Here is a 57,671-nt window from a genome sequence, read left to right as displayed (position 1 = left end):
TCGCAGATAACTAAAGGAGGAATCCCACTTGTTTGAGCAATCTTTCTCACGCCTTCTTACTTGCATAAAGAAAGACCCCCATTGTCATGATATTCAATGCAAAGCCTATTCAGGCATCCATTTTCTTTACATCCAAGGGGGTCCAGCAAGCGATCAGTCGGACATCCTCGCTCTTCTACATCGCTGTGCCAAACGAGTAACTGCCCATACTGACTTAAATTTCCGTTGTCAGTTTGTACGAAAAAGCCAATCGGCGCTCATCTTTCGTTTTCAATTCCTTGTTCCTCACGAAAAAAGTTTTTGCTGTGGCAATGAGTGTGTCGACTGTGTATTGTACCGCCTCCATCGCAAGTGAACGACATCGCCATTAACATGGCATATGGCGAGCTTTTTACTTCTTCAAACCGACCAGCCACAAACCTTCGCACATTCTTACCCACAGCTTCTCCGCTTCTTGAGAGTGGAAGGATCATTGATTGGCACTTTGATCGCTTCGGAGACCGGCTCTGCTATCAGACGAGACACTTCACTGAGCAATTGATCCAACTTCTCCTCCGCTTCCATATACGCCCCGATCACTGGATGGGAGGAAAGTTTTTTCCGAAAATCTTCCGCTTCCTTTTTAGCTGAACGGTAATCCAGGTGAAAATGTCCAAAGCGCTCTACCTCTTCCACCTTTTCTTTATACCCTTGGAACTGACGAATCAAGGTTTGCGCTTCTTCATCTTCTGCTACTTTTGCTTTAGTTTCACGATAGCGCTTCATCTCATCACAATGTTTCATTTCTCCTACCAATTGCTCGATGGTGAGAAAGATATCGGTCATATCTAATGTTGCCATCGTATTTCCCTCCATCTATTCTTGATCTCTTCATCTATACAAAAATACCCCGCTAATCAACGGGATACCAGCTTCTATTTTCACACTAGCCCATGCTTGGTGCTTTTGCGCTTTCGTTTCATCACTTCTTCAAGCTCTCGCTGAACCCGTTCTGGTGTCCAAGCCTTACTTGTATCAAGTGATTTTAGTTTCTTAAATTTACCTTTGGCATTAATGGGGGCTTCTTTTGATTTCTTATCAATCAAAGGGTTTCACCGCCTGCCGATTAGTTTTTCGTGACATTAATATGCGAGAACCTATCAGTAGTAAGTGTTTCTTCTCCATCATTATATCATAAAGGTAGTTCGAAACGATGCCCTTATTTGTACTTTCCATCCGAAATATGCAAACAAAACAACCCGCAGGCACCTTCATGCTATAGCTATACTCATATGGAAATTGTTCATTCTGAGATATGACATCTTTCTCATAGAGGATACAGTCCACTTCTGGACTTTCCTCTTCTAGTGAAAAGCGGTTTTGAAACAGTGCACCTGCCGAGCCGACCAAGTCGATGGTTCCTTCCCGGCGTTCATAGATGGCTGCCGCTGTGCATTCGTCACTCATTTCTTTATGTAGTCGATCTAATAGCAAATCGGGTTCGATCTCATAGGGATGGTGTATAATCGCCTCGTATAGGCGCAGCTCCCCGCCTAGCTTGGTAGCCAACTCTTCCGCTGCCAGCTGATCCTCCATACTCTCTTGTAGCTCTTCTTCCAATCGCCGATTTTTCCACTTCAGCTCTTCTAATTGTGGTGACACTTCTTTTTCCCACTTCTTTCTTTCTTCAAAATGAGTGGGGAAAAAGATAAATTCAGCAAATTCAGAGTAGAAATAGGAGTCGTAATCTCCTAGCATGCGGATCGCCGATTGCGCAAGAACCACCACAATCAAAAAGGTATAGAACCCTGTGAGGAGGAGATTATCCATAAATAGTACGCGAAACTCGTTAAAGAGAAGGGGAGCAATCAACAGGGAAGTACGAAAGAGAGCCCCATACCGAGAGACCTTTCCCATACGATCTGTCCACATCACCAAAGAGACAAAGAATGCACCTACCCATTTCCATATAAACTCCCCAGTAAAGCGAGGGACTTCTTCCCCCTTTCGTACATGCTCCATTTTGGCTTTCGGTTCCACCTGCATCCAATCCCTCCCTTCTATTTTTTATAAAAAAACAGCTACACCTCTCATGATAAGATTTCGCTTTCTCCGCAGGAAATCCCTGCTATATTCGCTCTTCTTCTTCCGGAAGCATCAATTGCATACGGTTGATCTCATCTACTTTTAGTTTCTTCTGTGCACCTGCAGTCGATTCTCCTTCTAGCACCCATGTCCCTTCCTGTCTCTCCAAGCGGAGCGGTATAAGCTCCTCAGCCCCGCCTTCTCCACTACCTTCCACACGTAAAGGCAAATAAAAACGAAGGGAAGCACGTATCATCGCTTGAAGCGTACTTTCATGATAAGAACGTAATCCTTTTGTCCAGATATCAGGTAATGACCGAACTTCCGGTACAACGTCTTCCCAGCAAGGATACTGTGCAACAACTTCTCCCTCCTCCTGTTGTATCCAGTTTTTGATCTGGATTCCCGCCTCTTCTCCATCTTCGGAAAACCAATCCGGTTGGGAGTATGGGCTTTCGCTTAATTCATACCCTTCTGCTTGCAACATACGGGTAAGGTTTTCTGCTTGTGCGGGATCAACCTCAAATCCACTGGCCCCTACTCGCACTTTTAGGTAAGGCTGAATTTGCGGGTTACTGACTACTTCCTCTGCCATCTGTGGATCCCCTAACTCCAAGACGGTCGCACTTCGTAGACAAATTTTGTTTTGTTGAGACCAATAGAGGAGGGTGTGTCTCACGTTAGAGGGTAAGGGGTTCTGGCTTACCTCTTCCAAAAAACGAGCCATATCCTCACCTGTCAGCCCCATTTGGGTCCCGCGGCACACAGATTCCTTCGTAAGCATATAGGTGAGTACCTGCTCTCCCCCCATATAGTCGGCAAAACGAGCAAGATTCCACCGTTTTCTTGGCGAGAAAAGAAGAGGCAATAGCACCTCGTAATCCGCTGTCACATAGACGGAAGCAACCACCGGTTGCTGCTCAAAGGTAGGTGCGGCATCTATCCAGCGAAAGCAACGTTGCTCTTGCACTTCCCCTCGCTCCACCCAGCCAAATGCCTGAAGTATACTAAGCCACTCTTCCCATACCAGACTCTCCTGTTTAGATAGAGGAATCGTCCCTTCTCCACTTAATTCACGCCACTGCTTGAGACAGTCGGTGACCCACACCCAACCGGAGCGTTGCTTTTCTAACAACCACCAGCATCCCCATGCTCCCTCCGTCAGCTCTATCCATTGAGCTTTCACCAATCGATAGAGAACGGACTCCATCTCTAAGGCACTTAATTGAAGCCATCGCTGCATTCTTAAAGGCTGAAGTTGCAACCGATCCCCTTTCTTCTCTATCAATTGTAGGGCTTCTGCCCACGTCAACATCAGCTGAATTACCGGCACACCTGTTTTCACCAGCATCCGTCCTACCGATCCCAACTCCTCATCACGGAGGTCCAATTCAGCCCCCATCTTTTTTTGTTGCCGAAGAGGGATCTCGCCTGTCCCTGTCAACGTCATCGAATCCCGTTCAATCATGTGTAGAAAGTGAAAAAAGTCTTGACTGACTCCTCCTTTTTCCCCGATAGGATGAACATTCTTCTTTCGTGCCAATTTAGCGGTGGGACGGAGCAATTGTAGCCAAGCTTCTTTCACTTCTTCCGGACAAAAAAACCATTTCTCTCCCCATGGTTTGCGTAAACAATAGAGCAAACCCAGTTGGCGAAGACGGGTAAGCGCCAACAATGTACGCATGGGGACTTCCCTGTGTTTCTGCAGTAGAACCTCTTCACTCATACCAGTTGGGGTATCAAACAAGAAGCGGGTAAAGACGCGCCAATCCACGCTGGACAATCGATCCCTTACCGTTTCTAAATGGCCGGGGTCGGTCAACTTCTTTTCCAGCAGTAGAGGGGATACACCATGCTTATGAGCCACCTGTTGCCGTCCTTCTTCAGAAAAGGAATCTAAACACACCGATAGTGATCTCATCTACTCACTCCTTCCATTCGTTCTCTTTAACTACATCGTATGAATATCCCTGTTGAACAAGAAATAGTTGCCGTTTGAGCGCATGTGCTTGTTCAATCGAATCCCTTGTCACAAGCGAATAAAAATAGGCATGATTTTTCTTCTTTGGACGCAAGATCCTTCCCAGTCGCTGTGCCTCTTCTTGCCTTGAACCATACATGCCTGATACTTGAATGGCGATGCTTGCATCAGGAAGATCAATAGCGAAGTTCGCTACCTTGGAAACAATTAAGATGCGTAAGTCTCCTTCACGAAATTGCTGATAAAGTTGCTCACGCTTCTTTCCTGTTACTTTGCCTGTCAGGAGAGGGGCTTTCAAGCGAGCCGCGATACGTTCCAGCTGAGATAAGTATTGCCCGATCACCAGGATTTTCTCATCCTTATGATGCGAGATGATCTGTTGTACCAGCTCTTCTTTTCTTTCATTTTCTGCCGCAATACGAATTTGCTCACGTTTTGGAGCCATTGCTAGACGCTTGCGACGCTCTGATGTCATGGAAATAAGGATTTCCCGGCAGTGGGCGGTGGCAATCCACCCATCTTCCTCTAATTGTTTCCATGAGAGATCAAACCGCTTGGGACCAATAAGTGAGAAGACTTCCTCCTCACGCTTATCTTCGCGGACCAAGGTAGCCGTTAAACCTAACCGACGGGTGGCTTGTAGTCCCGCTGTCACACGAAAGAGAGGGGCTGGTAAAAGATGCACTTCATCATAAATAATGAGCCCCCAATCGCGCTCTTGAAATAGCTTCATATGGGAAAAAACCTGCTGCGATACATGGCGATGGGTCAAAATATGATACGTGGCTACTGTAATCGGCTTCACTTCTTTGCATTCCCCGCTATATTCACCCACCATCCCATCAGACAGCACTAATTTTTCCTTGCACTCACGGATCCATTGCCGTACCGAGGTGCGATTGGTCGTTAAGATCAGGGTTGCTTTTCCCAAGCGTTCGATCGCCGCTAAGCCGATCACAGTTTTTCCTGCTCCACACGGCAACACCAGTACCCCGTTTCCCCCGTCGATGGCTCCTCCTTGGTAAAACCGTTCCAACGCTTCCTGCTGGTAATCCCGCAGTCGAGTGGTCTCGCGAAAGTGTACAGCAAGTGACTCGCCCCCTCGGTATCCGGCTCGATCTTGAACTGGCCACCCCCATTTCATCAACTCTTGCTTCACTTGTCCCCGGTCTTCTTCTTTCATCTTGTACAGAGCTTTTTGTCTACCTTCTTTTTGAATCAATTTCTGTGCTTTTAATTTTTCGATCAACCTGTCGTTCTTACAAGATAAAAGCACCTCTTCCCCTTTCTTTTCTATCGAAATTTGTCCATAGCGGCCCATTTCTTGTTGAATCCATTCCCTCGTTGGAAGGGGCACCTCTTCGATTTGTCCAAATCTACACAGTGTGGCGAGCACGTCTTCGCACCGAAGACCGTTAGCCGCTGCATTCCAAAGAGATACAGGGGTTATGCGATAAGTGTGCATCCCTTGTGGACTTTTCACCCGCTCAGCGAAGCGTTCTACCTCCTCCCTCACGAGAGTCATTCCGGAATGATCCGATTTGACGAGGATCGTCCCGTCACCACCAATTAGAAGGGGGGGATCATCGATTTGGATGGTCAATTTTCTTCCTCCTCACCTCGGATTATGTTAGAATATTAGAAAAGGATATCTGTGCAACTTTCCTCCACTCACTCACGTCTAGAAGAGTAAGAACGGAATATGGAGGGAACCAATTATGAATCGATTCTTTATGACTTTGGTCATCGCAAGCTTTATGATTATTTTAGCCGGATGTGGCACGGGAAATGCTACCGATGAGCCATCTTCCGAAAATCCAGGCACCCAATCCGAAACGGAATCAGGAGGCGACAATGTTTCCATGGTTTATGAAGAAGTGAAAGCGAAGCAATTACCGGATACCGTAAAGAAGAAAGTTGAAGAAATGAAGACAGAAGGCGGCGGTCAAGCCGTTAAAGAAGAAGAAAAGACTTATCTTGTACTCGGCTTAGGGGAACGCAATACAGGTGGTTACCAAATTGAAGTAACCAAAGTAGAAAAAGAAGCGGACACCATTCATGTTTATGCTGAAGAAATTCCACCTCCAGAAGGAGCAATGGTAACGCAAGCGATTACTTATCCAACCACGGTCGTCTCCATATCTGGCATCGAAAAGGAAGAAACTTCATTCTCCTTTCACATTGAAGAAATAACCGAAGCCAAATAAGAAGGACCCAGAGTAAGAAGCAGCGGGATGATTTCCATTCTCCGCTGCTTCTATTTATGTTCCCTCGTTATTCAAATGAATACGATCTCAGGCTTTTCACGGGCTTCATTGGTTCGATCGGGAGGTTGAGGATCTTCCCGTATCGGTTGGGGTTGTTCAGGCGATGTTGTCTCAGGTTCTACCGGATTGGTAATCTCCGGTTCTCGAATGGGTCCAATTTCCGGGATTCTCATCTTAAACAACGCGTTTTCCCTCCTTCCTCATCTTTTCTTATAGCTTGCCCAAGACAACCCACATCATGACCCAGTTTGAAAGCCCGCCATAATCTGATATCATGGTAGCAGTCGAAGTACTGTTAATAAGCGAGGAGGGAGTAGCCTTGTCAACAGATACCCGCCAAAAAGACATCGCACAAATGCAGATCTTCCTTCAAAAGCGGGATCCCAAACGGTTGCGCCCCTTGCTAGATGAGCTACAACCTTACGATCTCGCACAAATCTTTTTTGAACTCAGCCCTCTTCATCAACGTCATCTTTTAGAACACCTGACACGTGAAGAGATTGGCGATTTATTAGAAGAGCTCGAAGCAGCTGATCAGCAAGCAGTGATTGTCACCCTTGGACCCGAAAAAGCGGCCCAAGTACTTAATCTCATGTCTTCCGACGAAGTGGCTGACCTTCTTGGTGAATTAGAAGAGAGCAGTGTGCAACATCTCCTCACCACCATGGAGGAGGGAGAAGCAGAGAAGGTTCGCGCTTTGCTCGATTATCCTGAAGATACCGCTGGCGGTAAGATGACGACGGAGTACGTCAGTGTATATAATCATTATACAGCCGACGATGTGATCCGATACTTACGGCAAGAGGCACCACAAGCGGAGACGGTCTATTATGTATTTGTCACGGATGCCGATGATCGCTTGGTCGGGGTAGTCTCCCTGCGTGAGTTGCTCATCGCTCAACCAGAGACATTCATTCGTGATATTATGTATGAACGAGTCATTTCTGTTCCCCCAGAGATGGATCAAGAAGAAGTGGCAAAATTATTGGAGCGGTACGATTTTCTGGCTATCCCTGTAACTGATGAAGAAGAGCGGTTATTAGGTATCATAACGGTAGACGATATAATTGATGTGTTGATCGAAGAAGCACAGGAGGACATCTCCAAGCTGTCCGCTGGCTACTCTGAAAAAGAAGTCATCACCAATCCACTATCCTCTGCACGCTACCGTGTCCCTTGGCTCTTACTTCTATTGTTCATCGGAGTCTTCACCGCCAACCTGCTCGGTCTATTCGAAACGACCATTCAACGTGTGGCTGCCCTTACTTTCTTTATGCCGATGATCGCAGGGATGACAGGAAATACAGGAACCCAATCGTTGGCATTGGTCATTAGGGGACTATCTACCGGGCAACTGACACGCGATAAATATCTACGCGTCTTAGGACAAGAGGGACTGGTCGGCATGATTATCGGTACGATCTGTAGTGCGGTCATCGTCGGCGTCGTTACCTTAATGGAAGGAAACGTCTATTTAGGGCTGGTCATTGGTGCCGCCTTATGGTGTACTCTTCTTATCGGTACCTTTGTAGGAGCGCTCATTCCTCTTGTACTCAACATCGCCGATATTGATCCAGCGGTTGCATCTGGACCACTGATTACAACGATTAATGACGTCTTCTCTCTCATTATCTATTTTGGTTTAGCAACGCTCTTTATTCAGTTGCTATGAGTAAAAGATAGGAACAGAAGAATAGAAACCATTTGTCCCGTCAATACGTTTAACTGGTAGGGAAATAAATCGTCTGCATTTTCTTGAGGAGGTTAATGACTGTTGGATGACCCCAGTTTATTTGGAATCGTATTCAACCTAATACTTGTTGTCTTTCTCGTCTTATTAAATGGCTTTTTCGTTGCTTCTGAGTTTGCGTTAGTAAAAGTTCGCACGACACGTTTAGCCAAATTGACAGAAGAAGGCAACATGCGCGCCAAAATGGCGCAAAAACTTGTAGCCAATTTGGATGCCTATTTATCTGCTACTCAATTAGGTATTACATTGGCTTCGCTTGGTCTGGGCTGGATTGGTGAGCCTTTTCTATCCCACTACATCATTGAGCCGTTGCTTGAGCCCTTCGGTTTACCTGCATGGCTCTTACAAACCATTTCGTTTGGAATCGCCTTCACCATCATCACCTTCCTACATATCGTCCTAGGTGAGATGGCACCAAAGTCGCTAGCCATTCGGCGAGCGGAGGGGACAACCTTATGGATTTCAGCACCCCTGAATGTTTTCTATAAGACCTTTTATCCCTTCATCTGGTTTCTCAATGGATCGGCCAATCAAATTCTAAAGTGGTTGGGCATTGGCCTGGCAAGTGATCATCAGACGGCCCATACCGAAGATGAAATTCGAATGTTGATGGCTCAGAGTCACAAAAGTGGCATGATCGACCAAACCGAACTTTCGCTGTTTGACAACATCTTTGAGTTCGCTGATCGTGTCGCACGTGAAATCATGGTGCCACGTGTCAATATGATCTGCCTCTATGCCGAAGATCCACTGGAGCAAAACCTAGAAGTGATCAAACAAGCAGGGGTCACCCGAATTCCTTTGTGTCGTGAAGACAAGGATGACATCATTGGCATCGTTCATATTCGTGATGTGTATGAACAATTGCTCGATGGCAAAGAGCCCCAGTTAGCATCTCTGGCTCGCCTCACCCTGCTGGTTCCGGAAACCATGGAGATCAAGGATGTCTTACGCACATTGCAAAAAAATCGGGCAGGAATGGCCATTGTCGTTGACGAGTATGGTGGAACGGCTGGTCTTGTGACCACCGAAGATATCATTGAGGAGATCGTCGGTGAGATTCAAGATGAATTTGACAACGAACGTCCCTTCTATTTGAAAAATGGAGAAGAAACCTCAATTGATGCCCGTCTCCTCATTGAGGAGGTAAATGATTACTTTGACATCGATATTGATGACGAGGATAATGATACGATTGGCGGTTGGGTCTTCTCACAGTTACAGAAGGTACCAGAGGTTGATGATTTCGTTCGTTATCTCGACTGGAAATTCATCGTTAAAGAAGCAGATCACCGTAGTGTGACCCGCTTGTCTGTAACCAAAAGTCCCCCAACAGATGAAGAAGGATTGGTTGATGTAGATGTTATGGAAGAGCCAACCACTTCATCATAGAAAACGCGCATGGTTGGTGCCACACGCCTCGGATGAAAGCAGTCAACATGGGAGCATCAAGTCTCTCGTAGCATAGAAAAAACCCCCTCTCATCTGATTGATGAGAGGGGGTTTTCTTTAGCGCCGCCGCGTCATGGCTCGTTTCATCGCTTCGTAAATGTGAGTGTTTTCGTATACACCTTGAAAGTATTTGGCACCTGGTCCGATAGCGGTAAGAGGAATATTGGTGGCGGTGTGCCCTTTGGTCGTCCAATCAATGATAAACTCTTCGGAGGTTCCGGCAATCACAAAGGGGCCATCCTCTTGTGAGATACCATCTCCTGATTCATCATTGTCCTTCACTTTTTCGACAGTAAGCCCACCCGTTTCATGGTCAGCCGCAACAATGACCAATGTATCCCGATGTTTTTTTGCATAATCTTTCGCAACCGCTACCGCATCATCTAATGCTTTCCCAGCTTCCAACATCTTTTCGGCGTTGTTGACATGACTGAGCTCATCGGTCCCTTCCTCTTCCACTACCAAGAAAAAGCCTTTTCGGTTCTTCGATAGGGTTTCGATGGCTTTCTCGGTCATCTTGGGTAACGTGACAGCGGGATCGTAGTCCCCTTCTCCCTCTACTCCCTTGACGATCATGCCTTCATTAGCAAACAAACCCAAAAGTTTTTTGCCATTTGCCGCTTCTAACTCTGCTTCATTGGTCACATATTGATACCCTTGCTCTTTGGCTTTCTCTACTAAATTTCCATACTCTCCTTGGCTTTTGCTTTCTTCCGTATCCGGATAAGCCCCTTCAGTTCCCTCAGGATAAAAGAAGTTTTCTCCTCCACCCAAGATCACATCAGGACGGCTCTCTTCTATGATCTGCCGGGCAATTTCATTTTCATCCTTGCGGCTTTCTACATGAGCAACAAAAGCAGCTGGAGTGGCATCTGTCACTCTCGTGGTTGTGACAATACCGGTTTTTTTCCCTTTCCTTTTAGCAAGTTCCAAAATGCTCTCGGAGGGATCTCCGTTTGCATCTACGCCGATACTCTGGTTGTTCGTTTTATGGCCAATGGCCATGGCAGTAGCGGCTGCACCTGAATCCGTCACGAAGTCACTAGCCGAACGTGTCCGTACCGATCCTGTGATCGGCATGTCCATCGCTAGCTCCCCTTCCAATCCCACATCATGTAAGCGGATCGCGTCGCGATGAGCTTGTCCCATCCCGTCTCCCACAAAGAGAATAATATTTTTGGCTTTTCCTTGCAGGCGGTGGTGATCTGGTTTTTGATAGGCAGAAGCAGGAACAAAGGAGGTAGCAAGTAAGGATAAGGATAGAAGTCCCGTAACGACCATCGTACGTTTTTTCATATTTACACCCCACGTCATGTTATTTCTCATCAGCAGATGATTAACCCATCACGTATACTATCATTCCAATATATTCGATCGGTGAACTTTCTATTAATTATTACTTAATCTTATTTAATGTGGTTGATTACGTAGGTGCAGGGTCTACAGAATCAAGATTCTGTAGACCCTGCACCTGAAAAGCAAAGCTTACTTAACTTACAATGTTCACATCGGCTACATCTACACGATTCTTAGCTAAACGACAAGCCTTGCCATCATGATAGGGATAAACAACGACAACCCATTCGGAACCCCTCCAACTCCCAGCTTGATGAATAAAAATCGTCGTCGGTCGCTGAACAAGGCCCGCCACGGTCGCATTCACTACTTGCCCTACATAATCACTCGGTTTTTGATTGGTATAGGCACCGTTCCCGTAAGGATAATAGGGATATGGATAGTAAGGATACATCATTCTCTCCTCCTTTTTAAGTCAGGTACATTACCTACATATTCTGCTCACGGCTTATATGTATAGACAACTGCCTTAACTTCTCTAAAATAGGTCCCTTCGCAATAGCCAACTCTCTTTAATCTTTTTGCTCGATGCTCCTTCTTAAGTAGGAGGGAGGAGGGCTTCACCTTCCTCCACGACTTACCTGTAGCCACTTCTGACAGATTCACTCATACTTGGACCAATCCTACCCCAGTCAATCGACTGTCTCTTCTGAAATTTAATCGTTGAGCACGTTTGTGCAGATACATTCGTAGTTTTTTATCATCGGCTTGTGGATGGGCGTGCTTCAATAAGGCAGCTACACCCGTCACATGTGGTGCTGCCATCGAGGTGCCGCTCATTTTCGCATAGCGGCCGTTTAAATATGTGCTTAATATCTGAACGCCGGGTGCTGCTATATTTACCATCGGACCGGTAGCAGAAAAGGGGGCACGGCGGTTTTCTCGATCCAACGCGGCTACCGCCTCTACACTTGGAAGACGAGCTGGAGATTCTACACAGTCTCCTTTTCCTCTTGAGTTTCCTCGATTACCGCTAGCAGCTACCACTAAAATCCCTTTTTTCTCCGCTAACTCAATCACATCTACTAGTTCAGGCGGACTGGAGATTTCTCCTGTAATACTAATGTTTAAAATATGCATATGGTTATCAATTCCCCATTTGATCCCATGAATCATGGTACGCATGGTCCCCAGTCCATACTTATCTAATACTTTAATCGCATATAGAGAAACTTGCGGAGCAATCCCTATAATTCCTGTCTTGCTATTACGTGCCCCTATGATGCCAGCTACATGCGTACCATGTCCGTTTTCATCTTGTGGAGGCTTCTCAGATTGGATAAGATTTACTCCCCCCTTTATATTCGTCGTTAAATCAGGGTGAGTAAAATCAATTCCTGTGTCGATAATGCCTACACGCACTCCTGTCCCAAGATTAGGAAATCGACCCCTTTCATCAGCACCGAGCACACGCTTGACATTCCAAGTGATTTTTTGTGTTCCCTTTAGATGACACAGTTTTCGTTGCGTCAAAATACTTCTATCCATCGTTTCACCTCCTCACTAGCTAGATTATGAGAGAAAGGAGGTGGTTGACTGGACACTTAGGAAAAGGGGCGCACCAGCGACTTATTCCCTCTTTTAACGATCGAGTTCTTAGCTCTCATCCCGATTCGTGATGCGTCCAAGCATACTCTATGAATGCTGCATAAGATATTACTAGAATACAACCAAGGGGGTGATTGAAATCGCCCGAATTGTTATCGATCCTGGCCATGGTGGTGCAGATCCAGGTGCAACCAATGGATCTTATCAAGAGAAAAATTTCACCCTTGCGATTGGCCTCAAGGTACGTGACTATTTGCTTAGCCACTATGATGTAGAAATTTATATGACACGAACGACCGATGCCACCGTCAGCTTATCAACCCGTACCAGTATGGCAAATGCCATTAATGCCGATTATTATTGTTCCATTCATATCAATGCCGGTGGTGGAACAGGATTTGAAAGCTTTATTTTTAATGGATCAGTCTCGCAAGAAACCGTTAATTCGCGCAATACGATTCATAACCGTATTATTCAAGATCTATCATCCAAATATAACATTCGTGATCGTGGGAAAAAGCGTGCCAACTTTCATGTTTTACGCGAAACCAACATGCCCTCTTCTTTGTTAGAAAATTTATTTATCGATACGAGCCAAGATCTAGCTCTCCTTTTAAATCCTACTTTCATCAATGATCTATCTGTCTCAATCGCAGAAGGGATTGCGGCCGCTTATAGCCTTCCTCCTGTCAACTTCGACTTGTATAAGGTAATTGCTGGCTCCTTCACCATGCAAAGTAATGCAGAGAGTCGTGTAAGTTTTCTTGAATCCAATGGAATATCCGCCTTCATTCTGCCCACAACCATCAATGGAACCCTTTATTATCGCGTGCAGGCAGGTGCCTTCGCCGAGCGAGACAATGCTGAGGCACAACTTGCTCGCATCAAAAACATTGGTATTACAGATGCCTTCATCGTACTCGATTAATCCGTGGTTCTCAGATGAACAAATAAAAATCCTGCCCATGAGCAGGATTTTTCATCATATTCTCCTTATTGCACAGAGGGTTCCTTGTGAGGAAGAAGACAAGCAGACTGTGCAAACAACTCCGCCAGTACATCATAACCCAGTTGGTTCGGGTGAACATCATCAGCAAAATACTCCTGCCGATGGAAAAAAGAATCGAAAGGATCCACTAGGACCCCTTGATATTTTTTGCAAATCCCCTTCATCGCTTGATTCATCTTCCGCAACAAATACGCTGCCAACGGAAGGGATATCTGATAAGCAGGACGAGGCACATAATACCCAAGTAAATAAATAGTAGCTCCTGGATTTGATCTGCGGAGAGTGGACAATGTATCATTTACTCTTTCCTGCACCGCATTCATGGTGCGATAAATTTTGGGCATCGTCAACCCGCTCCGATAAAGATCAATAAAGTCGCCTCCGCCAATCGTGATGGAAATATGAGAAGCCAAGGGGGCGACCCGCTTTATGGCAGGTGTTTCTAGCAGGTGGAGCAATTCATCAGAAGTAAGGCCTGATACCCCCCAATTTCGCATCATACATTGTTCGGAGCAACTCAAATGCTTGAAAAATTGCTGTGGAAAGTTGCCATCTATTCGCTCCGCTCCGACTCCTTCAGTCAATGAATCGCCCAGAGCAAGGTACATCACCCGGTTCATCTTTTCCTTACTCCCTCCTTCCTTCCAATCGCTGTTCCTCAGTGTCTCCTTCAGGCCCACTACACTTAGCTTGTAACCCTGTTCCCGCTTTTATTCCAATCACTTAGCCAAGTTTCACATTCCGCCCGCAAAACAGCATTAAAATATCGCTTCGTATAAAGGAAGCCTCGAAACTTCGCATCCACTTCTCGCACATCATTTAATTGACTAATCCGCAGGATCTCTCCTCCCGTTCTACGCAGGGCACGTCTTCCTTGAATAAGCTCTTTTGTCGCTTCTCTCTCCGCCTCCCTGAGCCACTCTTTGAAGACACGCCTCATTTTAAAGGAAGATTGGTCCATCCATTGTTGATCATGTTGCAGGGATCGCGTCAATACCTCCATCACCACCACTCGTTTTACTTCTCGTTCAAACTGATCGTATTCTGCCGGATATAGAAGCAATGAACGTTCACCTCATTCTCATCGGCCTTTCTATCCATTATATACGAACGTATGTTTTTTATTATCTGTTACTTTATGGGAATTATCATGTGGATACACCGATCGTTCATGAAAAATCCCGCCTAGAAGGCGGGATTAACTACTCCGTCTTGATTACATCAGGGGCTGTTGTGGAGGATTTGCATTCGGAGCAGGATCTTGGTTTGGTGAAGCATAAGTTTGACCTTGAGTGGAGATGCTCGTTAGCGCCACTCCAGCATTATCTGCATAGGGCTGACGAACAGCCAAATCACCGATGGCTACAATGCCTACGAGCTGACCATTGTTCACAATCGGCAACCGTCGAATTTGATTCTGCGCCATCAATTGTGCTGCCTCATCGACAGACATATTTGGAGAACCCACTACCGGATTGGGAGTCATAAAGTCTGCCACCGTGGCGGAGTTGGGTTTGCGTTCTGCGATTGCCCGTAAAACCAAGTCACGGTCAGTAACCACGCCACTCAACATTCCGTTTTCCACAACGGGAACCGAACCAATGTTTTGCTGCTTCATTATAGTAGCTACTTGAAAAATGTTGTCTTGTGGAGTAACGGTGTTGACATTGGTTGTCATAATGTCTTGTAGTTGATGCATAACAATTTCCCTCCTTTTCTGTGGTTATGTTCTCCTATAGGTCGATTTTCATACACCCTTATGCTACAAGACTATCTCTTCTTTTTAATCCCGACGCAGATCCACAAAAAGCTTCCCGTCACTTTCCATTGCCGCATAGAAAACTTCTTGGATCGAAGTGACACCCGCCTGTTTTTTCAATTGCCCTAACAACCACTTTCCGTTTTTTCCATTCAAATGGAGGTTATCATAAATAATTTGCCCATCTACGATCAGCTCCATCGGAATTTGTGGAAGGGGGGAGGAAAGAGACGATTGCTTTTGCTCTATGGAGTGTGGTGTAAGAGGCTGATAATCCGGTTTTTTCATCACTGAGATGCCACCATCATTTTCAAAGATAGCAAAATGAACTTCAGATACATTAAAAATATCTTTCTCACGTAACAGTTGCATTAATTCTTCGACCGTCATTCTCATTTTCTTCATGTTTTCTTCTAAGATCTTTCCCTCGCGGATAACAATCACCGGATCTCCACCCAATAGGCGACGTGCCTTTCTGCTTTTGAGAGAAATAAAGGTCATCAACCAGGTAAGCAGGCCGAAGAGAACCAAGCCAAAGAAGTGGTGCACCGTTACTTGGTCTAAATCTGTTGCTAAATTCCCAGCAATCGATCCAAACGTAATCCCGTTGATATACTCAAAAAACGTCATTTCGGCTAATTGTTGCTTCCCTAAAATACGAGCGATGACAAGAACGCCACCAAATGCAAGGACAGTCTGTATAAAGACCTCAAAATAGGCATTCAATCGTCGGTTTCCTCCTTCCCTCCCCATTTTTCATCTTTTATCATACAACCGTAAAAGAAACTCCTTGATATCAACCAAGCGGTCAGAAGAGAGTGACTCCTCGCTTCCTGCAACAATCAACGGGACAAAGGAGTCTTGGCTATGTAGGGAACCATGGGAAGCTCCACCTGTATGCCGAGGAGCATATGGAGTAGAAAACTCATACCCCGGCTTCGCATTGATCACCAGAAAACGTCCCTGATGGGAGCATAGTGCGGCCTTAAGCCTCCTCAATCCATCTGGAAATTGTCCATACGTCAGACTTCCTGTCTCTCGATCTAACGAGAGATCCATGAAATCCTCCCTCCCCTTCAACTCCCAACCTTGCTGATACGGATCATTCCAGTTCGTTCCTTCTCGGTAAGAAAAATGACCCTCTTTCCCTGGTGAAAGAACGATTACCCAGTCACCCTCCAGCCAAGCAAGCACGTCCACTCGTTCCTCCTCATGAAACGCGTGCGCCAACTCTTCTAGTGAGAGATGATCTTGCAAAGCGTAAATATAAGCCATTCGCTGATTATTACAAAGAGCAACTTCCGCTGTCCGCCTTTTTTCATCTCCCGGTTTTAAGAGTCGATAGGAAGTAAGCGGTGTAACGAGAGAGATAAGGGAATCTTTCTTTTGCGGAAGAATGTTTGTCTGTCCGCTATCGCCACTAAGAATCCACGTCACTTGTTGCAGAGCCTCGTCCCAGGAAGGAAAAGTATCCAAGATCCGCCTCAAACGTTCATCTAATTTTTTAAGTTCTGTCAGGGCTGCCGCTGTTCCTTTTCGATGAATCGGTCGATCCATATCAGGAAAATAAACGGCTAAAAACGAAGGCAACCACTGTTTTTTTATGAGATAACAAATCGCTTGCTCTGCATACTCATCCGTGAATCCAAATTGATGGAAGGGACCCGTCGGTAAGTGTACACCTGCATGTAAGGGATTCGCCAGCCCTCCATAAGTGAAAAGTGTTGGCCCCTTGAGGTTAACCGACTGTGGAAGACCAGTCCACTGAGCCAATCCCAATGGTAGGGTATAATATTGACGTACGGCTCCCCTGAAAACCATACCATTGATGGATCCTGTCTCCATCCCTCGCTCTGCCAATTCTTCATACAGCGTTGTTACCTGCGGACTTAAATGCTTTTCATTCAGGTGATAAATCCCGTCTTTCACCACTTGTCCCACTCCACTAACCATTACTTCTGTAGGACCCGTCCCATAGTTGACTATACGTTGCTCTTCTTCGCTGTACCAGACAAGGCCAGGAAGCTGATGCTGATCAGGATATACCCCTGTCCATACGGTGCTATCAATCGAAACGGACATTGTTGGAAAAGAGCTAATCATATTTTTATGGTACTGACCTCGTTCGATAAAAAAAGCGAGTGCAGGTAGCTGCTCGCTCGAAATGCCTTCGTCAATTGCATCGGATAAGAGCGAGTCCAACATGAGAAAAATAACCTTCTTCTTGGATTGTGAAGAAGGAGAAAGACCGCCCCTATACGCGAAACTTTTTAATCTGGAGCCCCAGAAATACCAATAGAATATGCCTCCACATAAAAGCAACAGAAAAAGTAGAATCATCAACATGATCGATGTCCTTTTCAGGTAGTTGTACCCCTCTATCCTCTCCACCATTCCCTTATCTATACACAATCATTGGGATCTATTCACTAGCTCAACGAAGCTTCCCATGCAGCAAAGAATGCAGTTCTTTCGTTCGGTAGAGGATATCTCTCTTAAACCCTGTCTGTCTCGATTTCATCGCATCAATCAGCTTGCGCTTCCTACGTGAAGAATGGTAAAACAAATCTTTTTCCTTTTTCAACAGCTTAATCATATGATAAAGAGAGTCTTTATGTTTCAGCCCTTGATCAAAAACCATACAAAAGGGGGTTCTCACTTTTTTCACTTGTTCAAACAGGGCCCTAACGTAACCATGCGTGGATGAAAGGAATGTGACGCGGGGGTCGTTCACTTTCTTCAAATTAGCTTCAATCTGTTTTAACCTTTTTTCCGGTAGAGAACACCCGATAACCCATACAGAAATATGATGATAGACTCCCTCTAACAGTGTTTCTAGTTGTCCAATTGTAGTAGAAGAAACCGCTGTTACCGGAATGAGAATCGTTGTGTCTATTGGAATCCCTCGTCTGTTTCTCGTCTGCTGTATGATTTCACACCTTACCCTGCGCCAATGACGGTGAGCTTCAAGCTCTTCTAGATGAGCAGACACACTTTTAGGAGAACATACGCGATAGTCCATTAATTTCACTGGGGAATATAAGAAATCACAAACCTCTGCTAAACGCAACCAGTAATCATAATCCTCTATTGTGGGCATACGATAAGCGCCGACTTTTTTTGCTGCTTCTTTTTTATACATAAACGAGGCACCCACAAAACAAAAATGGATCAACTCTTCTTTATTTAATTTCTGCAATTTTGCGTATCTCTCATACTTTTTACATTTAAGCGGTTTGCCTCTACTATCCACATGTCGAAAGGAGCTATATACCATCCCAACATGTTCCGGAGCTGTAGACAATAGACGACGTAATTGGCTTATGAAACCAGGGTAATAAGTATTATCACTCGAGATCCAAGTCAAATAGCGGATATCTGGGTCTGCGAACATTGGAGCAAAGCCTTTATTTAATGACTCTGCTACTCCTCTATTCCTTTTATTGTGCCTCAACTTCACTCGAGGATCACGTTTCGCAAAATCAGCAAGGATTTTTTTGGTCTGCTTATTGGACCCATCATCAACAATGTACAAAATAAACTGGCGATAAGACTGAGCAAGAATCGATCTTAAAGAGGCGAACAAATATTTAGGAACCTGATTATATACGGGCATGACAATCCCTACATCCGGCTTTTTCATCGAAGTACTCCCTTCGCTTAGCATGTTCTGTCCACTCTCGCAATTGCTTTAGCATCATGTAATACGAAGGGACTTTATAGGGGAAATCTGGACGAGTACATATTAAGCTACGATTGATTTGTACTCGATCATCTGGCTCTATCCAAACCGACTTTCTTTCGAATACCTCCGCCATCATTTGTAACAGTTCAAACTTAGAGATTTTCAGTGGAGAGGTTAAGTGGATAATACCTCCTATTGATCGGGATGTGAGCCAGTGAATGGATTTAGCTAGTTCTAACGTTGTCACTCCACTCCAAAATGCCTGCCGATATCCTTGAATCTTCCCTTGTTGTTTCATAAACCACTGGAACAAACCAATCCCTTCTTTTAATTCAGGTCCGATAATCGATGTCCGAATGGTTAAATGAGGGGGAATCGATACTTCACCCAAACGTTTGGTTAATCCATAGATAGAGCCTCCATCCGGATTGTCCTGTTCACTGTATTCACCCTGCTTTCCAGAAAAAACACAGTCGGTACTAATATGAAAAAGCCGATATCCGAAGGCGGAGCTGTAACGAACCAATTGATGTGGCAGTAAACTATTTATCAATAGCGCTCTTTCTTTTTGCTTGTTTGCTCTTTCATTTAAGAGTCCAATTGCATTAATGACCACATCTGGTTTCGTTCTATCCAAAATTTCGATCAATTTCTTTTCATCTGGAGCCTCTAGTTCCAGACATTGAGGAACCTCGCTTGCTACTCGTCTCGTTTCCCATACTTGATGCCCATGGCGACGAAGATAATCTACGATCATATGGCCCGCCATACCTGCTCCACCCAATACGAGAACATTCAATCGAATCTCCCCCCTGATTGATTAATCGAGTAATTCGCTTTCTTTTAGTAGATCTTCAATCTCGGAATGGGACATAAAATGAGAGTTGGAGTCATATTTCCTGAAATCAACTTTGGGCAAACAAGCGTAACGCTCAATTAACTCCGCAGAAGGGGATTGAGGAAGAATAACATAACTATGTTTGCTATAACGATAGGTGCGAGGAGATTCATTACTGGAGATCAATACTTCATGCATCTTCTCTCCTGGACGGACTCCTATTTCTCGAATAGATGTCGACTGTGAGCCTAAGTTCTTTATTAAGACATGGGCTAAATCAATAATCCGGCATGTTCTCATCTTCATCACAAAGGTCTCTCCCCCTATCGAAATGGCTGATGCTCGCAGTAATAAGGAGATTGCTTCAGGGAGGGTTAAAAAGAAGCGAGTCATTTCCTTAGATGTCATCGGAATGTCTCTACCTTCCAACAAGCATTTCTTGAAAAGAGGGACAACACTTCCTCTAGTCCCAAGGACATTTCCACCTCGGATACACACAAAGCGCGTCTTCGCATTCAGTTCATTTCCGCGAATCCATAATTTCTCACCAAAAGCTTTGGTCATTCCATAAAAATTGATTGGGTCAACAGCCTTATCCGTCGAAACATCGATTACTTTTTCCACTCCATGATAAATACTTGCCTTGATTAAGTTTTCTGTTCCCATTACATTCGTTTTTAAAGCTTCGTCGGGCTGCATTTCACAGATGGGAACATGCTTTAACGCCGCCAAGTGAAAAACATAGTCCATCCCTCGACAAGCATTCATCACTGCATCCTGATCGCGCACATCACCGATGCAAAAATGAAGACGAGGATGAGAAAAATCCTGTTGCATCAGTACTTGTGCTCCTTCGTTCCGAGAAAAGATCAAGATTTTTTGCGGATCTTCCCGCAACAGATGCCGTGTTAATTCATGTCCCCATGACCCCGTACCACCCGTAATCAGTATTTTCTTGTTTTTAAACATGCAACTTTCCCCCTAACACCAGGTTAACAACCTTAGTAGATACATCTTTTTCTTCATAACCTTCTGGACACTCCCATGTCGGTTTCGATGCCAGCATCATCTCAACGCAGTCGCATATTTGATCCGCAGAATCCACACCTGACACAACATTGCTGCCACAGATGACTGTCTCAGGGCGCTCCGTCGTTCGACGAATGGTTACAGCCGGTACCCTAAAAATGCAGCTCTCTTCCTGCACCGTTCCACTATCGGTAATCACTCCACGCGCTTCCTTTTGTAACTTTACAAAATCAAAAAATCCCAGGGGTTCCAACAGGTGTACTTTTGGATGAGAAAGTGGTTGCAATTGTTGGAGACGACTTTTGGTACGGGGATGAACGCTCACCACGACCGGGTATTCTGTTCGTTCAGCAATCATGCAAAAAGATTCCATAACCGTTCGTAGACGCCCTATATTATCTACATTTTCCGCACGATGAACCGTTGATAAGAGATAACCCCCAGCCGACAATCCCCGTTTCTGCAGAGCGTGGCTCTGTTCGATTTTTGGGAGGTAGTATTGCAATACTTCGTATATCGGGTTTCCTGTTACCCAGATGCGTTGGGATGAGACTCCTTCACGCAACAAATTTTGCCGACTATATTCGGTATAAGGCAGGTTATAAGTAGAAGCAGCATCAATTACTTTTCGATTCAACTCTTCCGGTACCATCGGATCAAAACAACGATTGCCTGCTTCCATGTGATAAACAGGTATCCCCAACCGTTCAGCGAGAATAGCACAGAGAGCACTATTGGTGTCTCCTAACAAAAGGATCCGATCCGGTTTCTCTCTGGTCATAATGGTATCCAGATGTTGAAACATTTGTCCCACTTGTTGGCCAAATGAGTAGGATTCAAGCTGAATGTGGTGGTTAGGCTTTCTTATTTGTAATTCTTCAAAAAAAATATCGCTGAGCTGACGATCATAATTTTGTCCAGTATGAACCAATTGATGACAACCTGCTAACTGATCTAATTTTTCAATGACCCGACTCAGCCGGATAATTTCTGGACGCGTCCCTAAGATTGTCATCACTTTCATAGCATGAACCTCCTACTTCCCCTCTTTTTATTTCTCTCGTTCGTTCAAATAACTTGCCTTCAATCTGTGGATATATCTTGTTGGCCTCTTGAAAATCTTCCGGTCGACCAATATCCATCCAAAATGAATTCGTGGTGTAATGATGTAGTTCTCTATTTTCAGACAACAATTTCTGAATCAAATCGGGAACATCAAAGAATGTATCTGATGGAATGTACTCGAGTAATTGCGGTTCCATCATATAAATACCCATACTCACTTTTGCAACCTGAATTGGTTTCTCTGTAAATTGAGTCACCAGATCTCCTTTTGCTTGAAGCACACCCAGGTGAATCGGGACATTTTTATCCTGAGAAGCAATTGTCATCAAGTGACCCTGCTGGATATGATATTTTCTAAAAGTAGCAAGATCCATACTGGTAAGCACATCGCAGTTCATCACAAGAAAAGGATCGGTTAGTTTCAACGCCTTGAGTGCACCAGCGGTCCCCAAAGGTTTATCTTCTACATGATAACGAATAGTGACCCCCCAACGCTCGCCATCTTGAAAATAGGTCTTAATAAGAGAGGAGAGGTATCCACAGGCCAACGTAATCTTATGAAAACCATTCTGAGCAAGTTGTTTAATAATAATTTCTAAGATAGGCTGTCCACCAACGGGGAGCAATCCTTTCGGCAACACCTGCGTATAGGGACTCATACGTAAGCCTTTTCCCCCTGTCATAATCACTGCGTCCATCAACCTTTTCACCTCCTCAAAGAACGTACTCATCTGGATGATAGTAGCTTTGATTCTCCTTCATCCAAGAAATTGTTTTCGCTAGCCCTTTCTCGAAAGAGACTTCTGGTCTCCACCCTAAAAGGTCTTCTGCTTTTTTACTATTGGAGAACAAGCGATTGACTTCACTCTTATCAGGACGGAGGCGATTATCTGACACACGGACGGGTAATTGGCGATCAAGCAATTGAAGAACCTTCTTCACAATCTCTTCAATAGAAATCTCAAATCCTGATCCTGCATTGATCACCTGTCCAATTCCTTCTTTCACCATCGCTGCACGCATAAAAGCACGAGCCGTGTCTTCCACATAAGTGAAGTCACGAGTAGCAGTCAAATTTCCCAAAACGATTTCAGATGACTGAAGCGCTTGTTGAATAATGGTTGGAATCACCGCACGCATCGATTGTCGCGGGCCATAAGCATTAAATGGCCGCAAGGTTGTAGCGGGTAGTTGGAAAGAACAGTAGTAGCTTTCTATTATTTTATCCGCTGCAATTTTGCTGGCGGCGTAGGGGGATTGGGCCTTCAATGGGTGTTCTTCATCCATCGGAACATAGTCTGCCGTCCCATATGTCTCACTCGTTGATGTATGAACAAGCCTCTCCACTCCTTCGGAAAGTGCCGCTTGTGCGATGTTAAGCGTACCCATAACATTTGTCTGGAAGACGTCTTGTGGATTCTTGTACGAATAAGGAATCGCGATTAAGGCTCCGAGGTGAAAAATGATATCCATGCCTTGGACAGCTTTTTGTACAGCATACCCATCTTTCAAATCTCCTGCATAGATATCGATTTCTTTCTGCTCTTCCTTGGATAATTGTGTGAGAAAACCATGATCATTGGCTGAGTTATATCGAATAAAAGCACGAACTTGGGCTCCATTACGAATGAGTTGCTCCACAAGGTGACTACCAATAAAACCTCCAGCACCCGTAATCAACACCCGCTTACCCGTAAGATCCACTCTTCTCACCACGCCCTCTCCGAGATGATATCAGTATATTCCCTTGTCTTTGTAGCGGAATCCGCAGATGGACTATATATCGGAAAATAGGGAGGTAACTAAAAGCCATTCTATAGGGTGATGACCATCAACACCCCTCCTTCATTCGAATACAATAAAAAGAAGGAAGAGGTGAAAGAGATGAAAGTAGTCATACCTGTCGGTGCATTGCATACCGGCGGTGGATGCAGAGTACTTGCTGAGTTAGCAAACGCCTTGCATGGTCAAGGACATGAAGCCGTGGTGGTGATTCCAGAAGGAAGACCCATCGAATATAAGCTTCACTGCCGTGTACTCCACGTCCCGAAGCTTCATAAAAAATATATCCCATACGGAGACATCGTCATTCCAAACTTTTACTCTACTTTTCCCTCTGCTTATGAGGCATGGCCTAAGCAGTGTGTACGCTGGAGTCTAGGATTTGAACCTTACTGGGTTGCAGAAAAACAATTGGCTCTTTGGACATACAAGCAGAACATCCCTGTAATCAGCATTTCCCATTGGCTTGATCAGCAGATATATAAACACACCAATAAAAGAAGCCATGTCGTTTCATTAGGAGTGGATCGCTCCATCTTCCATGGAGAGAAGCCTTTTAAAAAAGTGAATCACACCAAACCTAAAGTCATCCTTTACATTGCACGTGATCCCCAAAAAGGATATAAGCTAAAAGGGTTTGATGATTTCAATCAAGCGATGATTATACTAAAAAGAATTTACGATAAGCCTTTTGTCGTTCATTTGATCTGTCCGGAAAGGCCCCTATCACTTTCACCAGGTATCCGCTACCGCACCTTTCAACCCAAGGAAGACGATCAAATAGCTAAATTATACCAAAATTCAGATTTATTTGTCTCTAGTTCTTGGATTGAAGGATTTTCTCTTCCTCCATTAGAAGCGATGTCCTGTGGTACACCCGTAGTGACAACAAATTCGGGAGGAGTATTGGATTACTGTAAACATATGCATAACGCCCTACTTACCCCCAGACGTAATCCCGAATCCCTTGCACATAGTATCAAAGAAGTATTAGAGAACCCTTCATTACAGAAAAAATTTATTACGAATGGCTTAAATCAAGCGAATCAGATGACCAAAGAGATCTGTAACAAAAAAATGATTCAGACGCTGGAAACTCTAGTGAACAGACATCGAGAAATAGTATAAAAACCCCTATATAGGGGTTTTTATACTGCGTGCGATAACCAATCCCATCTTCTATAGTCGGGGTTTGTTATCGACCTGATACGGAGAAGGTTAAACCCCTGTTTACAATGTACTATCGCTCGATAAAAAAGAGAATCCAGCATAAGAAAGATCACCTAAGCCTCCTATCCTTCACCCTTGACCCTAAAAATCCAATAAATGACTACGAACAATCCGAATAAGATGACGAGAATGCTTCCAATGAACACGAACCTAAGACTCTCTTCTCAATTTGTGCAAGCTTCTCTCTCTCATTTGTTGGCGTGGCTATCTTCATTCTCCATGCATCTACTTCTTGAACGCATCCCCTCTAAAATATCCAATACCGATTGTTCTAAGGTGAACAAAGGCGTCCAACCCAGACGAAGAAGCTTTTTGTTTTCACCGTGTATGGAAACAGGTTCTCCTTCTCTTACACGACTTCGATCCACTTTTAATTGTAGAGGAAGGGAGCTATATTGAAAAAAGAGCTTAGCCAATGTAGTCAGAGAAATTGCCTGCCCCCTGCAAACATTGATCACTTCACCTTTTTTCAGATCATCTTCTGTTAAAATCACACGATAGGCACGGGCAGCATCACGAACATCCAAGAAATCCCGTTTGGTTTCAGGGCCACCGTTTATCATAAAGGTTTTGGATTGTTTCTGCTGTTCGCAGGTCGCAACAAACTGAGCTATTATACTCGCAATGCCCCCATCAGCACCAGGACCAATCAAGTTGAAGGTACGTGCCGTAGCAATAGGCAAACCGAAACAGGTCGCATACAACCTCCCCACCTCCGTTTGCATCCACTTGCTCCAACCATACGGATTGTTTGGAACGATGATATCCTCTTCACGATAGACGTGCTTTTCACCCTGGGGGGCGAAATACTCGCTTACGGAACCAATCAGCAAGATCTTCTTTGGTTTTATCCCTTGTGCTAACCGTATGGATTCTAAAATTTTTACAGTTATTAAGAAGTTCACCTCAATCGCAGTAAGCGGGTACTTCCATGCATATGAGAGGTGTTTTAACCCGGCTAAATGAACAATATATTGTGGTCGAACACGCTCTAGAAAGCTTTGGATCGCCGTGCAATCATCCAAACACAGCTGCGAATAGTGGTAGAAAGGATGGTGATAAACTGGATCATCTCTTCTACCTGTACCGAAAACCTCAAATCCTTCTTCGATCATTTCTTTCACAAGGTAGGTTCCTACAAACCCCGTTGACCCAGTAATCCACACCCTCCCTTTAATCTTGGAGTCTATTTTCCACACCCCTTCCACGCAAACTCAAAATATACTATGGAATAAGGCAAAGAAAGTTGTGGGTTTAAATCTGCAAACAGTAAATCTCCGTTCCTATCCATCCGTATACGTGGATCATCCAGTATCAACAGACAAATCCTCGTTCATCTATTAAAAGAGAGGACCATCAGGATCCGACTTATTTTTATGCAAGTTTTTCAGACCTCTTTGATCGGAATTGGAACTATAATAATATAATTTAATTGGGATATTATCTGCTTTCACACCGTTTAATACGCATTTTCGAATGAAGTGATAATCTTCCGCTCGATTTTTTTTTCTTACAAATCCACCGTGCTTATCAAAAACTTCACGCCGCAACAGGACCGTACCCGCACAAATCGAATGTCTTCTCTCCTGATATCGCTTTTTAATATACTCACTTCCATAGCCAATCCATTCATTCATTGGGAGCACCTCGTTCGTTCCATGGCGCACAAATTCAAAACGCGCCCCCACCAAACCAATGTCTGGATTTTGTTGAAGAAAGCGTACCTGCCTCTCCATTCGCTGAGGATGAGAAAAATCATCTCCATCATGGAGGGCAATAAATTCTCCCCTGGCTAAAAACATTCCCAGAGAATTTGCTCCTGCATTTCCTATGTTTCTGGGGAGTGGATGAAAAAACACCCGTTTCGCTTGCGCTGGAGATAAAGAGCGAATCCATTTCTTGATGGTCTGGACACTGTTGTCGGTGGAATGATCATCAATCACGATGATTTCAATTTTTCTGTATGTCTGATTGATTAAGCTCTTTAAACATCGCTTGATATACTTATTTTTATTAAACACTGTAACAACGACACTTACCAACCCTTTTACGATTGGCGTACTCACCACATTCACCTCTTTCTATCTCTACCAAATATCTTTTTTTACCGTGATACGAATCACCCTCTTACATAGGCTTGCCCATTTCACGGATCGTCCTTTATATATATTAAAAAAATAATAAAATTCTTTCTATTCGATCATTCTTTCTTCTCATTCCTGGCTCTTTCGATTAGTTCTAACGTTCTTTGATCAGGATTGGAAGAATAAAAATATAACTCTTGCGGTATATTATCTGCTTTCACACCGTTTAACACACATTTGCGGATGAAATATAGGTCTTCCGCCCGATTGTCTTTCCTCTCAAATCCACCTAGCTCATCAAATACACTGCGTCGCAACATCATGGTACCGGCACAGATACAATGCCTTCCTTCCAAATACCGTTTCTTTATATTCTCACTCCCGTATCGAAGCCACTCGCCCACAGTAAGCACCTCATTCGTACCATGCCGTATCCACTTATACCGCGTTCCAACGATGCCAATATCCGGATTTTGATTCAGGAATTGAACTTGCGTTCTTATGCGAAGAGGATGAGAGTAATCATCTCCATCTTGGAGCGCTATAAATTTCCCACGAGCGAAAAACATTCCCACGGAATAAGCTCCTGCATTCCCTATATTTCTAGGAAGAGGATGAAAGAACACCCTCTTGGCTTGTATAGGAGTAAGAGTTCGAATCCATTCCCTGATTCTTTTGACACTGCGATCGGTGGAACCATCATCAACCACGATGATTTCCAAATCCTTAAAACACTGATTAATAAGACTACTCAAGCATCTCTTAATATACTTTTCTTTATTGAACACTGTGACAACCACACTCACAAGCCTCTCAACATTCGCCTTACTCATTGCAATCACCTCTTTATTTTCTTTCTAGACACCTATCTACCCCACTACTTAAACCCCACTTACCTATCACCATATTATATTTGTTTATCATAACTTAGTAACTGCTATACCCCATTTTTGAGGGAATTCTGTTCTTATGCAATATCAAAAAAAAGAAGGCTGGTACATTCCACCAGCCCTGTTTCATTCCTTCTCCCTCTGCTTCACCGTTTGATATCAAAATTGATCTTCTTTATTTTTTTCTCTGTTTCTTCTTCACTAATACGAAGTTTTTTTTGTTCGTTCTTCAATTTCTCCATTTCTTTGATCAATTTGCTGTCGGTTGTCACCTTCACTTCATGATCAGGGAATTTCTCCCTTAGTTGTTTGGATACATCAGCACGCGTGCGACTTAAGAAAAAACGATCAAAGTTGGTGACGGTAATTCCTACTGTCAAGTTTTCTCTGAACGCGACGACAATCGCTTCTTCCACACGATCATGAGTAAGCGCTACTTGTTCAGCCTGAAAAGCTACTTTCTGCTCCTGCTGCTGTTGATAGGTGATTGGTTCCAACTTTTGATCCGCCTCTTCTTTCTCTGCCTGGTTGTTGCATCCAATACAAATTAGAAAAAAACACATCACGATCTTTACCCAACGCATTCAAGACCGCCTCCTTCATCATCCTAGAATGTTCGCCTTTAGGTATAAAAATGCAGTCTGATTACAAAATCTATGGGAAGAAGTGGTGTCATAACGAATCCAGCAGGAGGAAGAGAGATGTTCAAAAAGAATAACCAACTAACAAAAGAACAGCAAAACTATCATAACTTAGCTAACCAACGAGAGCCCAAACGGCCGATCTTACTCAACTGTCTTAAAGCTTTTTTGGTGGGAGGAAGCATTTGCGTATTGGGACAAGGAATTTCTCAACTTTATATGACTTTCTTCGACTTTAATGAATCCACTGTTGGTGATCCAACCGTCGCCACCTTGATCTTCCTCTCTGCGCTTCTAACCGGTCTGGGTGTCTACGATCACTTTGCCCAATGGGCAGGGGCAGGGACTGCCATTCCTGTTACTGGTTTTGCAAATTCCGTTGCTTCAGCTGCTATTGAACACCGTTCAGAAGGTTTTGTCCTAGGGGTGGGGGGCAATATGTTTAAATTGGCGGGTTCGGTCATTGTATTTGGTGTCGTCTCCGCTTTTGTCGTTGTCATCTTGAAAATCATCTTTCAATCACTGGGGGGATAAGCATGCTTCAAGGGAGAACATGGATCTTTCAAAATCAACCTTCCATTGTCTCATCCGCTGCTGTAGGAGGACCCTTTGAGGCAGAAGGACCCTTAGCAGATGATTTTGATATTCTTAATGACGATTTGTGGTTAGGAGAAGAAAGTTATGAAAAAGCAGAGAAAAAAATGATGAATCAAGCATGTGAGCGAGCGCTTGCCAAAGCCAATCTCTCTAAAGAGAACATCCAATTCTTTTTGGCGGGTGATCTCATGAATCAAATTATCTCAAGTAGCTTTGTTGCACGCACTCTATCTACTCCGTATTTAGGTTTATTTGGTGCTTGCTCCACTTCCATGGAGGGACTTGCCCTGGCCAGTCTCTTGGTGGATGGAGGCTATGCTTCTACAGTCATGGCCGCCACTTCCAGCCATAATGCTACCGCTGAAAAACAGTACCGTTATCCCACCGAGTATGGTTCACAGAAACCTCCCACTGCCCAATGGACAGTCACCGGAGCGGGAGCAGTTATTGTCACTTCCCAAGTGCATGACCTCTGTGTGACAAGAGCAACCATCGGACGTGTCATGGATATGGGCATTCAGGACCCTTTCAACATGGGAACCGCCATGGCGCCCGCGGCTGCAGATACGATTGAAGCACACTTCCACGACCTTCAATTATCAACTGACGCGTATGATCTTGTGCTAACAGGCGATCTGGGTCGAGTGGGCCACCGCCTCGCAACCGAATTGTTACAAAAGAAAGGGATTCACTTTCCACAAGGTCGCTTTGGCGACTGTGGTCTTATGATCTATCGCGATGATCAGCCTGTATTTTCTGGAGCCAGCGGATGTGCCAGCTCTGCCTGTGTCACCTATGGTCACATTCTTCGTCAGATGCGCAAAGGGAAGTTAAATAAAGTATTGATCATCGCAACAGGAGCATTGTTGTCACCGATTAGTTATCAACAAAAGGAGAGTATTCCTTGTGTCGCTCATGCGGTCTCGATTGAACGAAGAGGAGGTTCCAAGTGATGATGATCTATTTGTGGGCATTTCTTGTGGGAGGGCTTATCTGCGTAATCGGCCAATTGATGATGGATGGTTTGCGTTTAACACCCGCACATACGACAAGCACGCTCGTGGTAATCGGTGCGGTAATGGATGGGCTTGGGTTGTATGAACCATTGATCGATTTTGCAGGAGCGGGAGCAACTGTTCCCATAACCAGTTTTGGAAATGCCCTGGTCCATGGAGCCATGGTAGAGGCAGACGAGTTCGGATTAATCGGCGTGATTACAGGAATCTTCCAGGTGACCAGTGCGGGTATCTCTTCTGCCATCATCTTTGGATTTATCGCGGCTCTGCTCTTTCGTTCAAAAGGGTAGAAAAATAGAGATATTCCTTTAAGAATATCCCTTTAAGTCAGCAGAGAGAAAGCTTTTGTACCTCTCTCTGCTTGTTTTATTTATTCCATTATCGGTTCATCATCTTCTCCCAACCGACTCCTTCACCAATCCCACTTCCTTCATCGTCAGTAGCACCGTCTCAATGAAAACGGTTGCCCCCGTCTTCATCGCCTCTTCATCAATATCAAACATGGGATGGTGATGAGGATAATGACAGTTCTTCGCTTCGTTCCCGGCTCCTACAAAGAAAAAAGCACCCGGTCGCTCCTGTAGATAGTAAGAGAAATCTTCCGCCGCCATCACCGGTGAGATCTCCTGCACTTTCTCCTCTCCGACGGCGGCACCAGCTGCCCTCTTCACGCGTTCGGTCTCTGCCTCATGATTGATCAGAGCCGGATAGCCCCACTCATACTGAAGGTGCCCACTAGCTCCATACATTTGACATGTCTTCTCCATCACATCTGCGATCCGCTCATGAATCGATGCACGAACGGCTTCATCAAAAGTACGCACCGTACCCGCTAATTGACAGCGCTCCGCAATGACATTGAACGCTTCTCCTCCCTCAATTTTCCCCACCGAAATGACCGCTGGCTTGAGAGGATCAATCTGTCTAGAGACAATGGATTGGAAGTTGACAACCAGATGAGACGCGATCGCCACTGCATCCACCGATTCATGCGGAAGCCCTCCATGACCTCCTTGACCGCAAAGATGGATAGTAAAGGAGTCTGCAGCTGCCATCATCGCTTGTTTACGGTAGCCCACCACACCCACAGGTAGTGACGTCCATAGATGTAGGCCGTAGATGTAGTCGACTCCATCTAACACCCCATCCGCTATCATTTCCTTGGCACCACCAGGTATTAACTCCTCTGCATGCTGAAAGAGAAAGATCACACGCCCGCTGAGTGTCTTTTTCATGCTACTTAAGATCGATGCCACACCTAACAGAATAGCCATATGCCCATCATGTCCACAGGCATGCATGAGACCCTCGTTTTCAGAACGATAAGGGACACTTGTCTCTTCTTGAATCGGTAAGGCATCCATATCTGAACGCAAGGCGATCGTGGGTCCCTCATTGGCACCTTCCAACGTGGCGACCACCCCTCTTCCTCCCACTTCGGTTTTCACGGTTAGACCCATCTCCTCCAATAACCGAGCCACACGTGCAGCGGTTCGTTCCTCGGCAAACGACGCTTCCGGATGACGATGAAATTCTCTACGCCATGCCACCATCTGCGAAAACTGATTCTCCACTCTTGTTTTTATATCCAATCTATCCTCACCCTTCAAAATATAAAGAATAATCACTTGCCAAAACCCTTTATTTGCATGATCCCTATCCAATTTTCGTGTCCATTTGTCAAACCCCGACAATGCATTATTGCATGAAGCCCAAGAACATACTATGATAAATAAGATGAACGAAGAAGCGAGTACAAGGAGGCACATAGCCATATGATCATCGATGATGCAGGCATCAAAGGAATAAAGAAAAACTTTGGCGCACTCGAAACCCTCATGAAAGGACTCGGCTTTGCCCGCTGGTCCTGGGATTATAGCAAAGCTTATTACGATCTCAAGCTACCAGACGATGAGGCCAAGGTTGACTACTACCTGCGCATCCGCGCAGACGTCGTAGAAGGGGTTCTTGAAAAGAAAAGCAGCACGGTCAAATTGAACAACCCCTTGTTTGTCCGTCACTTCTTCCCCCACGGGATGGACCCTGAGGCTGAAGTACCAGCAAAAATGCAAGAAACGGTCGACGAAGCCATTGAAAAAGTAAAAAATGCTTTAGCATAAATTCAACTATCTTCTCGCGAAATACACATAAAAACGAACACAGGCGGCCCGATTCATTCTCGGCCGCCTGTTACCTGTTTACTTCACGCGTTCGGTTTCCGTCGCCGTAGACTTCTCTTCACTGCTAAAGCCTACTCCTTCCACCTTCACATTTACTTCAACCACACGCAATCCGGTCATCGTTTCGATAGCTTCTTGCACACTTTCTTGCAGGCGACGAGCTACTTCGTGAATTTTCACACCATAATCGACAATGACACGCAGGTCAATCGCTGCTTCAACTTGACCTACCTCCACTGATACTCCTCTGGTGACATTTTTCCCACTTACTCTTCTGGTCCAACCTTCTGTCAATCCACCAGACATACTAGCGACACCTTTCGTCTGCTCTGCCGCTAAGCTAGCAATAACAGCCACTACATCATCTGCAATCCGGATTGCTCCATGTTGTTCTGCCATCTCTCGAACCTCCTCGAGCATCCATCCACTTCCTAATGATCCTCTTCTTAATTATGAGAAGAAGCAAAGACCGTCCACCTATACTTCTAACCACTTGACGATCTTGCTTCTATTCTACATCAAATTGGCTCTCAACTACACCTTTTCCATGCAAACCATCCGGGGCCAAGCTCATAGAAGGTTACCCTACCTTATAGCCGGCAATTTTCACGACCAACCTTACTTGTGGGTGATCCAAATTCACTTTGTAACCATAATAAATATTTTGCTCCACTTCGATTTCATAAGGCTCTAGATAGCGCCCCCGTAACAACTTGGCAAAGAGCTGGTTGGCCTCCGTCTCCGATAAGTGAAATTTACGCATAAAATCTTTTTTTATCCATGTACTCCCATAGCTTTTCCCTGAATTATTAGGGTCTTGATACCACTCATAAATCTGGATAACAGCATTTTGTACAAGGCGATCCAATTGGGAGAGGTTCTGAAATTGAGGGATATTTAAGAATTCGAATAAGTTATGAGCTTCATCACAAAACTCCGGTAGCTGTGCTGATTTGGATAAACTTTCATCGTATAAACAGAAAAGCTCTACCCGCTTGCCCGCAGACCAGAGTCGATCCAACAAGGGCACCATATCTTGATCCGCACTTACAATCACGAAGGTGGAAACCTCTGGTATCTTAAATAGGACCTCCATCGCATCCAAACATAGCTGTATATCAGAAGCATTTTTCCGCTCATCTCCACCTCGACCATTTCCATAAACCTGATGGACATGGACCCGCTTCTTTTGCAGACTCATCATTGAGATATCCAATTGTTCATAGTCAGCATAAGCTTCAACCATTCGAATAGAGTCTTTACCGTAATAATCTTGTAATCGCAAGAACAAGTTATGTTGTTGCTCCGGATGGTCGGGATCCATATGATATTTCTTCAAGCCATAATATATATTTTCTAAATCAATAAACACCGCAATATGCTTATATGATTCCATCTTTCTATCCTCCTTCGTTTTTAAATTTGTACGCGCTTACCCCATACCCATGTATTTTCCATTCTACAACGACGCCACAGAATCCTCTTTTCCACCCTTTTGAGCCCCTTTCTGCTAGTTGACATTGGTTTTCATTCCGTTGTCTAATATTATTACCAGAAACAGCAGCATAATAAGTATCAGGGAGTGAGGATTATGAAGCAAAAATGGTTTTACCCTGTATTAATCGTACTTACAGCCTTTAGTGCAGGTCTACATTTTTTTTCGAGTCAAGAATCCCTACAATTTCTCTTATCCAGTTTAGCCTTATTAGCTTGGGCGATGCTAATGGGAAAAGCCACCGAATCCGTGGCACATCACTCAGGTGAACGATTGGGCGGATTTTTAAATGCGACCTTTGGTAACGCAGCAGAATTAATTATTGCCATTTTTCTAGTTAAAGAGGGACTATTTGATATGGTGAAAGCCAGTATTACTGGCTCAATCATCGGCAACCTGCTCTTGGTTCTCGGACTAAGTATCTTCTTCGGGGGACTACGCTTCAAGATTCAACGGTTTAATCCCCTCTTAGCAGGACATAATGCCTCCCTCATGCTGTTATCCGTTATCGCCCTATTCATTCCTGCCGCTTTTCTTTCCGGATTAGAAAGCAAGGATGTTCAACTACTCAGTTTTATTATCTCTGGAGTCTTAATCCTCTGCTATTTCTTATGGCTGATCTTTTCCATGGTGACACATCGTGAGGAATTAGGGGAAAGCCTTGATGGCGTTCCGAATATCAAAGAGGACGAGCCTGAGATGTGGTCAAAAAGATATTCCATCTTTTTGCTCGTACTTTCCACCGTCTTTGTCGCCGTCCAGAGTGAATGGCTGGTGGGAAGCATAGAAGGGGTAGCGGAAGCATTGGGATGGTCTGAGCTCTTCATTGGCGCCTTTTTGATTGCCATTATTGGTAATGCCGCGGAACATAGCGCTGCGATTTTTCTTGCCATGAAAAACCGAATTGGAGCAGCAGTAGAAATTGCCATTGGGAGTAGTCTGCAAGTAGCCTTATTCGTTGCCCCCGTTCTCGTATTTATCAGCCTTTTATTCGGAGAGCCGATGGATCTCGTCTTTACACAATACGAAGTCATCGCCATTGCTGTCGGTGCGTTTATCGCCAAATCCATCTCACGTGATGGAACCACCAACTGGTTCGAAGGGGTACTCCTACTCTTAGTATATATTATAATCGGAACCGCCTTTTTTGTCGTCTAACAAATACATTCCCCCTATGCATTTTTTTTGCAAATAGGGGTTTTTTTGTTTTCCTCTCTAAACCAGTAGTGATGTGCTCATTTTACGACGAAAGAGAGTTTTACGAAGATAGCGGTCCAATCATTTTCTCATTTTTCCGATATAGTATATTAGCTTAATCATCTTTTCAAACTACTCTCCCTGTCATTGGTCCACCAGCCAGGTTAGAAAGAGTGGAAAGGAAGGTCCCCTATGATACTGGTTACCGGTGCGGCTGGCTATATCGGCTCCATGTTGATTCCCTTGCTTCGCACCAAGAACATACAGGTTCGCGCGATTGATAATTTCAGCACAAGCAACATTCGCTCGGTTGCAGATGTTTCCATCCAACAAGCGGATGTCACTCATCCTGCAGAAGTAAAAGATATGGTAGAGGGAACATCCGCCATTGTTCATCTAGCTGCCATCAGCGACATTCAACAATGTCACCAAAATCCAAGAAAAGCGATAATCACCAACTTATTATCCACCCACTATCTTACTGAAAATGCCATCCAATCGGGAGTAAAGAAAATCCTCTTTCCTTCTTCCTTCGCTATCTATGGTTCATCCCCAAAACGAAAAGAAGACGATTCCCCTCATCCAGCAAGCTTTTATGCACACTTAAAATTATGGTCCGAGCAAATTCTTGTCGCAGCGGCTCGTGAGCATGATCTGCCTATCACCATCTTTCGACAATCCAATGTTTGTGGGAAAGGGATGCAACCACGGCAGACCGTCATGGAACTCTTTTGTAATCGATTTCTCAAAAAAGAACCTATTTTAATCGATGGGTCAGGAGAACAAATGCGCAACTTCGTCCACGTTAAAGATGTTGTCAACGCCTACTACAAAGCACTGCTTCAATCCGCTCCTCCTATCATCAACTTAGCCGGCAAAGAACAAATAAGTATTAACCAGCTGGCCAAGTTCGTTAATGAAACGGGACAAAAAAGATATGGTTATACCGTCCCCATCCAACATCGAGAAAAATCCGTTGCTCATGGACGAGAACCCTCGCAATTCACTTTTCATATCGACCGGTTAAAGGAATTATTAGGTGGCCCTCCCCAATGGAGCATTCACGATGCTTTAGAAGAGTGCCTCACCACCAAGTAAGACCCTTCTGATCAGCTTATACTGCAAGGGATCTCCATCCTTGTTCGCCAATGGTAGGTTGAATAACTGAAAGTGACTAATAAGAACGAGGTGATGATAGTTGATTTTAATTACAGGTGCCGATGGCTATATGGGTTGGCCTTTAATGCTCAAGGTAGGAGCTGATCATCCACAAGAACGCGTGATAGGAATCGATAATCTAGCAAGAAGAAAATGGGTAGAGGAGATTGGCAGTGTGTCTGCTCTTCCGATCGCCAATATGGAAACACGACTTGAAGCGGCCAAGAAACAAGGAATTCACAACCTCTCCTTTATTGAAGGAGATCTTACCAACCGTGATTTCACCATGCAGATGCTCGAAACATTTAAACCCCGCGTCATCATCCATACCGCTTCTCAACCCGCTGCCCCTTATTCCCATATTAATGGCTATTTAGCTGACTATACGCAAGAAAACAATAATAAGATGTGCCGCAATCTCCTCTGGGGTCTGAAAGAAACGAACCTCCTCTCCACTCATTTCATTGAAACTACCACTACCGGTGTCTATGGTGCACCTAATTTCACCATTCCAGAAGGTTTTCTAGAAGTGACCACCCCCGATGGCAGTGACACCATTCCTTATCCTGGTATGGCTACTTCCTGGTATCACATGAGCAAGGCCAATGACATTAATAACCTTTATCTTGCCTCACGAATGTGGGGACTGACTGTCACTGACGTGCGTACAGCGATCGTGTTCGGTACACAGACGGCCGAAACCGCAATCGATCCACTCTTAAATACACGTTTTGATTTTGACTTCTATTTCGGTGTCGTAGCCAATCGCTTTGTCGCACAAGCACTTGCCGGTTATCCCATTACCGTTTACGGGAAAGGGGAGCAGAAGAAGCCAATGATCACACTAGAAGATTCCATTCGTTCATTAGCGCGCACAATCGACCTTCCGATTGATGGAAAATTCCATGTATACAATCAAACCACCATGCTGGTGAGCCCCAAAGATTTAGCTCATGCCGTTAAGAAAGCGGGAAATGAAGAGGGTGTAGAAGTGGAAATTAAGCAACTACCCAATCCGCGGAAAGAAAACGAAACTCATCTCATGCGAATGGATAGCACACAGTTTCAAAAGTTGCTTCTCCCAGAACAAGCGATACCCTTACAGGAGGAAATTCACCGCTTAATGAGGGAGCTTAAGCCCTATAAAGAAACATTGAAACAGTATGCTGATCGGTTTATCGCAGAAAGCACCCATTCCAGGTAAAGCGAACCCCCTATCGCGACTCGCGCTTTCTGACACGAGCAACCTATTGACCCTGCCTTTTTTGAAAGATGGGACACTGAATAACGACCGTGTCTCATCTTTTACTATACTACCCCTACCAATTCACATCTTTTTCATAGCCGAGCCGTATAAGCAAGCCTCTCTTGTCCACCCGTTTAAAGGCTGATCGGTGTAGATATTTAAATTCCTTTCTCCATCCACCAATGATCCCCGAACGGAAGGTGGTAGATTTACTTGGGTCAATATTTAGCACCATTCTTTCTTTCATCTCTTCCTTCGTTAAGCTATCGCATACCTGAATATCCCCCCAAAGATCGTTAATCATTCTGATGAGGGCTCGCTGTCTTGAAGCAGAAGATCGCATAAGCTCCTCATAGGTTACGCTACTTACATACGGACACAACCTCCAGCGATAGCGGTCCTGATGTTGTGTGATGATGTCTGGATAAGAACGAAAGCCAAAGCGTGCACGATCGACAGTCGTTTGGAGACGGACACCCTGGATCATCGCTAATAGGCGTTCACTGAAGGAGGGTAAGTGTAGCAAATAAGGATAAAGTCTATGGGTATGGTAACGGTCTATCACGTAGTGCGTCATCGAAACCACGACATCCCGTGGATCGCGACTGATAAAAACAGCCCGAATCTGCTGTTTCCTTAGTTCACTCAGATAATCATTTGTCCATTTCGCATGGCTCCACCCAATTTCACCGGGCGAAAGCGATCGCAATGCTTTAGGGGTATCCACTGGATTGCTACGATAGCGCATGAGGGGGATAGCACGTACAATCTGCGTTAATAAGTTCGTTCCGCTTTTCGGGACGGACAACACGACGATTTTAGGAAGAGGTCGCCGGGTAGAAGAATGAGGCAAGTTCGGTTCACTCCTTTGCATCGCCAAACTTTCGCTTGTGACTCCCTTCGTCAAGAGAAGTGGATGTCGTGATACCACACCCCTATCATTTACAGATTATGAATCATCCCTCTAAATGGTGAGAAAAAAGCAGTCTTCTCTTCTCACAACACTCCTAGTCGCCCCTCATTTATGAACAATGGACACCATCAGAGCTCCCATTTATATTCTAAGGATCGTGGGGTCCATCAACGAACCGGCATCGTTCCTGTATAGTGAGAGGCAGGACGAATCAAACGGTTGTTCTTTTGTTGGTCCATTATATGAGCGGTCCAACCCACTATTCGGCTTAACGCAAAAGTAGGCGTATACAACTCCTTGGGGAGATGAATTGCACGTAAAACAGCAGCTGCATAAAACTCGACATTCGTGTACAGCTCCCTGCCCGGTTTGTATTGCTGGAGTAAGCGTAAGACAGTCTCTTCAACATATAAGGCGAATTCAAACTCAGGTTCTCCTTCTCCCAATTGAGCAACCACCTGCTTTAGTGCCTCTGCCCGCGGGTCCTTGGTCTTATACATGCGATGGCCAAAGCCCATAATCCGCTCTCCCTTTTCCAGACGCTCCGTTAACCACTTTTCCGCCCGCACTGCCGTCTGAATCTCCTCAATCATCTCTTCCACTTTAGAGGGCGCCCCTCCATGTAGAGGTCCTTTTAATGCCGCCAATGCCGCCGTGATCGAGCTTGCCATATCGGACCGAGTAGAAGCCACTACCCGAGCGGCAAAGGTAGAAGCATTAACACCATGCTCAGCTGTCAGAATCAAATAAGCTTCCAATGCACGAACATGAGCGGGTGAGGGAAGTTCGCCATGAAGGAGATAGAGATACTGCGCCGCGTGACTGAGCCCTGAACGAGGGGAGAGAGGCTCCTTCCCTTCCAGCCACCGACTTCGATAGGCGATAATGGCGGGAATACTGGCTACCAACGTGATGGCCTGTTCCGAGAAAGAAGCATCCAGCTCCATGCTGAGTGAGGAGACCGCTGTCCGCAAGACATCGATCATCGCCATCTGTTTTGGCAAAGCTTGCAGTAACCTTTTCATCTCCTCCGATAAATGAAAAGATTTCTCCCAACGAGTACACAATTGTTCTCGCTCTCCGGCATCGGGTAAGTGCCCTACCCACAATAAATGAGCCACGTCCTCCAATCCGTAGTGCAGTGACAGCTCACTCGCCCAGTAACCACGATAAACCAACTCCCCTTTTTGGCCATTAATGTAAGACAGATCATTGTGCGAAACCACCATTCCTTCTAGTCCATTCGCTTTTGTCATAAGAAAGCCCCTTTCTTTCATTTCTCTTCGTACTTGCTTTTATCCTAACGAAAAGCTTGCGAAAAATCTAATTTATTATTATAATAAGATCGATAAATAATATTTATCAACTGAGGAGGCGTCCCGTTTGCATATCCAGCAACTGATCACCTTTCTCGAGGTAGCTAAGCGAGCCAGTTTCCGTAAAGCCGCTGATGCCCTACGGCTAACACAACCTGCCGTGAGTGCACAAATTCGCACGCTTGAAGAAGAATTAGAGGTTCCTCTTTTTCAACGCCCGCAAGTGCAATTGACGGCTGCTGGAGAATCCTTTCTTCCCTATGCACAAGAAACCATAGCCATCATCGAAGAAGGAAAACAAGCAGCCCGTGATACAGAATTAATACCAAGTGGTCACCTCTCGGTAGGCACCACTTCCACACTCGCACTGGTTACTCTTCCTCGCATGATGAAGTACTTTCATAGTGATTACCCAGACCTTACACTAACGCTCCAAACCCTATCCGAGGAAAAAATGATTGAAAAAATAAGAGAAGGAACCTTAGATATCGGTATTAGCTATCAGACTTCCTCCGTGGAGCGTCTAGCTCAACATACCCTTTTCTATGATTCTTTTCTCTTCATCGCGCCTCTTGATCATCCCTTAGCCGACAAACCCTACCTTGAATTGAACATATTGAAAGAAATTCCCATACTCTCTTTCGCTGCTCATACCATTGAGCGAAAGTTGCTGGAACGAATCTGGAATCAAAACGGAGTGGAGCCTAAAATTCAAGTAGAGGTCTCCAGTAGCGAGGAAATGAAGCGACTCGTCCAACTGGGTTTTGGAATTGCCATGGTTTCCAGGCTTTCTCTTACTGAAGAAGATAGTGGAAAATTTAGATTATTGAAAATAAAAAGCTTAGACTACGCCATCCCTGTCTGCCTTCTCTATCAAAAAGAGCGTTATCTCCCTCTCGCTGTGCGTCTTTTGATTGAGGACATCAGCGGCATCTATTCAGTAGGCTTTGAAGAAAATTAATACACCATCATCCATGGACGATTCACTGCCTGGATGATGGAACGCTTTCTCCTCATACAAAAAAGACTCCTGAGCGGGAGTCCGAGTCTGGTTTTAACAATTATCAGCGCTTTCTTTCTGATTCTTGTTAGGAAACATCAAGGTAAACAATTGTGCTAACTTCTTTTCTAGGTCATTCATAATTTCTCGTCCTTGCTCACGCGTAATCAAGCCAGCACGAACGGCAAAATCGATCTCGCGTGAGAGTCCGAACATTTGTGTATCCAATACTTCCTCATACAAAGGACATTTTGGTAATGTTAGGTTATCTAATTGAACCGAGATCAGTTGTTCAATCTTTTGCGCATCTTCATATAGTAAATGCAAAGCACGCTGATTGGCATCCGTCTGTATAGGAGTTGACAATTTCTTACCCCCCATCCAACAGCTCTCTTCCGTTGGTCAACATGACTAATAGCTTTTGCCCTATGTACGAGCATTTTCACTTTAGTTTAACACGATTACTACACATTTGCAAAAACGAAACGCTAATTGGTCAAAAGATACTTAAATTCCATTCTAATGATAAATCCTGTAACATACGAACTCCTGCAACACTATTTCCTCGTGCATTTAATGACGGACCAATGATGCCAATTCCCATACGAAAAGGGATAGACGCGACAATCGCACCCGATACACCACTTTTTGCTGGAACACCCACGCGAATGGCAAATTCACCCGATTGATCATACATGCCACAGGTCACCATAAAGGTTTTGACAATTCGCGCCACCGATTCTGGTATAATGCGTCGACCTTCCATATCTTGGCCATTCTGTGCCAGACACAAGCCAATACGGGCTAAGTCTTCACAGCGAACTGAAATGGAACTCTGCCTAAAATAGAGCTCCAGCGTCTCCTCTACTCTCTGGATCATATGATACTCTTTTAGTATATATGCCAAAGCACGATTCCGATCAGCTGTTGCGCGCTCTGACTCATAAACACCCCAATTAATATGCGCATCTGGATTTCCCGACATGGATCTGACCAGGTCTAAAATACGCTCCATCTTATCATCTAACGTAGCTCCCCGTATCAAGGAGCACACCACCATCGCTCCCGCATTGATCATGGGATTAAGAGGTTTTTGCGGACGAACCCCGGTGTTCAACTCCAGTTTGTACAAGGAATTAAACGGATCTCCTGTTGGCTCCATTCCGACTTGATCAAAGATCGCTTCCTCTCCTCGATCCATCAATGCAAGAATGAGGGTGATCACTTTGGCAATACTTTGTAAGGTGAAATAACCGGGGCACATACCCGCAGTATACGTACGATCCTCTGTAGTAACAGCGGTGATAGCCAATATGTCTGGGTCCTGATTGGCTAGTTCTGGAATATATTGTGCCGGTTTTCCCTCCTTCGTTGCCCCTTGATGACGATTAATTAATCCCTGTAGATAACTTTCCATCGCTTCCATCTGGATGCCTCCCGTCCGTGTATTCTTAAATCGAAGAAGTGGATCGCCCTATAAACCAAGGCAAAGGAGCTTATCTTGCGAACCATGAAATTACCCCTATTTCCTAGAACTCTTTATTCCTCTTCGCAGGCTATTTTGCTCAGTAATTCGTTCCTGTATAATGGGATTGTCTACTAGTACCTTTTCAGATAACCTTGAAGCAAACGCTGATTCATTGTAGAACTACCCGATGAGCATCCATGAATGAGATACACATCGCTTTTACCATTAATTGCAATAGGAGTTTTTCAAATGAATGACATTATTTTACTAAATGGCAAAGTAACTTTTCCGCTTACACTCGATCCAAGCGTATGGATATTTGATGAACGTAAACAGCCCATGAGTGCTTGGATCGAAGGCATAGAAGGAGAAGGGATGGCACTTAAACCTTTTCTTGAGCATGCCGAACCACAAGCTGAAGCAACACAGATCATCTGCCATAGAGCCAATGGAGAAACCCTTGCTTTTACACGTAATGAAATAGAAAATGCCGTTCTCTGCTTTGCACGGAATGGAAAACCAATCCATCCAAATGGACCGGCCCTTCTCTTTCTTCCCAGCGGGAAAAATCCACAAGTCGCAATTGACTCCCTCACACGCTTTGAGTATGCCTAAAAAGACGAGAGGCCCCTCTTCACTCGTAAAAGTGAAAAGGGGCCTTTTGACAAAGAAAGAATCATGATCGGATTTTACTCTACTCGATAACCCACTTGCATCAAGCTACCTCGTTCCATCTGGTTGAGCATTTCCTGTAAGACTCGATCTTGCGGTGCTAGTTGTAATGCTTGTTGTAGCATCACTACTGCCAGCTCACGCTCCCCCTCCTCCATATAAATTTGTGCCAAATGATAGTAAGCCTCTGGCAAAGGAGGTTCTAATTTAATCGCATGTTCAAACATCGATTTTGCGTCTGCTTCTTCTCCTGTATCAAGGTAAATCTTACCTAAATAGTAGTAGGGAAGCGATTGATCCGAATTCTTCTCAATCAACTCTTGGAAAATAGACTCCGCCTGCCCATTCTTCCCCTCATCTAGGTAGGCTTCGCCCTGATAGATCAAGTAAGACTCGCTGTCTTTTCCTTCCCCATATCCAATCAAAACCAATGCCGTCAGTCCAACCATCAATCCCGCCATACTCGCTATTTTCCATGGTCGTACAGACAGATAGGAGGGTTTTCCGAGTATAAAAGCGCATAAGTACCCACTCACCAACCCACCGATATGACCCGCATTATCCACGCCCTGATCAAAGAATCCTGCCACTAATAAGAGACCAAAGACAACCGCCACACCCATACCTAGCAAACGTCGATATTGACGACGATGATGACGCGCTAGGAAGAGCAGGGAGCCAAATAAGCCAAAGATCGCTCCCGAAGCTCCTGCCGATAAATCAGGAGTAAAAGCAAAGCTAGCTGCTGCTCCACCAATTCCCCCAAGCAGGTAGATGAAAGCAAGACGAGTGGAGCCGAGTAGCCGTTCCGCAGAAATACCTAAGAATAAGAGTGCACATGCATTTGATATAAAATGATACCAGTCCAAATGTAAAAAACTCATCGTGATCAAGCGCCACCACTCCCCCTCAATAATCAGAGGATTATACTTCGCACCAAGACGAATAAGAGTGGTATTGTCCTGTGTCGTCTCCACTGTCCATAGAAAGAAAAGAAATAATATCAAATTAATCCCCAAAAATAGAAAGGTCGCATATGGCTTTTTATAAGGGAATAGGACCTTTCTGCTTTTCACCTTCTGTGCTTTCTCACGAAAAATCTCTTCCTTCACGATCTCAGCATCAGCCTTCGGCTCTTGCAAGACCTGATAAAGCCCCTTGATGCCTAACTCAGCGGGGTAAAGGGCATCCCATTCTGCTTGGGAGACAGCGGAAGAGCGATCCACTCGCTTGATCTCTCGATCATGCGAGGTGCACTTAGCAGAAGAGCGAAGTGCTTGTTCCCACTCTTCCATAGAGGGAGCTACCGCAAAGTAGTAAACCGTTACGCCAATCATCTTTTTAGCGCCGATTTGTTTCGCTGCCCGCTTAAACCAACGATTCCCTATTTTCAGATCCTTTTTCCAACCCTCTCTTTCATCGTTGACCGGAACCAGGCGAGTATACACCACCGATTTCTCACACTCACGAATCAGATGGATCGCATTTTCATCATTCATTTGCAATATCGTGAACTGGTGCTTCCTAATTAACTGATTAACCAATAGCCAAACCTCTTGTTCAATCTCCCGCTCCATGCAGACGATCCCCTTTAGCCAAGAATAAAAAATGTCCCCATCGCTGTTACAATGACTTGATCTTGATCATCGCGAATTTCAGATTGCGCCACCGCTAACTTCTTTCCCATATGATGTAACCAGGCACGGCTAGTTAACTCTTTCCCCCAACCTGGCTTTAAATAATTAATTTTCAGATCGACTGTTACTGCTCCTCTTGCTCCTTCAATACGTTTATTAACCAATGAGCCCATGGTGGAGTCCGCTAACGTGGCGGTAATTCCACCATGAACCATCCCAGCGCGGTTCACCATAAAGGGAGTGAGCGGGAGACGAAATTGGTACACGCCTTCCTCTACAAATTCACCTTGCAGCCCCATAAAACCAGAGATATAAGCGCTTCCTCTCTCCCGCTTTTGTTTGATCGCTTGCATAGCTAGGCGTAATATTTCTTTGTCCTCAACCGACCCTTCTGCCAGTACGCTTTCCAGTTCACGCTGAAGCGACATTCTCCCTTTCCTCCTTCGTTAGAGTGATGGTGATTGCGTATAGTGAGATAGCAGATCAAACGTGTTTATGAGCGCATCCTTATGAGTCCGTTCATAGGCATGGGAAGCATCTACTCCCGGTCCGATCAATCCGTGCATGATATCATAACCCGCGCGCACAGCTGCACTAGCATCAGATCCATAATAAGGGTAAATGTCCACTTGATAATAAAGGTTGTTTTTCTCTCCTAGTTCCACCAATCGCTGCCGCAATCCCAAGTGATAAGGTCCGCTAGAGTCTTTGGCACAAATAGAAACACAATGTTCATCCGTACTCTGTCCCGTACCAATCACCCCCATATCAATAGCTAAATACTCTACTACATGACTAGAGATATTGGAATTCCCACCAAAGCCAACTTCTTCATAAGGGCTAAAGAAAACCTGAGTGGTGTGGGGAAGGGACTGTTTATTCTTTGCTACATCCAAGATCCATTCCAACAGGATCGCTACACTTGCCTTATCGTCCATATGACGCCCTTTGAGATACCCTGCTTCTGTCACCTCAAACTGTGGCTCAAATGAGACGAAATCACCTATGCCAATTCCCAGGCCAAGCACATCCTCTTTCGTCTTTGCTTGTGCATCTAGGCGAAGCTCCATATTTTCTACAGATCGCTTCTGTGTGTCTGCCTCTTTTCCATACGCATGAACAGATGTTTTACTTGCCAGAATGGTACCCGACACAACCTTCTGATCCTGTGTATGTACCTTACAATAAACACCATCGACAGAATTCCAGGAATACCCACCCAATCCACTCAACGTGAGGCGACCATTTTCCTTGATTTCTTTTACCATGGCGCCCAATGTATCTACATGTGCCGTGAGGAAGCGCCACTTTGTTTGATCCTCGCCTGGGAGCGTGACGAGTAATCCCCCTTTATTCGTTTGTTTCAAGGATGGAACGAAAGGCTGAAGTCGTTGTTCGATATACTGGATCACTTGTTCTGTCATGCCCGTCGGGCTGGGAATGGCTATCAGTTCCTTCAGCGTACGGACCATTTGTTCCTCTATGGTTCGATTCATTCTTTCCAACCTCCTCACTTTATCATCTACTATTATACCAATTACCACCTTCGCTGCACACAGAAAAAGAAGCCATAGCTTAGTCTATAGCTTCCACATTGCTCAGATGTCTATTATTTGCTATAAATCCTTTATAGACCTCCTGCAGCAGATGAAGCCAAGTCACTCAAACAGGACCGACAAACGTTTTTGCCACGGTAAATTTGGACATGCTCCACTTCGCCACAGAAAAGACAGGAAGGGCTATATTTCTTTAAGACAATGTTGGAACCATCGACATAAATCTCGATGGGGTCACGCACATCAATATCCATCGTACGGCGCAACTCTACCGGCAAGACAATCCGACCCAATTCATCTACTTTTCGGACAATACCTGTCGCTTTCATGTTCTTCTCCTCCTTTTCGTGAGCTCACTAGCAGTCGCTCGTTTTTTGCTCTTAGTCGAACCTTCTCTCTCCATTCTTCATCTACCAAGCGATTCCCTTTATTTACAAACAAAATATTGCTTTCTTCCGTTCATGAAGAAAGAGCACAGTGGAGAAAACCCTCTGTGCTCTTTTAATCATTCATTAACCTCGTAAGTTTTCTGGGTTGAGTGGTTCCAAATCAGCTACGACAAAACGGCCATCTTTACGAATGAGCTCTCCGTCGAAGTAGATTTCTCCCCCACCATAATCCGCACGCTGGATACAAACCAAGTCCCAGTGAACCGCAGAGCGATTTCCATTGTCGCAATCTTCATAGGCACTTCCTGGAGTGAAGTGGAAGCTTCCGTTGATCTTTTCATCAAACAAAATATCTTTCATCGGATGATGGATGTCAGGGTTCACACCGAGACTAAACTCACCAATATAGCGTGCCCCTTCATCCGTATCTAAGATTTGATTAATGCGCTCCGTATTGTTTGCAGTCGCAGAAACAATTTTTCCATTCTGGAACTCAAAAGAAACCTGATCAAATACCGTGCCCTGATAGACACTTGGCGTATTATAGGTAAGGGTTCCATTAACCGAGTCACGAACGGGAGCCGAGTATACTTCACCATCGGGGATATTTTTCTCGCCTGCGCATTTAATTGCTGGCATCCCTTCTAGCGAGAAGGTAAGGTCTGTTCCCGGACCTACGATCCGTACTTCATTCGTCTTATCCATTCGCTCTTTTAAGGGGGTCATCATTTTGTCCATGCGTTTGTAGTCAACTGTACATACTTTGTAGAAGAAATCCTCAAATGCTTCTGTGCTCATGTTCGCCAACTGTGCCATCGAATGGTTAGGATAGCGAAGCACAACCCAGCGGGTATTATTCACACGTTCTTCAGAGTGAAGGGGTTTTTTGTAGTGCTCCATAAAGATTCTCATCTTATCGTCTGGAACATCCGCTAGCTCATTTATGTTGTCGTTACCGCGAATACCTATGTAACAATCCATCTCACGCATTTGCGCCAATTCCATCTCTGTCCGTAACTTCATCTGCTCTTCGGTAATTCCAAGAAGCTGTGCACGGAGTAACTCGTGGTCAAAGCTTTGGTAGAATGGATAACCACCTGCCGCATACACTTCTGCTATTAATGCCCGTCCTAAGTCACGGGAAGGACCTTGCACGTCGATGAGTACCTTATCGCCTGACTTTACTTCGAGGGAGTGTTGAACCAATGTTTGTGCCAATTTAGCTAATCGTGGATCTCTCATATTCATCCTCCTTCAGTTATTTTGGGTTGCGAAACGTTATGGATATTGTATCATGAATAGGAAGGCTCATGATAGGATGAGCTCAATCATCCTTCGTCTCTTCCATTATGACATAGGGATTCTTGATAGAAAACCACCATGGTTGGTGCCACACGCCCCAGATGAAAGTGGACTACCTGAGAGCACCATGTTCTCTCGATGCCTGATTGATGGACGGCAACATCTCCTATCGCTGCCTGATCACTTGGCTCAGAGTCTCTCAAGGAGAAGCCACTCGCCCATCTTCCAATCAATCTTAGGGTGAGCTTTCACCTTTATTTTCCATATAATGAAATCTAGCGTGGGTGAGCTTATTGCCCTGATCTTAAATCATAGTTTTTTCACTTAGTGAAATCGGATTCCATCAGATAGAGTAATGATAAAATAAACACTTTCAATGAAAAGGAAAAGGAAAAGGAGACTTCTATCATGTCGTTTGAATTGAAACCACTACAGGGTAGCCGTGAAGAAAACTATAAATTTCTTCTGCAACAAGCAGAAGCACTATTCACCGGCGAACGCGATTGGTTGGCCAACTTCTCCAACAGTGCTTCGCTCTTGTATCATCTTTTAAGTGAGGTAAATTGGGTTGGGTTTTACCTTCACAAAGACAATGAGCTGGTGCTTGGCCCGTTTATGGGAAAACCAGCCTGTGTACGTATCCCGCTAGACAAGGGAGTATGTGGTGCTTGTGCACGCATGCAAGAGACTCAACGAGTCGAAGATGTAACCACTTTCCCCGGGCACATTGCTTGCGATGCTGAAACCCGCTCGGAAATCGTTATTCCCCTATTACTGGATGGAAAAATGATCGGTGTTCTCGATATCGATAGCCCTCAGAAAGGACGGTTTGATTCACTCGACCAGTCCTTTCTTGAAGGCTTCGCTTCTCTATTACTCTCTAGCATTCAGTGGGAAAAAGCGTAACTTAGTGAATGAGGGAAACATGAAGAAGCACCAGGGCCAGCACGGCTGGAAGCATGGTGCTCTTTTGCAACAAGGGGCGAGGGAAACCTTTCCCCTACTTTTTTGTTTTAAGAGGGCTTTTCACCACGATAAAGTTGATAGGCACGTCGAATTTCTTCTTTCATCCATTCTGGGAGGGGTGATTCTGTCAACTTCCCCATGGGAATCCATTCATAGTCGTCATGCTCTTCGCTTAATTGCAAAACGCCTTCTGGAGCAAAACAAGCAAATTTAATAATCACCAAGTGCTTGTCCTCTTTTACCTCATCATATATGTAGGCTGGTCCTGCGACACGCACAGATAAACCCGTCTCTTCCTCTACTTCGCGTGCTAATCCGTCCATTAGTAATTCAGCTGGTTCCAACCCACCACCTGGAAAGTCCCATCCATGGTGTTCACTCGACTTCCTTTCGGCAAGGGAACGGGTTAAAACTAAAACACGTTCTTCATCAAAAATAATGGCTTTAGCAGCTATTTTATAACCTTTTTCCATATGATTATCAACCCAATCGATAAAAGGTACCCGATGCCGATGCGATCAGCTGATCGTTTTCATCCACTACTTTTGTTTCCGCAACTATAATTGTATTTCCCTTCTTGATCAAGTTGGTATAAGCAGATATTAAACCATCGGTTGCAGGTGTTAGAAAGCGAACATTTAAGTCTAAGGTTACCGAACGACGGTCAAAGCCAATCTCCTGAAACACCGTAGACCCCATCGCGGTATCGATAAACGTGCTCGTCATACCACCATGTAAGATCTGATAGCGGTTTTTCAATTCATCCGTCACTTGCATCTGATGGACATACGCTTGTCTCTCTCGATCGTATCCGAGGGAGCGAAAATGCATCACTTCTTCAATGTAAGCCAAGGGACTGACCCGTGTGCGCTTCATAGCTTGAACCAGCTTATGGATCGTGCTTGTCTCGTCTTCTGTAAGGTCTCTTAACTCCGCCTGTAGATCTTCTATTGTCATGATTGTCTCGTCCTATCCTCTTTAAAAGTCCGTTTGTTTCGATTATCTACATGGTTATCATAGCGAACATGAGCATCAACCGCAACTTTCAGCCTGTTACTGAATCATTCCTTTATAAAAAGGGACCTCTATACACAAAAAGAAAGGGTTTCCCCATTATCACAAGTAACCTTGTCCAGAGAAACCAACAGTAAAAAAGGACGCCAGGTGAGCGTCCCTGCTATTTTCTATTCAGATTTGAAACTAGTTTCTTTCTGCAACCATCAGCCAAACGTAGCGATTCATCTCTTTAAATGTTACGTTAAAGCCCGCTTGTTCGAAAGACTGACGCAGACGGGGAAGTGTGGGGTAGTATTCTCTTTCCAAGTCATCTGCCAAATCGGTCAACTGCCGTTCACGTGCTTCTTGGATCATGGCAAGGCGATGCTGCTCATCACGAAAAGCCGTATCGGCAAACACGATTTTTGCATTCGGCTTCAGTCGTGTTGCCATCGATTGAATCGCACGATCTTTTTCCTCATCCGTTAAGTGATGGAAGGCGTAGGTACTTACCATTCCGTCTACTGGTGTCGTTTCTGGAATGGAAAGGAAGTGACCTTCACGTAGATCCATTTCGGTTACTTTTTCTGCAGCCAATTTTCGCATCTGCGCCGATGGCTCTACACCGATGACATTTAACCCTTTAGAAAGGATTACCTGAGATAGATTCCCTGTTCCCACACCAAACTCCATGATCGTTCCCCCAAGTGGTGCTTCAAGGGATTGAACGACGGTCTCTAAAATCTCACTATATCCAGCAAACACTTCCTCATAGTGTGGATTTCCTCCGCTGATTTCATGATCATAGCTTGCGGCCCATTCTTCGAAGATATCATTAAAGCGTGGCTGTCCCGACATTGATAAACCCTCCAATTAAACCCGTATTAATCCCGATAATACCTATGGTATTTATACAGTTTATCACATTGCTTACCGCTTGAGAATAAGGAAGAAGCCCATCTTTTAAAAGCTTCTTCACCAACGTGCTCCTGCTCTATTTCCTTCCACTGATCCTACTTCGCAAGTGAGACGAAATAAGGTAGGATAGACTTATTCTCATTCGGCTCGCAAAGGAGGCACAAAAATGATGGATAAAAAGAGAAGAACCATCATTACAGGCGCACTGATGCTGGCCATGTTTTTAGCTGCCATCGAGGTAACCATCGTCAATGCAGCCATGCCCACCGTGGTGGGTCACTTAGGTGGGATCTCACTATACAGCTGGGTGTTTTCTGCCTATATGCTTACGAACACGACCACCGTACCGATATATGGAAAGCTAGCCGATCACTATGGACGAAAACCCGTCTTTATTGTCGCCATCGCTCTCTTTATTTCGGGTTCTGCCCTCTGTGGGTTGGCACAAACCATGTCACAATTGGTCTTTTTCCGAGCACTTCAAGGGCTAGGTGCTGGAGGTGTACTCCCCATTGCCATCACCATCGTGGGGGATATCTTCCCGTTTGAACTACGCGCACGCGTCCAAGGTTGGTTCTCTTCCATGTGGGGACTGGCTGCCATCACGGGACCTTTTCTAGGTGGATGGACGGTTGAGCACCTTTCTTGGAGGTGGCTCTTTTGGTTTAACCTCCCACTTGGACTCATCATCATCACGATACTCTTTCTCTTCTTGCCCCGTAAAGAAGAGCGTTCAGCAGAACGAATTGACTACACCGGGGCTACCTTGTTCTCACTCACCGCCGTCGGTTTGCTCTTCTCCATGTTGATGCTCGGGAATAAAGGTTTTTCGTATCCATGGGCGTGGGCCATGTTAGTCGCAGGGGTCCTATTATTTATCGGCTTTATTCATTGGGAACGGAGAGTCTCCTCTCCCTTCATTCCGATCTCTTTATTTCGTAACCGCATGATCGCCTCCAGCAACCTAAGTGCTTTTTTGACTGGGATGGGGATGTTTGGTGCTATATCTTTTGTCCCTCTCTTCGTCCAAGGGGTATTAGGGAAGAGCCCTACCCTAGCAGGGCTAGCGATTACACCCCAAGTGGTGGGATGGAGTATCGCGTCTGTTATCTGTGGGCGCTGGGTCCTCAAACAAGGATATCGTCCTCCCATTATGGCAGGAGTTTTGCTTATTACCGGCGCGGCCATTCTTATCTTACAAATGAATGCTGATACCGCGTATGGATGGGTACTGCTTGCCATGTTGATCTTGGGTTTAGGATTAGGAATGTCAATGACCGCTTATATCATCGCCGTCCAAAATGCTGTTCATACGGAACAACGAGGAGCCGCCACTTCTTCACAAATGTTTTCCCGCTCGATGGGAGGGACTTTTGGCGTCTCCATCCTGGGTGCCGTCATGACTTTCCGCATGAAAGAGGAAATCGATTCCTATATCTCGACTCATCAAACAGAGCTCAGTCAAGAGACGATTCTACAATTGCGACAAGCCGAAGGCATCACAGCTTCAGATAAACTTTCGTCCTTGTCGCCGACCGTAGCAGAGCAAGCATCCGCTTTCCTTGCTCATGCGCTCGATACGACCTTCTTTACTGCTTCGCTCTTCACCGTATTAGCACTCGTTGTTGCCTACTTTTTTGTTCCGAAGGGAACAGCACAATCATTTGCAGCTGAAAAAGGACCTTCCTAAACGATCACAAATCTAAATAAGACAAAAGGATGAGGATGAACGAACCATTTGTCGTTTCATCTTCATCCTCTATTTAAAGCTTTTGCAATCCTCTCTACGCCTATGACTAACTTTCCCTATTGGCTTTCTTCTCGGTCACTTTCTGTTAAAAATGCCTTTCGTTCCTCGTCCCAAAACCATTCAAATGTTCGCTCAACCTTTCCTTGACCATTTAGTCGGTCCACCACCAGTTGATCCACCTGACCCATCCCTTTACTTCGTAAGAGTGTAATGGAATAAGAACCTTCCCAGTCATCAAAGGAAGCTAATAGATGTTCATCTCCGTAAAGAGCATTTCGTCCCCCTCGAACCGCCACTTCCCCATCTGCTCCCATAATGAGGAATTCTCTCACTCTTCCTTGATAATAAATCGAATCGGTCACGCTCTCTTGCTCGATCTCCTCTACAATGGAAATAACTGCAGCATACTGTTCCTTTTCCGCAAGAATCGGACCCCGATAAATCACGTTGGCCTCTTCTTGAAAATTTATCCTCATCTGCTCTCGTATATCATCTTCTGACCAGACAGTACGTACACGATCCGTATTGAAAGAGTAGGATTGAATCTGCTTTACCCCTTCATCATTGGATAGAGGGAAAAGCATGGTCCACCTTTTGTTTCCATCATCCGCATGTGAGCTAAGCAAAGCAGGAGAGCTTAGCCTTGTGCTTTGTTGCAGTGGAAGTTCATATAGCTTCCAGTGTTCGTTTGCCGATTCCTGTGAGTCAACTTGAACAGAAAGGTTGGACTCTGCCAATTTCACGATTATCCGCTCACTCTTTTCTTGCTCTTGGTTCAACAGATAGTGGTCATTTATTGTGAGGGTAGTGGGACGCGCAGGGATTTGAATGCGATATCCCAAGTGAACCATCTGCTGCGCCGCCTCAATTTGTTCTTGATTTGCTTCCTCATCCTGTAGCGATTCATAAGATGGAATATACATCGAAGCAATAACCTCGTCCTTACCTGTATGGTGGATGTCCAAACGGTAAGCCTCTTCTTTTTCTCCGTACACCATGGAGGCCAAGAAAACACCATCATAGCTATACCCTAAAATGTACGGTTGCTTTTTTACATACTCAAGGAATCCTTCACGAGCAATGAGATCTACAAGATGGGGAATGGTCTGATCTTCATAGGGTTCGAACGAAGGATTCTGTTCATTTTCTTGACTTTGTTGGTTCTGTGAGTTTAGAGGAGTATCTTCACCATCATTGGCTTGTACTTGACAAGCACATACCCCAATAATCAGGCATCCCCAGAACAGCTTGTCTATCCATCGACGCAATATGAACACCTCTCATCTTGTCGGTCTGTTGTTTTTCTCTATTTTATCGAATTCGTCCAATGCTTTCTACCGATGACATGAAAAAGAAGATTAGTGCTACGCTCCACTTAATAAAATGATGTTTTGTATAGATTAAATCATGATCCTGCTGGTGATTGAAGGATGAAAGCTCTCCTCTCATACTGAATGAAGTTATTTCCAAGGGTACTTTTCTGGTTAATGAACCCATAATACATACGACATCTCAATCAACACCCACGCCCCGGATGAAAGCAGTTAACATGGGAGCACCATGTTCTCTCGCTGCCTAGTTGATGGGCGGGCGGCATCTTCCAACAACTTTAGGGCGAGCTTTCACCCTTATTTTTATTTCCCACCTAGCGAAACTTAATTTCATTAAGTGGAGACTTTCATAAAAAAGGAGGTGGCCTGATGCTCATCTTGCCCGTCGATGATCAGTTACGTCTAATACAATGGATACCGGAACATGCTGCCCCGCTTTATAAACTCATTCATAAAAATCGATCGCATCTTTCCCCTTGGTTACCTTGGGTAGAGAAAACGCAGTCCATACAAGATACCCTCTCCTATATCCAAAAATCCCTCTTGGCGACTAGTAACCAAGAACTCCATTTCGGTATCTGGCGCGAAAGCACACTGGTCGGCTCTATTACAGTTGAACGTGTAGAACCTCTTTACCGTGTGGCTGAAATCGGCTATTGGCTTGGGTATTCCTTTGCGGGCAAGGGGTATATGGAGTCCGCAACGCGAAGACTCGTTCACTATCTTATACATGATGCCCAGATGAACCGTCTCGAAATTCGCTGTACCTCCTCTAATAAACGCAGCCAACGCATTCCTTCTAAGTTGGGGTTTCAGTATGAAGGCACACTCAGAGAAGCCGCTTATATGAACGGCCACTTCCATGATGTACTTATCTTTGCCTTACTCGCCTCCGAGTGGCAAGAACCACATTTATCCACCTTCCGTTCTTCTCTCACGTCTTCTTCCTAAGTAGGAATTCCGTCCGCTAAGTGATACAATAGGAGAAAAAAAGAGGAACCTTATGCGTTTAAGAAGAAATCCAAAAGCGAAAGAATTACTAACCCAACATCCACTCCTGATTAATGAACCAACCTCCTATCGCGGGCGCTGGTCATCTTCCCTATTTCATCAAAAAAGACCACTGCACATAGAGCTAGGAACAGGGAAAGGTCAATTTCTCTCCCTGGCAAGTCAAGCCAAGCCACATATCCATTGGCTTGGTGTGGAACGAATTGAAGAGCCCTTACTGCAAGCGGTACAAAAAGCGGAGACGCGTGAAGAAGAAGTGGACAACCTCTACTTTCTCTGGATGGATATTCAGCAGTTGCAGGAAGTGTTTGCTGAAAATGAAGTGGACCGATTCTATCTTCACTTCAGTGACCCCTGGCCAAAAACACGTCATGCAAAAAGACGCCTCTCTCATCGGAATTTCCTACGCGTCTATGCCCAGCTGCTTCATCCTAGCGGTCATCTCTCCATGAAGACCGATAACCAAGAGTTATTCCAATTTACGCTGGAGGAACTGTCTCTATGCGGCTTTCAGATAGAAGAAAAAAGCGAAGACCTTCACCACAGCCCCTTTGCTGAGTCCAACTTTCCAACAGAGTACGAGCGAAAGTTCGCTTCTCAGGGGCATCCGATTTATTATGTACTTGCCACTCCTCCCCCAGCCTGCGCGCTTCCAAGTTCCTCTTCTTGACATTCGCTTTCATATGCGACATAATGATTGCTTGTAGGCTCAACAAATTTGAGGATAGCAACAAACGATAGGTGATGGAATCACCCTCACTAACTCGCCCTCGTCCAAGTGACAGGTACAATGCATTTCGCCGCTATCCGGAGTGCACCTTGTAATTTCGCGGGTTAGGAATATGACCGGATCCTGTCATTTGTGCACATTGCAAATGATGAGAGGAGAAATTAATTATGGCACGTTACACCGGACCTCGCTGGAAACTAAGCCGGCGTGTAGGAATTTCCCTATCGGGAACAGGAAAAGAAATGAAGCGCCCGTATGCACCAGGGCAACATGGCCCCAATCAACGCCGCAAGTTGAGTGAATATGGGCTTCAATTGCAAGAAAAACAAAAACTACGCTTTATGTACGGCTTGAACGAGAAGCAATTCCGTAAAGTATTTGACCGTGCAGGCAAAATGAAAGGGGTACACGGCGAGAACTTCATGATCCTTTTGGAATCTCGTCTTGATAACTTGGTCTACCGTTTAGGCCTTGCTCGTACCCGTTCACAAGCACGTCAGATCGTGGTTCATGGTCACATTACCGTTAATGGTAAAAAAGTAGACCGTCCCTCTTTCCAAGTGAAAACAGGGGATATCATCGGTCTGCGTGAAAAGAGCCGCAATCTGCAAATCATCAAAGAAGCAGTTGAAGAGCGCTCCTTCCTACCCGAGTATCTCCAATTTGATAACAACAAATTGGAAGGTACCTTCAGCCGTCTGCCGGAACGTTCCGAGCTACCAGCTGAAATTAATGAGCGTATGATCGTTGAGTACTACTCACGTTAAGAGCACGCTCTAAAAAAACCATCCTTTTCGGGATGGTTTTTTTCTTACATCTCTTCAATCGATCTTACCTGTGGTACAATATAGAAAAAGTTTTGGTAGAGGAGGATTCGGATGCATATGGGGACCATACAAATGAGTAATCCAGCAACAGGAGAAGTGATTGGACAGCTACATGAGAAGACAGATGTGGAAGTACATGAAGCCATGCGTCAGGCGCGTAACGCCTTCCCCGCTTGGCGAGAAACCTCACTCAAACAACGGCTCGAATATATAAAACAGTTGCGTTACTACCTCGTACAGCATGCGGAGGAAATTGCCGATAAGATTGTCGCTGACACCGGAAAAACCAGAAGCGAGGCACTCATGACAGAAGTGTTTGCCACGGTCGATTTTCTCAAATATTACGAGAAAAAGGCGCACTCCATATTAGAAACGAGAAAAAAACCGACCCCTTTCTCCCTCTTTGGACGCCGCTCTGAAGTCCAATACCGCCCGATGGGGACGGTCGCTGTCATCTCGCCCTGGAATTATCCTTTGCAATTGTCCCTCATCCCTGTTGTCTCCGCTCTGATCGCAGGCAACACGGTATTACTGAAACCATCTGAAGTGACTCCTTTAACCGGCATCCTTATGGAGGAAGCACTGATGGCCAGTGGTTTCCCCAAGCATGTCGTCCAAGTCATTCATGGTGGTAAAACCGTCGGACAAACGTTAGTGGAATCCATTCCAGATAAGATTTTCTTTACCGGAAGTGTGGCTACCGGCAAGAAAATCTTGTCGTTCGCCGCCGAACACCTTATCCCGGTGTCCTTAGAATTGGGAGGAAAAGATCCCATGGTGGTCTTCGCCGATGCCGATCTCGATCGGGCAATCAACGGCGCTCTCTGGGGTGGCTTTACCAATGCCGGTCAAACGTGCATAAGTGTCGAGCGTCTCTATATTCAATTCGAAGTTTATGGCGCCTTTCTCACTCGCTTGCGTGAAAGAGCAGAAGAACTCTCCTTTTACAATGGTCACGAAGGGGACATCGGAGCCATGACAGATCCCCGCCAAGTAGAAATTGTAGAAGAGCAGATTCGCGACGCAGTAGCAAAAGGAGCCACTGTCCTCTGCGGTGGGAAAAGAACCGAAGCCGGTTCACTCTATTTTGAGCCAACCATTATTGTAGATGTGAACGAATCCATGAAAATCGCTACGGAAGAAACATTTGGACCGGTACTGGTGGCGATGCCCTTTCATTCTGAGGAAGAAGCCATCCAACTGGCCAATCGCTCCATCTACGGACTAAATGCTAGCGTATGGTCCAAAGATTTAACCAAAGCGCGTCGCGTGTCCGATCACATCGAAAGCGGGAGTGTTTGCATTAACGATGTAATCATTTCTTTCGCCAATCCCCATCTCCCTTTTGGTGGCGTAAAACAGAGTGGGCTGGGACGTTATCATGCCGAAGAAGGATTACATGCCTTTACTCATACCGTATCGGTAGTAGAAAGCAAAGGGACGAAGAAACGGGAAGTGAATTGGTACCCCTATACCAAAGAAGGAGAAAACGCCATTCGTACGCTAATCCGCTCCTTCTATGGCGACCGTTTTCATATCACCAAAGAAGAAGTGAAAAATCTAGTGAAGC

The 57,671-nt window shown here is 45.0% G+C and carries 62 protein-coding genes (1 of these 62 running past the window's edge); 21 read left to right on the top strand and 41 right to left on the bottom strand.

What is annotated here, in order from left to right:
* Positions 1–28: 28 nt before the first annotated feature.
* Positions 29–355 (top strand): hypothetical protein, encoded by a 327-nt coding sequence (locus AC6RGY_RS00975; protein WP_499858962.1) that lies wholly within the window; start codon positions 29–31, stop codon positions 353–355.
* 77 nt (positions 356–432) lie between these two features.
* On the opposite strand, the gene AC6RGY_RS00970 is transcribed toward AC6RGY_RS00975, so the two are convergent.
* The 5 genes from AC6RGY_RS00970 to AC6RGY_RS00950 all read right to left on the bottom strand — a co-directional run bounded on the left by AC6RGY_RS00970 (position 433) and on the right by AC6RGY_RS00950 (position 5,648).
* Positions 433–840 carry a YlbF/YmcA family competence regulator gene (locus tag AC6RGY_RS00970; RefSeq protein WP_499858960.1) on the bottom strand — a complete coding sequence of 136 codons (408 nt, stop codon included), beginning with the start codon at positions 838–840 and terminating at the stop codon, positions 433–435.
* A gap of 80 nt (positions 841–920) precedes the next feature.
* Positions 921–1,085, bottom strand: a complete 165-nt coding sequence (locus AC6RGY_RS00965) for a hypothetical protein (protein ID WP_499858959.1) — start codon at positions 1,083–1,085, stop codon at positions 921–923.
* Entirely contained in the window at positions 1,078–2,025 is a 948-nt protein-coding gene (locus AC6RGY_RS00960) for a hypothetical protein (protein WP_499858958.1), read from the bottom strand. Before AC6RGY_RS00960 ends, AC6RGY_RS00965 begins: the two co-directional genes overlap by 8 nt.
* Positions 2,026–2,107: 82 nt before the next feature.
* Entirely contained in the window at positions 2,108–3,985 is a 1,878-nt protein-coding gene (locus AC6RGY_RS00955) for a helicase-associated domain-containing protein (protein ID WP_499858957.1), read from the bottom strand.
* Positions 3,986–3,989: 4 nt separating this feature from the next.
* The gene (locus AC6RGY_RS00950) at positions 3,990–5,648 is read right to left on the bottom strand and encodes a DNA repair helicase XPB (protein WP_499858956.1); all 1,659 of its coding nucleotides are present in this window, start codon (positions 5,646–5,648) and stop codon (positions 3,990–3,992) included.
* A gap of 115 nt (positions 5,649–5,763) precedes the next feature.
* On the opposite strand from AC6RGY_RS00950, the gene AC6RGY_RS00945 reads away from it, so the two are divergent.
* Positions 5,764–6,252 (top strand): protease complex subunit PrcB family protein, encoded by a 489-nt coding sequence (locus AC6RGY_RS00945; RefSeq protein ID WP_499858954.1) that lies wholly within the window; start codon positions 5,764–5,766, stop codon positions 6,250–6,252.
* A gap of 71 nt (positions 6,253–6,323) precedes the next feature.
* On the opposite strand, the gene AC6RGY_RS00940 is transcribed toward AC6RGY_RS00945, so the two are convergent.
* Positions 6,324–6,494, bottom strand: a complete 171-nt coding sequence (locus tag AC6RGY_RS00940) for a hypothetical protein (protein ID WP_499858952.1) — start codon at positions 6,492–6,494, stop codon at positions 6,324–6,326.
* Positions 6,495–6,631: 137 nt separating this feature from the next.
* On the opposite strand from AC6RGY_RS00940, the gene mgtE reads away from it, so the two are divergent.
* Positions 6,632–7,984: a magnesium transporter gene (gene mgtE, locus AC6RGY_RS00935; protein ID WP_499858951.1), complete on the top strand. Its 1,353-nt coding sequence runs from the start codon at positions 6,632–6,634 to the stop codon at positions 7,982–7,984.
* Between the two features lie 102 nt (positions 7,985–8,086).
* The gene (locus AC6RGY_RS00930; RefSeq protein ID WP_499858950.1) at positions 8,087–9,454 is read left to right on the top strand and encodes a hemolysin family protein; all 1,368 of its coding nucleotides are present in this window, start codon (positions 8,087–8,089) and stop codon (positions 9,452–9,454) included.
* A gap of 117 nt (positions 9,455–9,571) precedes the next feature.
* Here AC6RGY_RS00930 and AC6RGY_RS00925 read toward each other — a convergent pair whose 3' ends face one another.
* The 3 genes from AC6RGY_RS00925 to AC6RGY_RS00915 all read right to left on the bottom strand — a co-directional run bounded on the left by AC6RGY_RS00925 (position 9,572) and on the right by AC6RGY_RS00915 (position 12,358).
* Entirely contained in the window at positions 9,572–10,810 is a 1,239-nt protein-coding gene (locus tag AC6RGY_RS00925; protein ID WP_499858949.1) for an alkaline phosphatase, read from the bottom strand.
* A 193-nt stretch (positions 10,811–11,003) separates the two neighbouring features.
* Complete coding sequence (locus AC6RGY_RS00920) at positions 11,004–11,264, bottom strand: hypothetical protein (protein ID WP_499858948.1); 261 nt, start codon at positions 11,262–11,264, stop codon at positions 11,004–11,006.
* Between the two features lie 212 nt (positions 11,265–11,476).
* On the bottom strand, positions 11,477–12,358 hold the full coding sequence (locus tag AC6RGY_RS00915; protein WP_499858946.1) for a S8 family peptidase: 882 nt from the start codon (positions 12,356–12,358) through the stop codon (positions 11,477–11,479).
* A gap of 190 nt (positions 12,359–12,548) precedes the next feature.
* On the opposite strand from AC6RGY_RS00915, the gene AC6RGY_RS00910 reads away from it, so the two are divergent.
* Positions 12,549–13,346, top strand: a complete 798-nt coding sequence (locus AC6RGY_RS00910) for an N-acetylmuramoyl-L-alanine amidase (protein WP_499858945.1) — start codon at positions 12,549–12,551, stop codon at positions 13,344–13,346.
* Between the two features lie 65 nt (positions 13,347–13,411).
* Here the strand turns inward: AC6RGY_RS00910 and AC6RGY_RS00905 are convergent, their stop codons facing one another.
* The 11 genes from AC6RGY_RS00905 to AC6RGY_RS00855 all read right to left on the bottom strand — a co-directional run bounded on the left by AC6RGY_RS00905 (position 13,412) and on the right by AC6RGY_RS00855 (position 23,516).
* Complete coding sequence (locus AC6RGY_RS00905; protein WP_499858943.1) at positions 13,412–14,047, bottom strand: SGNH/GDSL hydrolase family protein; 636 nt, start codon at positions 14,045–14,047, stop codon at positions 13,412–13,414.
* Between the two features lie 65 nt (positions 14,048–14,112).
* Complete coding sequence (locus tag AC6RGY_RS00900) at positions 14,113–14,490, bottom strand: YhjD family protein (protein ID WP_499858942.1); 378 nt, start codon at positions 14,488–14,490, stop codon at positions 14,113–14,115.
* 153 nt (positions 14,491–14,643) lie between these two features.
* Complete coding sequence (locus AC6RGY_RS00895) at positions 14,644–15,126, bottom strand: CBS domain-containing protein (RefSeq protein ID WP_499858941.1); 483 nt, start codon at positions 15,124–15,126, stop codon at positions 14,644–14,646.
* 84 nt (positions 15,127–15,210) lie between these two features.
* Positions 15,211–15,912, bottom strand: a complete 702-nt coding sequence (locus AC6RGY_RS00890; RefSeq protein ID WP_499858939.1) for a DUF421 domain-containing protein — start codon at positions 15,910–15,912, stop codon at positions 15,211–15,213.
* A 30-nt stretch (positions 15,913–15,942) separates the two neighbouring features.
* A complete protein-coding gene (locus tag AC6RGY_RS00885; RefSeq protein WP_499858937.1) occupies positions 15,943–17,391 on the bottom strand; it encodes an alkaline phosphatase family protein in 1,449 nt (482 codons plus the stop codon).
* Between the two features lie 229 nt (positions 17,392–17,620).
* Entirely contained in the window at positions 17,621–18,829 is a 1,209-nt protein-coding gene (locus AC6RGY_RS00880) for a glycosyltransferase family 2 protein (protein ID WP_499858935.1), read from the bottom strand.
* Complete coding sequence (locus tag AC6RGY_RS00875; protein WP_499858933.1) at positions 18,789–19,670, bottom strand: dTDP-4-dehydrorhamnose reductase family protein; 882 nt, start codon at positions 19,668–19,670, stop codon at positions 18,789–18,791. The genes AC6RGY_RS00880 and AC6RGY_RS00875 overlap by 41 nt, the downstream gene beginning before the upstream one ends.
* 21 nt (positions 19,671–19,691) lie before the next feature.
* Positions 19,692–20,678, bottom strand: coding sequence for a polysaccharide biosynthesis protein (locus AC6RGY_RS00870; protein WP_499858931.1), 987 nt, complete (start codon positions 20,676–20,678; stop codon positions 19,692–19,694).
* Complete coding sequence (gene wecB / locus AC6RGY_RS00865; RefSeq protein ID WP_499858929.1) at positions 20,671–21,762, bottom strand: non-hydrolyzing UDP-N-acetylglucosamine 2-epimerase; 1,092 nt, start codon at positions 21,760–21,762, stop codon at positions 20,671–20,673. Before wecB ends, AC6RGY_RS00870 begins: the two co-directional genes overlap by 8 nt.
* Complete coding sequence (locus AC6RGY_RS00860; protein WP_499861398.1) at positions 21,701–22,501, bottom strand: sugar phosphate nucleotidyltransferase; 801 nt, start codon at positions 22,499–22,501, stop codon at positions 21,701–21,703. Before AC6RGY_RS00860 ends, wecB begins: the two co-directional genes overlap by 62 nt.
* 16 nt (positions 22,502–22,517) lie before the next feature.
* The gene (locus AC6RGY_RS00855; protein WP_499858927.1) at positions 22,518–23,516 is read right to left on the bottom strand and encodes an SDR family NAD(P)-dependent oxidoreductase; all 999 of its coding nucleotides are present in this window, start codon (positions 23,514–23,516) and stop codon (positions 22,518–22,520) included.
* 171 nt (positions 23,517–23,687) lie between these two features.
* Here AC6RGY_RS00855 and AC6RGY_RS00850 point away from each other — a divergent pair, with 171 nt between their 5' ends.
* Positions 23,688–24,713, top strand: a complete 1,026-nt coding sequence (locus AC6RGY_RS00850; RefSeq protein ID WP_499858925.1) for a glycosyltransferase family 4 protein — start codon at positions 23,688–23,690, stop codon at positions 24,711–24,713.
* Between the two features lie 290 nt (positions 24,714–25,003).
* On the opposite strand, the gene AC6RGY_RS00845 is transcribed toward AC6RGY_RS00850, so the two are convergent.
* The 4 genes from AC6RGY_RS00845 to AC6RGY_RS00830 all read right to left on the bottom strand — a co-directional run bounded on the left by AC6RGY_RS00845 (position 25,004) and on the right by AC6RGY_RS00830 (position 28,373).
* Positions 25,004–25,981, bottom strand: a complete 978-nt coding sequence (locus AC6RGY_RS00845; RefSeq protein ID WP_499858924.1) for an NAD-dependent epimerase/dehydratase family protein — start codon at positions 25,979–25,981, stop codon at positions 25,004–25,006.
* Positions 25,982–26,155: 174 nt separating this feature from the next.
* Positions 26,156–26,881 (bottom strand): glycosyltransferase family 2 protein, encoded by a 726-nt coding sequence (locus AC6RGY_RS00840; RefSeq protein ID WP_499858923.1) that lies wholly within the window; start codon positions 26,879–26,881, stop codon positions 26,156–26,158.
* A gap of 134 nt (positions 26,882–27,015) precedes the next feature.
* Positions 27,016–27,732, bottom strand: coding sequence for a glycosyltransferase family 2 protein (locus tag AC6RGY_RS00835; RefSeq protein ID WP_499858922.1), 717 nt, complete (start codon positions 27,730–27,732; stop codon positions 27,016–27,018).
* A gap of 203 nt (positions 27,733–27,935) precedes the next feature.
* Entirely contained in the window at positions 27,936–28,373 is a 438-nt protein-coding gene (locus tag AC6RGY_RS00830) for a YhcN/YlaJ family sporulation lipoprotein (RefSeq protein ID WP_499858921.1), read from the bottom strand.
* A gap of 117 nt (positions 28,374–28,490) precedes the next feature.
* Here AC6RGY_RS00830 and spoVAC point away from each other — a divergent pair, with 117 nt between their 5' ends.
* Genes spoVAC through spoVAE form a run of 3 tightly spaced genes read left to right on the top strand, consistent with a single transcriptional unit; the run spans position 28,491 to position 30,333 of the window.
* A complete protein-coding gene (gene spoVAC / locus AC6RGY_RS00825; protein WP_499858920.1) occupies positions 28,491–28,964 on the top strand; it encodes a stage V sporulation protein AC in 474 nt (157 codons plus the stop codon).
* Positions 28,965–28,966: 2 nt separating this feature from the next.
* Entirely contained in the window at positions 28,967–29,980 is a 1,014-nt protein-coding gene (gene spoVAD, locus AC6RGY_RS00820) for a stage V sporulation protein AD (protein ID WP_499858919.1), read from the top strand.
* 2 nt (positions 29,981–29,982) lie between these two features.
* Positions 29,983–30,333 carry a stage V sporulation protein AE gene (gene spoVAE, locus AC6RGY_RS00815; RefSeq protein ID WP_499861396.1) on the top strand — a complete coding sequence of 117 codons (351 nt, stop codon included), beginning with the start codon at positions 29,983–29,985 and terminating at the stop codon, positions 30,331–30,333.
* Between the two features lie 99 nt (positions 30,334–30,432).
* Here spoVAE and AC6RGY_RS00810 read toward each other — a convergent pair whose 3' ends face one another.
* Positions 30,433–31,635: a M20 metallopeptidase family protein gene (locus AC6RGY_RS00810; RefSeq protein ID WP_499858918.1), complete on the bottom strand. Its 1,203-nt coding sequence runs from the start codon at positions 31,633–31,635 to the stop codon at positions 30,433–30,435.
* Positions 31,636–31,818: 183 nt separating this feature from the next.
* Between AC6RGY_RS00810 and AC6RGY_RS00805 the strand changes: the two genes are divergently transcribed.
* A complete protein-coding gene (locus AC6RGY_RS00805; protein WP_499858917.1) occupies positions 31,819–32,163 on the top strand; it encodes a YugN family protein in 345 nt (114 codons plus the stop codon).
* Positions 32,164–32,241: 78 nt separating this feature from the next.
* On the opposite strand, the gene AC6RGY_RS00800 is transcribed toward AC6RGY_RS00805, so the two are convergent.
* Both AC6RGY_RS00800 and AC6RGY_RS00795 read right to left on the bottom strand, forming a co-directional pair.
* Entirely contained in the window at positions 32,242–32,643 is a 402-nt protein-coding gene (locus AC6RGY_RS00800) for an Asp23/Gls24 family envelope stress response protein (protein WP_499858916.1), read from the bottom strand.
* A 160-nt stretch (positions 32,644–32,803) separates the two neighbouring features.
* Positions 32,804–33,619 (bottom strand): NYN domain-containing protein, encoded by an 816-nt coding sequence (locus AC6RGY_RS00795; RefSeq protein ID WP_499858914.1) that lies wholly within the window; start codon positions 33,617–33,619, stop codon positions 32,804–32,806.
* A gap of 195 nt (positions 33,620–33,814) precedes the next feature.
* Between AC6RGY_RS00795 and cax the strand changes: the two genes are divergently transcribed.
* From cax to AC6RGY_RS00780, 3 genes are all read left to right on the top strand, one after another.
* Positions 33,815–34,876 carry a calcium/proton exchanger gene (gene cax, locus AC6RGY_RS00790; RefSeq protein WP_499858912.1) on the top strand — a complete coding sequence of 354 codons (1,062 nt, stop codon included), beginning with the start codon at positions 33,815–33,817 and terminating at the stop codon, positions 34,874–34,876.
* Positions 34,877–35,107: 231 nt separating this feature from the next.
* Complete coding sequence (locus AC6RGY_RS00785; protein ID WP_499858911.1) at positions 35,108–36,013, top strand: NAD-dependent epimerase/dehydratase family protein; 906 nt, start codon at positions 35,108–35,110, stop codon at positions 36,011–36,013.
* Between the two features lie 100 nt (positions 36,014–36,113).
* Positions 36,114–37,277 carry an NAD-dependent epimerase/dehydratase family protein gene (locus AC6RGY_RS00780; protein WP_499858910.1) on the top strand — a complete coding sequence of 388 codons (1,164 nt, stop codon included), beginning with the start codon at positions 36,114–36,116 and terminating at the stop codon, positions 37,275–37,277.
* Between the two features lie 115 nt (positions 37,278–37,392).
* Here the strand turns inward: AC6RGY_RS00780 and AC6RGY_RS00775 are convergent, their stop codons facing one another.
* Positions 37,393–38,172, bottom strand: coding sequence for a sulfotransferase domain-containing protein (locus tag AC6RGY_RS00775; protein ID WP_499858908.1), 780 nt, complete (start codon positions 38,170–38,172; stop codon positions 37,393–37,395).
* A gap of 227 nt (positions 38,173–38,399) precedes the next feature.
* Positions 38,400–39,488, bottom strand: coding sequence for a citrate synthase/methylcitrate synthase (locus tag AC6RGY_RS00770; RefSeq protein WP_499858906.1), 1,089 nt, complete (start codon positions 39,486–39,488; stop codon positions 38,400–38,402).
* 127 nt (positions 39,489–39,615) lie between these two features.
* Here AC6RGY_RS00770 and AC6RGY_RS00765 point away from each other — a divergent pair, with 127 nt between their 5' ends.
* Positions 39,616–40,509 carry a LysR family transcriptional regulator gene (locus AC6RGY_RS00765; protein ID WP_499858903.1) on the top strand — a complete coding sequence of 298 codons (894 nt, stop codon included), beginning with the start codon at positions 39,616–39,618 and terminating at the stop codon, positions 40,507–40,509.
* A 93-nt stretch (positions 40,510–40,602) separates the two neighbouring features.
* Here the strand turns inward: AC6RGY_RS00765 and AC6RGY_RS00760 are convergent, their stop codons facing one another.
* Positions 40,603–40,929, bottom strand: a complete 327-nt coding sequence (locus tag AC6RGY_RS00760) for an Fpa/YlaN family protein (RefSeq protein WP_499858902.1) — start codon at positions 40,927–40,929, stop codon at positions 40,603–40,605.
* Between the two features lie 115 nt (positions 40,930–41,044).
* Entirely contained in the window at positions 41,045–41,974 is a 930-nt protein-coding gene (gene glsA / locus AC6RGY_RS00755; RefSeq protein ID WP_499858900.1) for a glutaminase A, read from the bottom strand.
* A 291-nt stretch (positions 41,975–42,265) separates the two neighbouring features.
* Between glsA and AC6RGY_RS00750 the strand changes: the two genes are divergently transcribed.
* Complete coding sequence (locus AC6RGY_RS00750; protein ID WP_499858898.1) at positions 42,266–42,631, top strand: molybdopterin-binding protein; 366 nt, start codon at positions 42,266–42,268, stop codon at positions 42,629–42,631.
* Between the two features lie 74 nt (positions 42,632–42,705).
* Here AC6RGY_RS00750 and AC6RGY_RS00745 read toward each other — a convergent pair whose 3' ends face one another.
* The 6 genes from AC6RGY_RS00745 to AC6RGY_RS00720 all read right to left on the bottom strand — a co-directional run bounded on the left by AC6RGY_RS00745 (position 42,706) and on the right by AC6RGY_RS00720 (position 47,775).
* Positions 42,706–44,265 carry a rhomboid family intramembrane serine protease gene (locus tag AC6RGY_RS00745; RefSeq protein WP_499858897.1) on the bottom strand — a complete coding sequence of 520 codons (1,560 nt, stop codon included), beginning with the start codon at positions 44,263–44,265 and terminating at the stop codon, positions 42,706–42,708.
* A gap of 14 nt (positions 44,266–44,279) precedes the next feature.
* Positions 44,280–44,753 (bottom strand): PaaI family thioesterase, encoded by a 474-nt coding sequence (locus tag AC6RGY_RS00740; protein ID WP_499858894.1) that lies wholly within the window; start codon positions 44,751–44,753, stop codon positions 44,280–44,282.
* 18 nt (positions 44,754–44,771) lie between these two features.
* Positions 44,772–45,821 (bottom strand): M42 family metallopeptidase, encoded by a 1,050-nt coding sequence (locus AC6RGY_RS00735; protein ID WP_499858892.1) that lies wholly within the window; start codon positions 45,819–45,821, stop codon positions 44,772–44,774.
* A gap of 131 nt (positions 45,822–45,952) precedes the next feature.
* Positions 45,953–46,210, bottom strand: coding sequence for an AbrB/MazE/SpoVT family DNA-binding domain-containing protein (locus AC6RGY_RS00730; RefSeq protein ID WP_499858890.1), 258 nt, complete (start codon positions 46,208–46,210; stop codon positions 45,953–45,955).
* A gap of 183 nt (positions 46,211–46,393) precedes the next feature.
* Positions 46,394–47,512 carry an aminopeptidase gene (locus AC6RGY_RS00725; RefSeq protein ID WP_499858889.1) on the bottom strand — a complete coding sequence of 373 codons (1,119 nt, stop codon included), beginning with the start codon at positions 47,510–47,512 and terminating at the stop codon, positions 46,394–46,396.
* A gap of 86 nt (positions 47,513–47,598) precedes the next feature.
* Entirely contained in the window at positions 47,599–47,775 is a 177-nt protein-coding gene (locus AC6RGY_RS00720) for a hypothetical protein (protein WP_499858888.1), read from the bottom strand.
* 205 nt (positions 47,776–47,980) lie between these two features.
* Between AC6RGY_RS00720 and AC6RGY_RS00715 the strand changes: the two genes are divergently transcribed.
* Entirely contained in the window at positions 47,981–48,478 is a 498-nt protein-coding gene (locus tag AC6RGY_RS00715; protein WP_499858887.1) for a GAF domain-containing protein, read from the top strand.
* Positions 48,479–48,585: 107 nt separating this feature from the next.
* Here AC6RGY_RS00715 and AC6RGY_RS00710 read toward each other — a convergent pair whose 3' ends face one another.
* From AC6RGY_RS00710 to AC6RGY_RS00700, 3 genes are all read right to left on the bottom strand, one after another.
* Entirely contained in the window at positions 48,586–49,011 is a 426-nt protein-coding gene (locus AC6RGY_RS00710) for an NUDIX hydrolase (RefSeq protein ID WP_499858884.1), read from the bottom strand.
* Positions 49,012–49,018: 7 nt separating this feature from the next.
* The gene (locus AC6RGY_RS00705; protein WP_499858883.1) at positions 49,019–49,495 is read right to left on the bottom strand and encodes a PaaI family thioesterase; all 477 of its coding nucleotides are present in this window, start codon (positions 49,493–49,495) and stop codon (positions 49,019–49,021) included.
* A 243-nt stretch (positions 49,496–49,738) separates the two neighbouring features.
* Positions 49,739–50,392, bottom strand: a complete 654-nt coding sequence (locus AC6RGY_RS00700; protein ID WP_499858882.1) for a class I SAM-dependent DNA methyltransferase — start codon at positions 50,390–50,392, stop codon at positions 49,739–49,741.
* A gap of 226 nt (positions 50,393–50,618) precedes the next feature.
* On the opposite strand from AC6RGY_RS00700, the gene AC6RGY_RS00695 reads away from it, so the two are divergent.
* On the top strand, positions 50,619–52,142 hold the full coding sequence (locus AC6RGY_RS00695; protein WP_499858881.1) for an MDR family MFS transporter: 1,524 nt from the start codon (positions 50,619–50,621) through the stop codon (positions 52,140–52,142).
* Positions 52,143–52,258: 116 nt separating this feature from the next.
* On the opposite strand, the gene AC6RGY_RS00690 is transcribed toward AC6RGY_RS00695, so the two are convergent.
* Positions 52,259–53,470, bottom strand: a complete 1,212-nt coding sequence (locus AC6RGY_RS00690) for a hypothetical protein (protein ID WP_499858880.1) — start codon at positions 53,468–53,470, stop codon at positions 52,259–52,261.
* 432 nt (positions 53,471–53,902) lie between these two features.
* Here AC6RGY_RS00690 and AC6RGY_RS00685 point away from each other — a divergent pair, with 432 nt between their 5' ends.
* From AC6RGY_RS00685 to AC6RGY_RS00670, 4 genes are all read left to right on the top strand, one after another.
* Positions 53,903–54,484: a GNAT family N-acetyltransferase gene (locus tag AC6RGY_RS00685; protein WP_499858879.1), complete on the top strand. Its 582-nt coding sequence runs from the start codon at positions 53,903–53,905 to the stop codon at positions 54,482–54,484.
* Between the two features lie 52 nt (positions 54,485–54,536).
* Entirely contained in the window at positions 54,537–55,214 is a 678-nt protein-coding gene (trmB, locus tag AC6RGY_RS00680) for a tRNA (guanosine(46)-N7)-methyltransferase TrmB (RefSeq protein WP_499858877.1), read from the top strand.
* A gap of 227 nt (positions 55,215–55,441) precedes the next feature.
* Positions 55,442–56,041, top strand: a complete 600-nt coding sequence (gene rpsD, locus AC6RGY_RS00675) for a 30S ribosomal protein S4 (RefSeq protein ID WP_499858875.1) — start codon at positions 55,442–55,444, stop codon at positions 56,039–56,041.
* 117 nt (positions 56,042–56,158) lie between these two features.
* Positions 56,159–57,671 carry the 5' portion of an aldehyde dehydrogenase family protein gene (locus AC6RGY_RS00670; RefSeq protein ID WP_499858872.1) on the top strand. 14 nt of this gene lie beyond the right edge of the window, so the window shows 1,513 of its 1,527 coding nt (coding positions 1–1,513); it begins with the start codon at positions 56,159–56,161; the stop codon falls past the right edge of the window.

The organism is Mechercharimyces mesophilus, assembly GCF_059818345.1.
The sequence above is the reverse complement of the archived record's forward strand: the minus strand, read 5'-3'. Positions and strand labels throughout refer to the sequence as shown.

Excerpts from the sequence above, each read along its gene's own strand:
- AC6RGY_RS00970 (WP_499858960.1), bottom strand. The coding sequence starts at position 840 with ATGGCAACATTAGATATGACCGATATCTTTCTCACCATCGAGCAATTG.
- AC6RGY_RS00960 (WP_499858958.1), bottom strand. The coding sequence starts at position 2,025 with ATGCAGGTGGAACCGAAAGCCAAAATGGAGCATGTACGAAAGGGGGAA.
- AC6RGY_RS00955 (WP_499858957.1), bottom strand. The coding sequence starts at position 3,985 with ATGAGATCACTATCGGTGTGTTTAGATTCCTTTTCTGAAGAAGGACGG.
- AC6RGY_RS00945 (WP_499858954.1), top strand. The coding sequence starts at position 5,764 with ATGAATCGATTCTTTATGACTTTGGTCATCGCAAGCTTTATGATTATT.
- AC6RGY_RS00925 (WP_499858949.1), bottom strand. The coding sequence starts at position 10,810 with ATGAAAAAACGTACGATGGTCGTTACGGGACTTCTATCCTTATCCTTA.
- AC6RGY_RS00920 (WP_499858948.1), bottom strand. The coding sequence starts at position 11,264 with ATGTATCCTTACTATCCATATCCCTATTATCCTTACGGGAACGGTGCC.
- AC6RGY_RS00915 (WP_499858946.1), bottom strand. The coding sequence starts at position 12,358 with ATGGATAGAAGTATTTTGACGCAACGAAAACTGTGTCATCTAAAGGGA.
- AC6RGY_RS00905 (WP_499858943.1), bottom strand. The coding sequence starts at position 14,047 with ATGAACCGGGTGATGTACCTTGCTCTGGGCGATTCATTGACTGAAGGA.
- AC6RGY_RS00895 (WP_499858941.1), bottom strand. The coding sequence starts at position 15,126 with ATGCATCAACTACAAGACATTATGACAACCAATGTCAACACCGTTACT.
- AC6RGY_RS00885 (WP_499858937.1), bottom strand. The coding sequence starts at position 17,391 with ATGTTGGACTCGCTCTTATCCGATGCAATTGACGAAGGCATTTCGAGC.
- AC6RGY_RS00880 (WP_499858935.1), bottom strand. The coding sequence starts at position 18,829 with ATGAAAAAGCCGGATGTAGGGATTGTCATGCCCGTATATAATCAGGTT.
- AC6RGY_RS00870 (WP_499858931.1), bottom strand. The coding sequence starts at position 20,678 with ATGTTTAAAAACAAGAAAATACTGATTACGGGTGGTACGGGGTCATGG.
- wecB (WP_499858929.1), bottom strand. The coding sequence starts at position 21,762 with ATGAAAGTGATGACAATCTTAGGGACGCGTCCAGAAATTATCCGGCTG.
- AC6RGY_RS00860 (WP_499861398.1), bottom strand. The coding sequence starts at position 22,501 with ATGGACGCAGTGATTATGACAGGGGGAAAAGGCTTACGTATGAGTCCC.
- AC6RGY_RS00850 (WP_499858925.1), top strand. The coding sequence starts at position 23,688 with ATGAAAGTAGTCATACCTGTCGGTGCATTGCATACCGGCGGTGGATGC.
- AC6RGY_RS00835 (WP_499858922.1), bottom strand. The coding sequence starts at position 27,732 with ATGAGTAAGGCGAATGTTGAGAGGCTTGTGAGTGTGGTTGTCACAGTG.
- AC6RGY_RS00830 (WP_499858921.1), bottom strand. The coding sequence starts at position 28,373 with ATGCGTTGGGTAAAGATCGTGATGTGTTTTTTTCTAATTTGTATTGGA.
- spoVAC (WP_499858920.1), top strand. The coding sequence starts at position 28,491 with ATGTTCAAAAAGAATAACCAACTAACAAAAGAACAGCAAAACTATCAT.
- spoVAD (WP_499858919.1), top strand. The coding sequence starts at position 28,967 with ATGCTTCAAGGGAGAACATGGATCTTTCAAAATCAACCTTCCATTGTC.
- spoVAE (WP_499861396.1), top strand. The coding sequence starts at position 29,983 with ATGATCTATTTGTGGGCATTTCTTGTGGGAGGGCTTATCTGCGTAATC.
- AC6RGY_RS00805 (WP_499858917.1), top strand. The coding sequence starts at position 31,819 with ATGATCATCGATGATGCAGGCATCAAAGGAATAAAGAAAAACTTTGGC.
- AC6RGY_RS00800 (WP_499858916.1), bottom strand. The coding sequence starts at position 32,643 with ATGCTCGAGGAGGTTCGAGAGATGGCAGAACAACATGGAGCAATCCGG.
- AC6RGY_RS00795 (WP_499858914.1), bottom strand. The coding sequence starts at position 33,619 with ATGGAATCATATAAGCATATTGCGGTGTTTATTGATTTAGAAAATATA.
- cax (WP_499858912.1), top strand. The coding sequence starts at position 33,815 with ATGAAGCAAAAATGGTTTTACCCTGTATTAATCGTACTTACAGCCTTT.
- AC6RGY_RS00785 (WP_499858911.1), top strand. The coding sequence starts at position 35,108 with ATGATACTGGTTACCGGTGCGGCTGGCTATATCGGCTCCATGTTGATT.
- AC6RGY_RS00770 (WP_499858906.1), bottom strand. The coding sequence starts at position 39,488 with ATGACAAAAGCGAATGGACTAGAAGGAATGGTGGTTTCGCACAATGAT.
- AC6RGY_RS00760 (WP_499858902.1), bottom strand. The coding sequence starts at position 40,929 with ATGGGGGGTAAGAAATTGTCAACTCCTATACAGACGGATGCCAATCAG.
- glsA (WP_499858900.1), bottom strand. The coding sequence starts at position 41,974 with ATGGAAGCGATGGAAAGTTATCTACAGGGATTAATTAATCGTCATCAA.
- AC6RGY_RS00750 (WP_499858898.1), top strand. The coding sequence starts at position 42,266 with ATGAATGACATTATTTTACTAAATGGCAAAGTAACTTTTCCGCTTACA.
- AC6RGY_RS00745 (WP_499858897.1), bottom strand. The coding sequence starts at position 44,265 with ATGGAGCGGGAGATTGAACAAGAGGTTTGGCTATTGGTTAATCAGTTA.
- AC6RGY_RS00740 (WP_499858894.1), bottom strand. The coding sequence starts at position 44,753 with ATGTCGCTTCAGCGTGAACTGGAAAGCGTACTGGCAGAAGGGTCGGTT.
- AC6RGY_RS00735 (WP_499858892.1), bottom strand. The coding sequence starts at position 45,821 with ATGAATCGAACCATAGAGGAACAAATGGTCCGTACGCTGAAGGAACTG.
- AC6RGY_RS00730 (WP_499858890.1), bottom strand. The coding sequence starts at position 46,210 with ATGAAAGCGACAGGTATTGTCCGAAAAGTAGATGAATTGGGTCGGATT.
- AC6RGY_RS00725 (WP_499858889.1), bottom strand. The coding sequence starts at position 47,512 with ATGAGAGATCCACGATTAGCTAAATTGGCACAAACATTGGTTCAACAC.
- AC6RGY_RS00715 (WP_499858887.1), top strand. The coding sequence starts at position 47,981 with ATGTCGTTTGAATTGAAACCACTACAGGGTAGCCGTGAAGAAAACTAT.
- AC6RGY_RS00710 (WP_499858884.1), bottom strand. The coding sequence starts at position 49,011 with ATGGAAAAAGGTTATAAAATAGCTGCTAAAGCCATTATTTTTGATGAA.
- AC6RGY_RS00705 (WP_499858883.1), bottom strand. The coding sequence starts at position 49,495 with ATGACAATAGAAGATCTACAGGCGGAGTTAAGAGACCTTACAGAAGAC.
- AC6RGY_RS00700 (WP_499858882.1), bottom strand. The coding sequence starts at position 50,392 with ATGTCGGGACAGCCACGCTTTAATGATATCTTCGAAGAATGGGCCGCA.
- AC6RGY_RS00695 (WP_499858881.1), top strand. The coding sequence starts at position 50,619 with ATGATGGATAAAAAGAGAAGAACCATCATTACAGGCGCACTGATGCTG.
- AC6RGY_RS00685 (WP_499858879.1), top strand. The coding sequence starts at position 53,903 with ATGCTCATCTTGCCCGTCGATGATCAGTTACGTCTAATACAATGGATA.
- trmB (WP_499858877.1), top strand. The coding sequence starts at position 54,537 with ATGCGTTTAAGAAGAAATCCAAAAGCGAAAGAATTACTAACCCAACAT.
- rpsD (WP_499858875.1), top strand. The coding sequence starts at position 55,442 with ATGGCACGTTACACCGGACCTCGCTGGAAACTAAGCCGGCGTGTAGGA.